Origin of the sequence: Pseudovibrio sp. W74 (assembly GCF_001623085.1) — a bacterium.
In the GTDB taxonomy this organism is placed as follows: Bacteria; Pseudomonadota; Alphaproteobacteria; order Rhizobiales; family Stappiaceae; genus Pseudovibrio.
The window spans coordinates 62,512-111,510 of sequence record NZ_LMCJ01000050.1 but is presented as its reverse complement, the minus strand read 5'-3'; the positions used below and the strand labels follow the sequence as shown (position 1 = coordinate 111,510).

Sequence of the window (48,999 nt, the reverse complement as noted above, 5' to 3'; positions counted from 1 at the left end):
GGGTTCGAACCGTGGACCTACTGATTAAAAGTCAGTTGCTCTACCAGCTGAGCTACGGGCTCACTAAACACGAGACGTTTGTTGGTGGGTGCATAGGGATTCGAACCCTAGACCGGCTGATTAAGAGTCAGCTGCTCTACCAACTGAGCTATACACCCAAAACGTTTCCCGCCGAAGCGATGGCGGGTGTATATAAAGCCTTTAGCAAGAGCGCAAGGCCCTAGGTGCAACTTTTCAAAAATGTCTTGTGTAAAGTAAACTTATCCCAGACTAACCTATGCAAATCTACGAATTTTCGCAGCACAAACACAATTCAGAAGTGCGAAACGCGAAAAAACACCGCAAATTTCACAAGACTGACCTCTTATCAATTAGTCCAACGCAAATTTTTCATCAAACAACCAACTACGGGCCACCCCAGCTCTCCTTATCAGTCAGAGGCGTGCACTGCAGCTAAAGTGGCCCCGCCAGCATCGCACTGCAAAATCCCGTATTTCTGCGGGTTCGCTCAAGTGCAACAATTGCGCCTGGAAAAGCCAATACAAACAGAGCGAGTAGGACTTTCCGCCACGCAACTTCTGCAAAGCACGCTGACTATTGCAGATAACTCAAGGAAACGAGAGGTCTTTGCGGCGCAACATTAAGAAGAAGCCACTTGACGCTTTTACGTATCTAAGCCTAATCTCACCCCGAATTTCAGAGTTTACCTGAGCGATTCAATGGTGAAGCGCGGTAATCTCTTACACGGTTGGAATTATGTTAAGGGAGAGTGGAGCCCTGAGGCTCCCAATACCAGAATGCAAACTTCAATTCTTCTTATCGTGGTGGGACGCGCGTCGCCGGAGTGAGCTAGCTCACTCGGAACGGTTAGACGCGCACAAGGAGCCAAACGGCTCCTTTTTTTATGGCTAATTCGCAGCGATGTTTAAAAGAACACCCCTGCAAAACAAACAGTCGGATTGATTGCACACCCTTCAATCAGGCAAAACGAGCAGATACAGGCAACAAGGACTTGATGATGCAACGGGAGATGACAGGCGCTGAAATGGTTCTCCAGGCGCTGAAGGACAACGGGGTGGAACATGTATTTGGATACCCTGGTGGTGCAGTTCTACCCATTTATGATGAGCTGATCCAGCAGGATGCGATCCAGCACATCCTTGTCCGTCACGAGCAAGGCGCAGGCCATGCTGCTGAAGGCTATGCACGCTCTACCGGAAAAGCCGGCATTGCTCTGGTGACCTCTGGTCCGGGCGCAACCAACATGGTGACTGCCCTGACAGACGCCATGCTCGACTCCATCCCTATGGTCTGCATTACCGGTCAGGTCCCAACCAACCTTGTTGGGTCTGATGCGTTCCAGGAATGTGACACCGTTGGCATCACCCGCCCGTGCACCAAGCACAACTGGCTGGTGAAAGACGTTGATGATCTGCCTCGCATTCTCCATGAAGCGTTTTATGTTGCACAGTCCGGGCGTCCCGGCCCTGTTGTTGTCGATATTCCAAAGGATGTTCAGTTTGCCACCGGCACCTATGAAGGCCCGCAGGCAAACCCGAGCAACCACAAAAGCTATCGCCCGCAGCTGAAAGGCGACATGACTGCCATTCGCGCAGCTGTTGAGCTGATGTCAAAAGCCAAACGCCCTGTGTTCTATACAGGCGGCGGCGTCATCAACTCCGGCGCGGCTGCAAGCCAGCTGCTGCGTGAGCTGGTGGATCAGACAGGCTTTCCGATCACATCCACCCTGATGGGTCTGGGCGCTTATCCGGCATCCGGTGAGCAGTGGCTCGGCATGCTAGGCATGCACGGCACCTATGAAGCCAACATGGCTATGCACGATTGTGATCTGATGATCTGTATCGGTGCACGCTTTGACGACCGCATCACAGGCCGTCTGGACGCATTCTCACCGAACTCCACCAAGATTCACGTGGACATCGATCCATCCTCCATCAACAAGATCGTTCATGTTGACCTGCCGATTGTTGGTGATGTGGCTCACGTTCTGGAAGACATGGTTCGCATCTGGCGCGCCTCCAGCTTCCGCTCTCAGCCAGAGCTGAAGGAATGGCAGACACAGATCGCCAAGTGGCGCGCACGCGATTGCTTGTCTTACCGCCACAGTGACGATGTCATCATGCCTCAGTACGCATTGCAGCGTCTGAACGCAGCCATCAAAGGCCGCAAGGATGTTTACATCTCCACCGAGGTTGGGCAACACCAGATGTGGGCGGCGCAGTACCTTGGCTTTGAATCTCCAAACCACTGGCTGACTTCAGGTGGTTTCGGCACAATGGGGTATGGCCTGCCAGCAGCCATTGGCGCACAGGTTGCTCACCCAGACGGGCTGTGCATCAACGTTGCAGGCGATGCCTCCATCCTGATGAATATTCAGGAAATGTCGACAGCTGTTCAGCATGGACTGGCGCCTAAAACGTTCATTTTGAACAACTCCTATATGGGCATGGTTCGCCAGTGGCAGCAGCTGCTGCACGGCAACCGCCTCTCCCACTCCTACACGGACAGCCTGCCTGACTTCGTGAAACTGGCAGAAGCCTACGGCGGCAAAGGCATTCGTGTCACTAAACCGGGTGAACTGGATGACGCCATTCAGGAAATGATTGAAACACCTGGCCCGGTTCTGTTTGATTGCTGCGTCGCTCAGCTGACCAACTGCTTCCCAATGATCCCATCAGGCAAAGCCCACAACGAAATGTTGTTGCCAGATGAAGCAACTGATGAAGCCGTTGCAAACGCCATCGACACCGCTGGCAAGTCATTGGTATAGGTAAGCTGGGAGAACCATTATGAACGCACAGAAAACAGACGCTCTATCGGCTTATTTCCTAGCCGAAACCAGCGATGTCCTCGAAACACATACCCTATCTATCATTGTAGACAATGAACCGGGTGTTCTTGCCCGCGTGATTGGCCTGTACTCTGGCCGTGGCTACAACATTGACAGTCTCAGTGTTTCTGAAACGGAGCACGAGAAGCACGTTTCCCGTATCACGATCGTGACCACAGGTACTCCTCAGATCATCGAGCAGATCCGCCACCAGCTGGATCGTCTTGTGCCGGTGCATATCGTCCGGGATCTGACCGTTGCAGCACGCAATTCCAATCAGGAAAAGCCGCTTGAGCGAGAGCTGGCGCTGATTAAGGTGCGTGGTGAAGGAGAAAAACGTCTGGAGGCCTTGCGTCTGTCAGAAGCTTTCAGGGCAACCGTCATTGATGCAACCATTGATCACTTCGTTTTCGAGATCACAGGCCGCACCAATAAAATCGATCAGTTCATCGAAATCCTGACACCACTGGGTCTTGTTGAGGTTTCACGTACGGGCGTTGCCGCACTTTCACGTGGGTCCCAAGGTCTTAAAGACTTGCAGGATGAAATTTAACAGTTAGAGGACAATTTTGTCCTATTGATATTGAGCGGCGTCTTTTGCAAGTCTGTGAAGACGCCGTTTTATTTTGATAATCTAGAGCGTATCCCCGACAGGTGGGAACCGGTTCTCGGATAAGGGTACGTGAAGAATAAAAAAGTCAGAGCATGGCGTATAAAGGCGACATGCCCTGACTCAAAAAAGAGTATGCCCCATGAAGACGCCTAGCCGCTTATCCGTCAACGTAAACGCTGTAGCAGTTCTGCGAAATCGCCGCGACGTTCCGTGGCCAAGCGTGACGCATCTGGCAGCCCTCGCCCTCAATGCAGGCGCCAAAGGCATCACCGTGCACCCACGCCCGGATGAGCGCCATATTCGCCGCACAGATGTTGAAGACATTTCCAATATGCTGCGTGAAGAACTGCATGGCAAAGAACTGTGCCTCGAAGGTTATCCAGATGAGCGCTTCATGGAGTTGGTGGAACAAACCCGCCCGACGCAGGTTTTATTTGTACCGGACGACCCGTCCCAGCAGACCTCCGACCATGGCTGGGATTTCTCCGAGAACATGGATCTCCTGAAAGAAGCCATCAGCGCTGCGAAGTCCTGGGGTGTGCGCACATCACTTTTCGTAGATCCGGAACCAAGCCAGCCAGCTCTTGCAGCTGAAGCAGGCGCTGAGCGTATCGAGATTTACACCGGCCCTTATGGGGCCTGTCATTCTGACAAGGAAGCCGAAAAGGTCGAGCTGGAAAAAGTCGTTGCCACCGCAGAAGCTGCAAGAGCAGCAGGCCTGCTGGTCAATGCAGGACACGACCTCACCGTTGAGAACCTGCCAGCTCTGATTGAGCGCGTACCATACATCTCAGAGGTCTCCATCGGCCACGGCTTCACTGCCGACGCTCTGGAACATGGTTTCACCCAAAGCGTTCGCCGCTTCCGCCACGCCCTTGGCGAACCGACAGAACTCTAAGAGCTTATCCCGTTTCAAAGAAGAGCCTGCTGTGATCCGTTACAGCAGGCTTTTTTGTGTTTCCCGGCTGAGTTCAAACCCCTTCAAAATACCGCAGAAACTCAAAGCTGGTGATGTCCTTCTCAATCCATGCCTTGAACGCCTTCAGCTCATTCTCCCGGCTACGCGCATACTGATCTGCCAGCGACGACCCCAAGGCCTCCTTCACAAATTCACTCTCCCGGAAAAGCTCCAATGACGCCTCCAATGATCGCGGCAACTTCTCCAAGGTTTCATCCTTACCCGGATCACCAATCAGCATTGCCGGTGGCTCCTCCCCTTTACGAAGCCCCTCCAGCCCAGCGGCAGCAATCAAAGGCACGATGATATACGGATGGGTGTCAGCCCCCGGACACCGATGCTCCAAGCGGACCGCTTGCGGGTCAGGACTGGAAATCACGCGCACCGCACTCACGCGGTGCTCATCTCCCCAACACACTTCTTCAGGACAACCAGTAAATCGGGAAAGCCTGCGATACGAGTTGATCGTTGGCCGAAACGCCAGATGAGACGCTTGCATCTGCTCCAGAAGCCCGGCCACAAAGAACCTCCCCCGCTCACTCAGCACCGCCTCCCGATCATAAAATACATTGTGCCCCATCTCGTCATAGAGGCTGATGTGCACGTGGGTTCCGCACGCAGAATCCTGCCCCATTGGCTGATAACGCGCCATGAAGGTTGCAATCAGGTCATGCTCCCGGCACAGCTCTTTCAGGTGATGACGTGCCCGCACTGCATTATCAGCAGCCTGCAGTGGTGAAGTCGGCGACAAGGCAATCTCATACATGCCCCAACCAATCTCACTCTCCATTGAGGAAACCCCAATGCCAAGCGAGTCCATACGCGCACGAAACGCTTCCATCAGGTCCATGTAGTCTGGATCACGGTTGACTGAGTCATATTGCAAGGAATGACCAAACGGCTTGAGCTTGTGGTGGTGTCCCGCTTCAACCAATGCCCGGTCAAAATGAAAGATCCCTAGCTCAAACTCCATTCCAATCTTCATGGTGAGTTTCAGCTCGGCAAGCTTTTCTTCCAGCATCTCCAGCGGACGCCGCAAATCCAATGAAAAACGCGCACCATTCCGCTCATAACAATTCAGCAGAACCTCTGAAATCTCAGGTCGCCACCCCAGCTGAAACAGCGTATTGCCATCTGCCAGACTGTGCAAATTGCCAAAGCCTGTGTGATACCAGACGTGCGGAGACTCGTAGATCTGCTCACCAGCAGGCTGCCCGTCTCCATGAGGAATAAGATAGAGCGAGGAGTTGGTGGAACACCCCTTCTCCAACCCATCCAGAGGCTGAAGCCGGCACCGCAAAAGCCCGTTCATATCTGGCACCTGCGTGATAACCGAATGTACGCCCCGCTGCCTCAACTGCGCAATTTGCTTGGCCAGCCCTTCCTTTGAGGCGGCTTGTTGTTCCCAAAATGTCGTCATGCCTGATCCACTCCAAGATGTACAAAGCACCTTAAAGTCAACGCTGATTGCAAAGCATGGAAGAATTTGGCGACCTTTAAACTAAATCTCGCATCCGCATAAGTTGCAAGTAAATCCTCAAGACTACCTAAGCAGTGTAATTGGTACACAGGCGCATCGGCTGGAATTATCGACAAAAACCACATCAAGCCTATGAAATAATGAAAATAAGTGCCTCCATACCCACCGTGCAGATCAGCAACACTCGTAGAGATAACTAATAGTTTATTGCCAGAAAATTGTAAGGATACGGATTTCTGCTAGGTTGGACATTCCCTAAGGACACCCCATCAAGAATAATAGAAACATGCGCTCTTTATACCTCCTGGCTATCCCCATGGCTCTTGCCGCACATCCACTCAGTGCACAAGAAGCCAACCACCAAACAGAAGCTCTACGAGAGCTTAACGCAGGCGGTTTTGTCGGCGTCAACGTTGGCCGCTCTTTCTTTGAGGCTGATCAGATCGACACGAAAGATCAGGAACCAAACACTCTTGGCTTCTATGGATCTTACGCTCTGCCACTCTTCCAGCAGTTCAGCCTGCAGGTAGATGGAGATCTCGAATACTACCAGTTCGACACCAAGGACGGTGACAACACCCTCCGCGACGGTCTGGGAGCAGTCCACTTTGCTTACAAAGACCCACAGCAAGGCTTGTTCGGTGTCTTCGGTGGCGGCGGTGTAACCGTTGACGGCGGAGACGACACCTCCACCAAAACCTTCCAGTTCATCGGCGTTGAAGGCCAGTATTACCTTCAGGACATCACCCTGTTCAGTCAGGCTGGCTTCCTTGATGGTGATGACGACCAGAACGAGACCATCGACAACGGCCTGTTTGCCCGTGGTGGCGCAAGCTACTACTTCACACCAAACACCAAGTTGACCGGCTCTCTGTCTTACGTCAGTGGTGATCGCTACAATCGTCCAAACCCGGGTGATGCGCGTGATGGTGAAGTGAACATCTTCAGCTGGGGTGCGGAGTTCAAACAAAGCTTCACCGCTCTGCCAGTTGGTCTCAGTGCTTCCTACAGCGGCCATGACTTCCAGATCAAAGGTGATGAATCCGACGAACCGGTCATTCATGAGTTCCGTTTTGGCGCATTCTTCCAGTTCGGCACCACAACATTGCAGGAAAACGACCGCACAGCAGCAGGCTCTAATCTGCCACAGCTGAAACGTTGGATTTCCCTCTCAACCAACGAAGTCGACTAAGCATTCGAGATAAGGTTGAGCTATGTAGTAATACGCCATTACCCGCTCAGCCTCTTCCCTTGCTACGTTTCCCTCGCAGCCACATCTGGGAGGGAAACATGTCTGCCAAAAAAGTGCTTATGATCACCGGTGAGTTCACCGAGGATTACGAAACCATGGTGCCGTTTCAGACCTTAGGCGCCGTTGGTCATGATGTTCACGCCGTTTGTCCGGATAAAAAGGCAGGCGATACCGTCGCAACATCCATCCATGACTTTGAAGGTGACCAGACCTACACCGAAAAACGCGGTCACAATTTCACACTCAACGCCAGTTTTGACGCCATCAACCCGGCAGATTATGACGCACTCGTCATTCCCGGTGGCCGTGCACCTGAATATCTGCGCCTGAACCCAGCCGTTCTGGACATGGTGCGTCACTTCTTCAAAGAGAACAAACCGGTCGCAGCCATCTGCCACGGTGCTCAGCTTCTCTCTGCTGCTGACGTGTTAGAGGGTAGAACCTGCTCTGCCTATCCGGCCTGCGCACCAGAGGTCACCATGTCCGGCGGCAAGTTCGCTGACATCGACGTGGCTGACGCAGTCACTGATGGCAACCTTGTAACAGCGCCAGCATGGCCTGCTCATCCAGCATGGCTCAAGCAGTTCCTTGCTCTGCTGAACCAGCCTGCTTATGCTTAAGAAGCAGCACTAGACAATTGCGGAGGGGACCATGTGTGAGCTTTTCATCAAAGCAGATACTGACCTGTGGGAGAGCACAACACGCTCCCTTCGCATTGACCGTATGGTCACCAGCGTACGGCTGGAAACCTATTTCTGGACCATCCTTGAAGAGATCGCTAAGCGCGATGACATGTCCGTTGGCCAGCTTCTGACACGTCTACACAATGAATCCATCGAAGCAGGGCATGACCTGGGCAACTTCACCAGCTTCCTGCGCGTGTGTTGTCTCCGCTATCTCTCGTTACAGGTGACAGAGGATATCCCGAAGGACAAATCCGTCCCGATCAGCACCCTCAATGCTCCTCAGTTGCTGAAGAACGAACGCGCCTATCGGGCACAAACACGCGCCATAGAAAACGCAAGTTAGGCTCCCCTCACCTTTTTCAGTGAGAGAAGCCAATCAACTGCTACGCAAAGACAAAGTCTTCAGCGCTCAGGCTATGAGTGAACAACCACCCCGTATCCACCTCCAGCACATCATTGCCGTAGGATATGGTGATCCATCCTCCCAAAACTGTCTCATCGATATCCAGCTCTGAAAATGAGCTCACACCGGCGGCGGAAAGATCAATGGTGTCCTCGCCAACATCGAAGTCATCAATCACATCCTTCACACCATCATCCGCAAAGCAAAACGTGTCGGCACCATCTCCCCCAACAAGGAAGTCACGGCCCGCACCATCCCGCAGAACATCGTTACCATCTCCACCTTCCAGAATGTCATCACCGGAACCGCCAAGCAGCTGGTCATTGCCGTCTTCCCCGCGCAGATGATCATCACCAGCAAACCCTTCCAGGGCATCATCACCATCATTCCCGCGCAGCAGGTCATTGGAGGTTGATCCGAGGATGTAGGCATCCTGTCCATGGTGACCAGTTGGGTCCAGCAGAATTGGAATATCCTCAACCCACGTATCATCACGCTTCTGATCAGAAAGCCCGGAGATAATCACCACACTGTCCCGGTTCATCTCGCTATAGAACTCGGAGGCGTTGATCGCATTGAATGCCGTGCTGTAATTAAACGGCAGATGCGCCGACCAGCTCGGCAGGTTGAGCAAACCGCCCCCGTCCCAAAACAGAGGTGTATCATACCAATCATTGAAAATGACGATATTGCTGGTGTCGTAGCCGTAGTCCGTATCGTTACCCGTCAAATCCAGACCATCAGACGAGATCGTCGAGGGCACCGGATCGTTTTCCAGATCAAAGCTGAAAAGCTCAGCCCCGCTGTCCAGAACAGCAGCGCCATCCTCCGGCGTATAATGGCTGGCAAACGCCATGTAGTTGGCATCCACAAAGAAGCCATCCAGCCAGTCATTGCTGCGCTCTGCCATGTTGGCAACAGCACCGCCACCCAGCGAATGACCTGTCACAACCAGATCGCTGCCATCCAGACCATGCCCGACCATGAAATCCTTCAGCGCAGCAAGCAGCCCGCCGAACGCTTCTTCCACGTAATGCGGTTCATCCTTGAAGAACTCAAGGTAGTCGATCACGTCCCCAATCGTGTCGGTAACAATGTTGTCTAATGTCCCCGTCGTTCCACGAAACGCCAGCGCAACCTGCGTGATGTTGCCTTGATCATCATACTTGGCCAACACGTCTGCCTGAGCATCTTTGAACTTGAACGTCTCCCCCTGAAACGTCCCGTTGTGATCAATGATTGCACCATCATAGCCAAGATCAGCAGCAGAAAGGACCGTCCATCCCTTCTCCTCAATCCTGTCACGTGCCGCTTGTTCACTCTCCCCGCTCAACAATCCGGCTTGATCTTCAGTTCCCCAAAGAGTTCCGACCAGTGTTCCCAGCGAGAACCCGTTGGCTTGATACGCACTCCCAAGCGCATCATCCAGCCCGTGATAACTATAAAGCATCAAGTCCAAAGCATCAGACATGAGCTGTCGCGCGTCATTCCCTTTATACTCAAATAAAGACATCATCCCTCCCGAATGCAAAGCAACTACATCCTGAAGGAAAACGCTGGTCTCACAATAACCAATAGTAGGACTATGAATTCCATATTTCATATATTTGAAATGCAGATGGATGTTCATCCAGCAAACAACAGATAACCTAACCAACGCTGATGAAACTATTGCGTTATATCTGGATGATCTTGCTGGAAGAACAAATTCATTCAGCTCATCTAAATCACGCTTCCCTTACAAATCCCTCTTGTATATTAGTTTATTAGCATATATTAATATACTAAATTAAGGAGAGATCGGAGGGCAATCAATTGGATCTTCTCAGGCAAAACGTTTGGTCCCCCTACCTGGCGGGCATGATTATTGGGCTCCTGCAAATCCCGGCATTTCTGCTGGTTGATACCGCGCTGGGGGCATCATCCTCTTTCGTCACCGGCACCGGCTTCATCTTCTCGCTGTTTGATTCCAGCATCACGGAGATCAAGTACTTCGCCAAATACATGTCCAAGGACAAATACTTCTGGCAAAGCGCATTGGTGATCGGCATCGCCCTGGGCGCTCTGATTTCCTACAAAGCAAGTGGCCGTAAAGCCAGCTTCTCCTCTGCCAGCTGGAAGACCATCGGTGTAAGCTCAGCCCCGGTTATTCGTCTCCTGCAAGGCTTCATCGGTGGCTTCGTTCTGCTGGTTGGCGCCCGCATCGCAGGCGGCTGCACATCAGGCCACGGCATCTCCGGCCTTGCACAGCTCAGCGTTGGCTCCAGCGTCGCTGTTGCGGCCATGTTCGCAGGTGGCATCGTCACCGCCAACCTTCTTTACAAACGCGCATCCTAAGGAGAGGTCATATGGAAATTTTCTGGCTTGTTATCCTCGGCCTCACCATGGGCATCATCTTCGGCGTCGCACTGGAAAAGTCTCGCGTCATGGAACCCGGCGTGCTCATCGGCCAGTTCCTCTTCAAAGACTACACCATGCTTAAAATGTTCCTCGCAGCAACAGCCACCGGCCTCGTTGCCCTCTCAGGTCTGACTGCACTCGGCCTTGCAGAGCTGCACCCGAAAAGCTTTGTTGTTGGCAACATCATCGTCGGCGGCACCATCCTCGGCGCAGGCATAGCCATCGCAGGCGCGTGCCCAGGTACAGTCTTCGCCCAGATTGGCCGCGGCTACAAAGATGCATGGCTCACCATCATCGGCGGCATCATGGGTGCAGCGTTTTACGGCTACAACAAATCCCTCATTGATGGCGTGCTGGACATGGGCAGCCTTGGCAAGATCACCTACGCGGATCTGTTCCCATCCCTGCCCTTCTGGATGCTCGGTCTCATCACCGCAGCTGCCCTCATCATCGTCATGATCGCACTGGAAATGTACCGCCCCTGGAAAGTGGATCGTGGCATGGATCAGAACAACAATGCATCTGCCAGCTCAAATACGGCACATGCATAATTTAAGAGCCCCCAACTGAACTGACTTTGGTTCAGATCAGTAATGCCCCGGAGGAGCACAGACCTTCGGGGCATTTTTTTGTGTGAATGAGAAAGGATCAATTCAAACTCACCTTAAGACACCTAATTTTATTGCGCCCAAGCTGTATTTTCCCTCACTTTCCTGTTGCATCCATTTCGATTCTACGGCATAACCGAACCGTACCGTACGGTACAGAAAATCAAACAAGCCAAACCGCTGGAATTAGAACCGCATATGTCCACTGAGCCAGAACAACCAGACTTTACAGACCGCCAACGTGCGGTACTGGACAAAGCGCTGGAGCTGCTGGTGGAAGGCGGCGAAAAGGCGCTGACAACAGCTGCCATCGCTCGCGCTGCGGGATGCTCAAAAGAGAGCCTCTACAAGTGGTTTGGAGATCGCGATGGATTGCTGGCTGCAATCGTGACCCGTCAGGCCTCCAAGGTTATTCCAGGTGCTGATCCAGCCGCAAACATGAGCGAAGACGGCCTGCGCGCCGCATTAGAAGAATTTGCCAGAAATCTGCTGGAGACCATCTCCGGCGACGTTTCTCTGGCCCTGAACAGACTTGCCATCGGGCAAGCCAGCAAATCTGAAACCGGTCTTGGCGCCATCCTCGAAAAGAGTGGCCGCGCCCGCATTGGCAGACAGACCACAGCATTGCTGGAAAAAGGATGCACACTTGGCTACCTGCACTGCGAAGACCCGCAGGAAGCCTACAGCACACTTTACGGGCTGGTCGTCCGCGATCAGCACATCCGCATGCTTCTGGGCGGCACCGCACAGGCATCGGCAAAAAACTTGGAACTGGCTGCCCAAACAGCAGTCAAACAGTTCATACAGCTCTACGGAGCACAGAATTAAAGCGCCTCTCTGGAAAGTGGAAACAGATTTTCAGGGATACGCAAACCAAAAACTAGACCATACGTGCTTTGGGAAAGGCACGGGCGAAACAAAGGGTAGTACCATGCGCGTATATTATGACCGCGATTGCGATTTGAACCTGCTCAAGGGCAAGAACATCACCATCATTGGCTACGGTTCTCAGGGCCGCGCACATGCAATGAACCTCAAAGACAGCGGCGTTGCAGGCATCACCATCGCTCTGCGCGAAGGTTCCACAACACGCCTGAAAGCTGAAGCAGACGGCTTCACCTGTAAGACTGTTGCAGAAGCTGCAAAAGACGCAGACCTGATGATGATGGCAACTCCTGATGAGCTGCAGGCAGACATCTGGAAAGAAGATATCGCAGGCAACATCCGTGATGGCGCAGCAATCGCTTTCGCACACGGCCTGAACGTTCACTTCGGTCTGATCGAGCCTAAGTCCACCATCGACGTTCTCATGGTTGCACCAAAAGGCCCAGGCCACACCGTACGCGGCGAATACCAGAAAGGCGGCGGAGTTCCTTGCCTGATCGCTGTTCACCAGGACGCAACAGGCAACGCAAAAGACCTCGGTCTGGCATACGCATCCGGCGTTGGCGGCGGTCGTTCCGGCATCATCGAAACCTCCTTCCGTGAAGAGTGTGAAACCGATCTGTTCGGTGAGCAGGCAGTTCTCTGCGGTGGTCTGGTTGAACTGATCCGCGCAGGTTTCGAAACCCTGACCGAAGCTGGTTACGCACCAGAAATGGCATACTTCGAGTGTCTGCATGAAGTGAAGCTCATCGTAGACCTGATCTACGAAGGTGGCATCGCGAACATGAATTACTCCATCTCCAACACCGCTGAGTGGGGTGAGTACCAGACTGGCCCACGTATCGTGACTTCTGAGACCAAAGCAGAAATGAAGCGCGTACTGGAAGAAATCCAGAACGGTACCTTCACCTCTGAGTGGATCCAGGAATACAAGGCTGGTGGCGCGAAATTCAAAGCAACACGCCGCCTGAACGACGAGCACCCAATTGAAGAAGTTGGTGCAAAGCTCCGCGAAATGATGCCTTGGATCTCCGCTGGCCAGCTGGTCGACAAAGCGAAGAACTAATCTGATCCTCATCGCAGGATACGCATAAAACAAAATCAGGGCGGCAGTTGAACTGAACCTCAACTGCCGCTCTGATTGTTTTTATAAAGATCAATACACTGAAGACCTGATCACCCAGTTTTATCTCTGCCGGTTCGGCTCAACCTCAAGCTGAATTTTTCCAGCATCAACGGCCTCAGGCTGCAAACTGAGCATGTTCTGAAAGAAGCTCTTTTCTTTAATCTCTATGGTTTTCTTGTCTCGTCTGCTTGCAACACTGCTGGCAGGCAAAGCTTCATCAGAGGGAGCGACAGAAAACTCTTTTGCTAAACCCTCTGGCAGCTCAATTGAATATTCACCGCTATCCAGATTGTACGCTCTGAAAAAGCCCTGATCGTCCGTGAACACAGTAATCGCCTTCTCGCTGTTTTTGTTTTTCAGCAGCAATGGTGCATTTGCAATGGGCTCATTTTGATCATCAACCGCCTGCCCGCACACGGAGGCTGCTGGTGCCCCCGTTCCGGCATCACTCCCTTCGCATCCCCCCATTGAGAACGCTGGCACACTGGCCAAAACCAAGACGCAAAACATCACAAAACGAGCGAAATGCCGGATCATCATCTACGCTCCTCCTTAGCGGTTTTTGCTCAAAACAACGGTCGGTTTAAACTTCTCACCTGCATTAAAAAATCGGGGAGCAACATCCGGATCACCCAGCGGGACTAGATACCCATTGTAAGACTTCCAGTTGCTGGGAACGGTCAACTTGATCTCAAGCTCCTCCTCGCTCCCCCAACTCTCCACGGAATCCCATTCATCGCTAACAACGGCCAGCGCAACCATATTGACAGAGTGCGGTTGTTCAATTCTGACCGTAGCGACCAGCTCAGTCAGGTTGGGAGAATTGCCAAATTGCTGCAGGCAAAAGACAATCAATCCTCCACCAATGAACGTCACAGCAATCGGCGCCGCGTTTGTTTTCAGCTTGCCAAAAAATGGAAGTTCAAGCTCAACAACACGCCCTTCATTGTCAACAAATCGCTTTTCTTTAATCAGCGCATAGACTGACAAGATGGCGATAAGGCCACCGAATAAAATGCCCGTAAGAGCAAGAATAAAGGCAAAGAGCATGCAGACCTCCCACCAACCACTCCAAAAATATCCCAGCCAATTCAAAAAAACCAACCGTCAATATTCGAGAAGCAAAGCAGCGATGCTCAAACAGAATAAATCCAGCTCACCTTTATCCGATCAACAATAATCAATAATCTTCCAAAGGCTTAGAGATGCATGACATCCAGAAAAACCTGGACCTTCACCGTGTTTTTCTGTGCTTAAAATTGCTCACTTTACACGACACCCTCATCAGGTAATTTACGTAGTATTAGAGCGATTGGCCCGAAACCATCTTTTGCAAGGTTAGGGCGTGGAGTTTTTCTTGAATCCTATTAGCAGTCCATTACAAAGACTTGATAAGTTCCCAATTTTATTCTTCGCAGTGATGTTTTTCGGCGCATTTTCGATTGCTTTCGTAATCCCATTATTGAGCACCTACATCATTGAGGAATTGCAGGAACCAGCGTTTAATCTTGCGCTCGTCATCGGTGGATTTTCAGTCGTGTCTCTTGCCACCAACCGCATTTTTGGTGGTCTCATTGATGGTGGCAACCGCGTCAAACCATTGCTTCTCATCAACATTTGCGCTTTCACTGTTCATGCTCTCATCCAATTGACTGCTCCCTCCTATCTGTCTCTCATCATTTTCGGCATTCCGTTGATCGGCATCAGCGCCGGCGCGCTCTCCACCATGTATTCCACGGGCCGGTTGATTGCAGAGCAGACCGGACGCGATCCGGGCACCTTCAACCTTCACATGCGCATTTGCCTGTCGCTTGGGTGGGTCTTCGGCCCGCCTGCCGCCTTCCTGCTTTATGGGACCTATGGGTTTCAGGAAATCCATCTTGCAGCAGCCATTTCAGCCTTCATCTGGCTCACCCTTTGCCTGCTGTTCATCCCCGCAACGCTGAAAACTCACATCAAGAAGCACGCTCAGGAAAACAGCACTGCAGACACAGTTCCCATGATGTTGCTGATCGCATGTGTTCCCGTGTTCGCCTTGTCTGCTGCAAACAGCGTATTCTTTTCAGCAGGCCCCGTTTACTTCATTAAAGAGATGGGCCTCTCGGTCTCCGTCCCCGGCTGGGCTTTTGCAACCAAAAGCCTCTTCGAAGTCATCATCATCTATTTTGCAATCAAGCCAACACAGCGGATTGGCGAACGGAATATGATGTTGCTCTCCGGTCTGGGTGCCATGCTCTTCTTTGCAACAATCACAAGCGCGAATTCCGTTGAGCAAGTGCTCACGCTCTGCATCATTGAGGGCATGTACTATGGCATTTGTGCCAGTGTGGGCATCACGTTCATTCAGAACTATGCCCGCCACAAGCCCGGCATCGCGACCTCTTACTTCGTCAATGCCATCTTCGTTGGCGGTCTGGCAGGCAATGTCCTCACTGGGCTTGTCGCATCCTACACCACCTTCCAAAACACAATCCTGAGCAGCGTCGTCCTTGCAGCTCTGGCCACCTTGATCCTGCTGGTCATCAAGCCCCCCCAACACCAGCAGCTCGCACAAACATCCTGAGCATTTGCGCTGGCCGGATCAGCGCGCATAAAAGCGCGATAACATCTCCTGCTTGCATTTCCTTCAAGGAGATGTATCAATACGTACATTCCCGCAAGACTCCATAAGTCTTTCCCCATCACCTTTGGATTCCCCATGCGCACTATTCCTGCGGCTCTGGCAATGCTGGATCGTTTCCCAATACTGATTCACGTCTACATGCTCATTGGCTCTCTGGCGATTGCCTGCCTCATCCCGCTCTACAGCTCTTATGTTGTCACAGAGCTTGGCGAGCCAGCATGGAAACTCGCAGTCTACATCGTCGGCTCAACTGCCATCACACTGTTTTCAAATCGTTATTTCGGCGCGCGCATTGATGCCGGAGCACGGCTGAAGCCTATCTTGATATTCTGCTCCGCGCTTTACATGCTCAACATGGGCCTTCAATCAACAGTATCGGCCTACTGGATGCTTCTGATGGGCGTGCCGCTCATGGGTGTCTCAGGTGGCGTGCTCTCCACCATGTTCTCTTTTGGACGCCTGTTCGCAGAGCAAACCAATAGGGAACCCGCTAAGTTCAACTCACACCTGCGCATTGCCATGTCGTTAGGCTGGATGGTCGGCACACCGCTGGCCTTCACGCTCTACGGTATGTTCGGCGTTAGCTCCATTTTCCCAACAGCCGGCGTCATCAGCATCTGCTGGCTGGTAATGGGCATTTGGATCGTTCCCAAAAGCTTCACCACCCACCATCCGATCAAGACCAGCGAGAATGGCAGGATTGAACCAGTTCCGTTCGCCCTCATCCTCGCCTGCCTGCCCATATTCGCACTCACCTCCGCCAATGTCATCTTTGTATCCGCAGGTCCCGTCTTCTTCATTGAGGAAATGGGCTTCTCAACAGCAACCCCGGGCCTCGCCTTCTCAGTCAAATGCTTCGTCGAAGTCTTAGTCATCTTTGTTGTCGTTAAACCAGCTCAAAAGCTGGGCCAGAAGAACGCGATGCTGTTCTCCGCTCTGCTTGGAACACTCTTCTTCCTGTTGATTGTACGGGTAACAGAGCCCTCACAAATCTACCTGCTCTGCGCACTGGAAGGTCTGTACTACGGCATCAACGTCGGGCTTGGCCTCACATTCATCCAGGCATACGCACCGCATCGACCAGGGATCGCCACGGCGTCCTACACAAACGCCATTTTTGCTGGCGCCTTGGTTGGCAACATGATGACCGGCACAGTGGCAAGCATCACCACATTCGGAAACACCATCCAGTTTTCCGCTCTGCTCACTCTGCTCTCCGCCGCAGTTTTGCTGGTCGTCCGGGCTCCAAAGCCTGAAACCAGCCTCCAAACCTCCTAAACGACAGACCTAAGCAGCTCAAAATGACCCAAACTCTGGAAATCGAAATCTCAACCGACAAAGACAAACTTCAGCGCGACAAGATCTATCAGTTCCTCTCAGAAGACGCCTATTGGAGCAAAGGCTTGCCGCGGGATGTCTTTGACAGATCAATAGAAAACTCACTGTGCTTCGGGCTGTATCTGCCAAACGGAGAGCAAGTTGCGTTCGCTCGCGTCATCACAGACAAAGCCACCTTTGCTTATCTGGGCGATGTCTTTGTAACGCCCGCGCATCGCAGCAAAGGTCTCTCCAAACAGCTCATGAAAGCAATCGACGCCCACCCCGAACTGCAAGGCCTCCGCCGCGTCCTGCTGGCAACAGCAGGTGCACACGACCTCTACAAACAATTCGGCTTCACCCCACTTGGAGCCCCGGACCGCATGATGGAACGGCACAACAAGACGGCCTATCAGAAAGCTTAGGAGGGCAGACCACAACACACTCCTCCTACAATTTGTTCATATGATATGCGCAAGGCGCTAACCAACAAACCCAGCGCCTTGCATGTTTAAGAGATCACTTAACCGCCAAGAAATAAACTGCGCAAGAAAGCACCTTCCCTCAATCAAGCGAGGTGTGTTCACACTGAAGCAGAGGCGAACCGATGATCACGTTCAGCACCGATATCTCGAAAATTGAAAAGGAACGTGTCTACCAGTTCCTTTCTGAGGTGTCCGGGCGCTTGGAAGGACTACCACCACAAGCACTCGATACCGTTCTGAACAACTCCATCTGTTTTGGCGCTTACTTACCCAGTGGAGAACAGGTCGCCTTTGCTCGCGTGATCACAGATAAACTCACGTTTGCCTATCTATGTGACTTATTCGTTTTTGAAGAACATCGCGGCAAAGGACTATCCAAACACCTGCTGGAGGAAGTTCTTTCACATCCAGACGTCAAAGAGGTTCAAAGTATCGGCCTTGCAACCCCCGATGCTCACGACCTGTACAGCCAATACGGCTTTGTCCGAGTAGATCCTTCAGAACGCCTCATGGTGCGCTTCAACAAACACATACCCTCAACGCATTAACCCGTGGTTGCAACACCTCATTAGGCCTTCAGCAACCAAAAACCTCATTTCAAACAGCGGTTGAGCTGAGGCCTTAACCGCACGCCTATAAGGAGAAGGGCAACTCTACTCTGGAGGTCGGGAATGACGCTCAATAAAACCAAGAAATCCCTTGCCCGCCAAATCTTGTGCGCAACTGCCACCGTAAGCATTGCATGGTCTCTCTCGCTCACCGCGACCACCGCAGAGACCATCACCAAACCGGCGACACGCTTCACCGGAGATCTTTATGAAAACATCCTGAAGCAGCTGCATTTCTCCGATGAGCAAGACTTCAAGGATGCGCAGGCAGGCTATCTCGCTCCACTGCCAGACGGCGGCGTGGTCAAAAACGCCAAGGGCGATATCGTCTACGATCTCTCCAAGTTTGACTTCATCATGCAAGGCTCCATTGCCCCGGAGACCGTCAACCCAAGCCTCTGGCGTCAGTCCCAGCTCATTTTGCTGAGCGGCTTCTTTCAGGTGTCAGAACGCATCTTTCAGGTGCGCGCGGCAGACCTCTCCAACATCACCTTCATTGAAGGCGATGAAGGCATCATCATCGTAGATCCGCTGATCTCCGAGGAAACCGCTCGCTACGCTCTGGAGCTTTACTACGCCCAGCGCGGCAAGAAGCCGGTCAAAGCCATTATCTACACTCACAGCCATGTAGACCACTTCGGCGGTGTCCGCGGCGTGGTGGATGAGGCCGATGTCGCCAGCGGCAAAGTCAAAATCTATGCCCCCGAAGGCTTCATGGAACACGCCGTCTCAGAAAACGTAATGGCCGGCAACGCCATGAGCAGACGCGCCTCTTACATGTACGGCAACCTGCTACCACACTCTCCGGAGGGACAGGTCGGCGCGGGCCTCGGTCCAACCACATCAAGCGGCACGGTCACGCTCATTCCGCCAACCGATATCATCAGGGACAACGGCGAAACCCATAAAATCGATGGCCTCACCTTCGATTTCTGGATGGCTCAGGATTCAGAGGCTCCCTCAGAGTTCTTCTTCTACATTCAGGAGTTCAAAGCTCTCTGCACCGCAGAAGATGCCACCCACACAATGCACAACACATACTCATTGCGTGGCGCGAAACTCAGAGATCCACTGGGTTGGTCCAAATACATCAACGAGGCCATCTACAAGTACGGTAAGGACGTTGAAGTCCTCTTCGCCCCACACCACTGGCATCTGTCTGGCAATGACACCATCGTAAAACACCTGCGCAACCAGCGCGATCTGTACCGCTACATCAACGATCAGCCATTGCGACTGGCCAACTATGGCTTCCGCATGACTGAGATTGCCGAGATGTTAGAAGTACCGGAAACATTGCAAAACGACTGGAGCACCCGCGGATACTACGGCTCGTTCAACCACAACGTAAAATCCACTTACGTGCGGTATCTGGGCTGGTTCAACGGCAATCCCGCCACACTGCATGAGTATCCAGAACGCCTGTCTGGCCCCAAATACGTCGAGTTCATGGGCGGCTCGGTGATCTTGCTCCAAAAAGCGCAGGAGTCCTTTGACAAGGGTGATTACCGCTGGGTAGCAGAAGTGCTCAACCATTTGGTCTTTGCAGAGCCAGACAATGAAGATGCCGCGCAACTACAGGCAGACGCGTTAGAACAGCTCGGCTATCAGGCAGAATCCGGTCCATGGCGCAACTTCTACCTCTCCGGCGCTAAAGAACTTCGGTCCGGCATTCAGGAACTGCCTGCCGTTGATACGGCCAGCCCGGATATCATTCGCTCCATGGATGTGGATCTGCTCTTTGATTACGCGGCCATGCGTTTGAACAACACAAAGGCGGGCGATCAGCAAATCAAGCTGAACTGGATCTTTCCGGACACCGATCAGAAATATGCAATGGAACTGCAAAACGCAGCGCTCAGCCATATTGAAGGATACCAGCTGGAGAATGCAGACGCCACGGTGACACTGGACAGAAGCACACTCGACAACATCATGCTTGGCATGGAAACCTTTGATGAGGCCATCAAATCCGGCATGATCACAGTGGATGGAGAAGCCTCTAAGCTCACCGATCTGCTGGCGATGCTGGACAGCTTTGATTTCTGGTTCAACATCGTGCGCCCCGTGCCACTGGACAAGGCCAACCAGAGTACACCAAACAAATAGCAGGCTTGCACGAATGCCTGAAAGAGCCGGCTCAACACCGGCTCTTTTTGTATCTAGAGCGTGTTCCCGAAAAGTGGTTCCGGTTTTCGGATAAGAATACGCGCAAAATTAAAGAGTTAGAGCTTGGTGCGTGAATGCATATGAGCGCAACATGCTCTAATTGTTGCTCTGAGTTCTCAAGCGCCATTCAAGCTGGCGCAGTGCCCTCTCGGCTTCACGATATCCTTGATCAGCAGCCATCTTGTAAAAGTCACGAGCCTTCACAAGATTGCGGCCCAGACACCGCCCGCTTTCATGACAGTATCCAAGCAGATAAAATGCTTCCGGTACGCCTTTGGACGCGGCAAGCAGAAACATCCGCGCCGCCTCACCTGGGTTCGGCTCTTCATTGAAGCCCTGCAAATAGACTTTGCCCAGCAACACGTCTCCCACAGGCTCTCCTCTTTCAGAGGCCTGCTGAAACAGCTTCTTCGCCAGATCCACATCCTGCTGCACACCGCGTCCGTTCAGGTAAAGCAGCCCGGCATTGGTCAAAGCAAACGGAAAGCGTGCTGAGGACGCCGTATAAAACTCCAGCGCCAACTCATAGGACTGTGGTACACCGCGCCCGTTCTCATAAAGCACGCCCAGATCATTCAAAGCCTGTGCATTGCCCTGTTTGGCCGCCGCTTTGTAAAGCCGGATCGCCTTTTCCAGATTTGCTTCCGTTCCCTGCCCAAGCAGATAAAACCGCCCCAGTGCAAACTGCGATCGCGCCAATCCGCGCCGTGCGGCCCGCTCGTAATGAAAGAAAGCCAGTTCAAGGTCTCGCTTGACCCCGACCCCATCTTCATAAAGCGTGCCAAGATAATGGTTGCCCAGCAAATGTCCCTCACCAGCCGCAACACGGTAATGCCGGATTGCAGCAGCAAGGTCCGCCTCGCCGCCATCTCCATTCTCCAGCAGCTCACCAAGTGGCACATGCGCGTCTATGGAGCCCAGGGAAATAGCTTTGCGATAAAGCACACGAGAACGCGAGGTATCCCGCTCAACACCAACACCATCCCGATACAGGCCAGCAAGGTTTTCAATGCCCTGCATCAATCCCGCCATGGCAGCGCCTTTCACCCAATAAAAGGCCAGCTTCGGATTCCGCCCCACACCGATGCCATGCAGATAAAGAAGGCCAAGATTGTTCTGCGCCCAGGCATCTCCCCAGTCTGCAGCAATCTGATAAAGCTCGCGTGCTTTCTCCGCATCAGGCGCACCATGCTTGCCCTGCCGGTAGATCTCTCCCAGATTGTTGTAGGCAGCCGCAAGCCCCATCTCGCCAGCTTTTTCATAAAGCTCCATGGCAACGGGCAGATCCCGCGGCACGCCGTGCCCCATCTCATGCGCCACGGCCAGCCCGAAGACAGCCTCCGCATTTCCAGCAAGCGCTTCTGCATTCAGGGAGGTAATCACCGCACTCTTGGATATCTCCGCCCGTGTGGAACGGTGGATCTTCCCTGCCCGGTTATGAAGAAGCGTCAGCCCGCCAACACCCTTGGTCAGCAGGAGTTCCTTTTCACTCCCACTTGCTTGCCAACTCACGGCATGAGCGGGCAGGCCATTGACAACCGCAAGCAAGCAAAGGAGTGGCAAAAAAATGCGCATGAGTACCTTCTCAACTGTGATTGTCACGGGTCAGAAAGAGCGCCATGCGAGAGGGCAAACACGTCATGCTTGCCCGGAAAGCTCTTGTCAGCCTACGAACCTCATGCAAATAGTTAATCGTTAATCTTTTCGGGTTGGATATCCTTCAAATCACATTGGTCACTTGAAACCATTTCCTCTTTTGGGCCACTATTGGCTGGTTGTTTCAACTAGACCGAAAAGAAGACTGGCAAATCTTTGGCCTCAACTTCCTCGGGCTTAAGCACAAACGGTGCTGGTTGAATTTGGAGAATTAAGAAGAATGCATTGCCAGATGCGGCTCGCCGCAAAAAGCCAAGCCATTGCCCTTACAGATATTATGCACGCTGCCAAAGGTCACTGGGGATACGATCCGCAGGACATGCAGGAGTTTCGGGACCATTGGAAAATCACCCCGGAAATGATCGAGGCAGATCCAATCCTTGTCATCACCGATCACGAACGACCACTTGGTTTTGCGCGCATCACCAGGGAAAGTGCAGAAACCGCTCTGCTGGATTGTCTGTTTGTGTTGCCCGAAGCACACGGCAAAGGCCACGGAGCCTGGTTGTTGGAAGGGGCTGAAGAAGCAGCCAAACGCATGCAATGCACCCGCATGCGCCTTGAATCAGATGCAAACGCAGCTCCCTTTTATCAGCACCACGGTTATCGCAGCACAAGCAACAGACCGAGTGCTTTCAAAGGGGCTGGCCCGATCGAGCACATGCAAAAAGATCTCACCCCGCAAATCCATGAGATCGCAGATGTCAGTTTGAACCTTAACACCTCCGACTGCTGGGATTTCGCCACCAATAACAGTGAGGCTATCAAGGAAAACTGGCAGACATTGATTTCCGATAACCCGGATCTTTGGGATGGTAAGGTTCTGTCATTGTACCAATACTCCTTGGACCGGAAGCAATTTTCCGGTGATCTGGTAGAAATCAACTACTCCGAATTCCTCGCATGGCGCGATTGGGGCTTCCCCGACAGAAGCGCCAAAAACCTGTTTGGCTGCGCAGTCCTCCGTTCCAGCCAGGGCCATCTCATATTTGGCAAAATGGCGGGAAACACCGCAACAGCTGGTCAGGTTTACCCACCCGGCGGCAATCTTGATCTCAACGATATCACGTCCACCGGGAAGGTGGATATCTTCGGCTCCATCGCCCGCGAGCTGGAAGAAGAAACAGGCCTCACATTGGATCAGGGAGAGTTGGGGGACGTCTTCGCAATCGAAGATGGGCCACGCCTCGCAATCGCGCGTATTTTAACATTGCAACTCACCTCAGACGCAATCCTTTCAAAAATTGCACATTTCAACGCAAACCAGAAAAAACCTGAGTTGGAAGAAGCAGTTATCGTAAAATCCCGTGAGGATCTTAAGGACTACAGCGTCCCCCCATATGCCTTGGCGCTCACCGCACACCTGTTAAATTAACGAGCTATCTTCATTTGCAGACTTGTATTTGGCGCCAAAACAATCTTGAGTGGCGCTCAAGCAAATCTTTTTCGTAAGTTGAGCCCGTGATGCAAGACCACGAGCTCAACACCAAACTGAGATAATTGGACTTTTAAAATGGCCAGACCTTATGCCCTGCTAGACGTTTTCACTGATAAAGCGCTGGCAGGTAATCCGCTTGCAGTTGTGCTGGATGCAAAGGGATTGTCAGACGCTCAGATGCAGCAGATTGCCTGCGAATTTAACCTCTCCGAGACCGTCTTCGTTCTGCCACCAGACAATATCGCTCATAACGCCTCCATCCGCATCTTCACCCCGTCCATGGAACTGCCATTTGCAGGCCACCCAACCGTGGGCACCGCCGTTTTGATGGCAGGAAACCGCTTCGGCGCTCCGGATAACGATATGGACGCATTGGTGCTGTTGGAAGAAAAAGTCGGGTTGGTACGGTGCGCTGTCGCCCTGCAAAAAGACAAGGCCACCTCCGCTGAGTTTGATGTACCAAGACTGCCGAAGCCAGCTCAAGAGCTTGGCGAAAAAGATGTGATTGCTGCAGCTCTGTCTCTGGAACCAAATGAAATCACATTCGAAAATCACAAGCCCAAAGCTTGGGAAGCCGGCCTGCCATTTGCGTTTGTTCCAGTCGCAGATATGGACGCCATCAACCGCATCCAGCCAGTTCATAAATACTGGGAAGAAGCGTTCGGCACCATCGCGCACAACAATGCCTTTGCATACTGCCGCCAGACCATCCATGTAGACAGCGCATTCCACGCTCGCATGGTCTATCTGGAAAACGGCCTGCCACGCGAAGATGCAGCAACAGGCTCAGCAGTCGCCGCCTTTGCAGGGTCCATTGCAGAGTTCGACCAGCCATTGGACGGCACACACAAATATCTCATTGAGCAAGGCTTCAAGATGGGACGCCCCTCCTCCATCTCACTGGAAATGGAGATGCGGTCTGGCGCCATTCACGCTCACCGCATTGGCGGACAGGCAGTTATCCTCGCCCGCGGCGAACTGCTCCTCTGAGCGATAACACCGGAGGAGAGCACTCCGCCTCCTCCACTTCTCCCGCATATTGGGACTGCTCTGTGAGCCAATTGAGATTATCTCAGCGTGAGCGGCATATACTTTTGAGTAATCAGAGCCCTGTTTTGAGTAAAATTCTTGCGTTTAATCCGCATATCCGCTAGGAAAATTACAGATTAGGCAAAAACGAGACTTACTCGGTAACGCTACAAGAAGATTTGGCTTGTAACTTCAAACAAGTATCCGACACGTAAGTAGTTGGAAAACTTTGATTCCAAGCCATAGCGACGAAAAGGCAGCTGACAGATAATGATCGCGAACCGCGACAATCTGAATGAAAACAGCACCATGCGCCAGCATGGCGGCCTCTTCCTACGCGCGCTCCTTCTACTTAGATGCCCCTAGGCGTCGGCGGCCCCGTATCTGGGCGGGCACTTAGGGGATCACTCTTAAATATCTGAGAATGAAGAAAAATCCCCAGGCGCTATTCAGGACACACAAGGTGTCGGGGCAAAGTTGAAGGCATCACCAATGACCGCATCCGCTAAAGACCAAGTAGTTATTTTCGACACCACTCTGCGCGACGGAGAACAATCTCCCGGCGCGTCCATGACCTTGGAAGAAAAACTGCAAGTCGCTGAATTACTTGACACAATGGGCGTTAACATCATTGAAGCAGGCTTTCCAATTGCCTCTCAGGGTGACTTTGAAGCGGTCAGCGAAATCGCCAAACGCTCAAAAAACTCCGTAATCGCAGGCCTGGCCCGTGCAATCCCGGCGGATATTGACCGCGCTGGCGAAGCAATTAAGCAGGCAAATCAAGGCCGTATCCATACATTCGTCTCCACCTCTCCAATTCATCTGCAATTCCAGATGAACAAAACAGAAGAGCAGGTTCTGGAGATCATCACCAAAACGGTGAAACAGGCACGCAACCTGATCGATGACATCGAGTGGTCCGCAATGGACGCCACCCGAACCTCCATCGAGTACCTGAGCCGCTGTGTTGAAGCCGCTATCAACGCCGGCGCAACAACCATCAACCTGCCGGATACCGTTGGCTACGCAACACCTGCTGAGTATCAAGCCATGTTCGAGCAGGTCATCGCGAATGTGCCGAACTCAGATAAGGCAATATTCTCAGCGCATTGTCACAACGACTTGGGCTTAGCCGCCGCAAACTCTCTGGCTGGTGTCGCAGGCGGCGCACGTCAGATCGAGTGTACCATCAACGGTCTGGGCGAGCGCGCTGGCAACGCCGCGCTGGAAGAAATCGTCATGGCCCTGCGCACACGTGGCGACGTGCTGCCATATGAATGCACCATCGATCCAGCCTATCTGACCCGCGCATCTAAGCTGGTCTCTGCAGTGTCCTCCTTCCCCGTCCAGTACAACAAAGCAATCGTCGGTAAAAACGCATTTGCCCACGAAAGCGGCATTCACCAAGACGGTATGTTAAAGCACGCAGAAACCTACGAAATCATGCGTCCGGAAGATGTTGGAGTCCGTGCAACCTCTTTGGTCATGGGCAAACACTCTGGCCGTCATGCCTTCAAAGACAAGCTGTCTGAGCTGGGTTATGAGTTGGGCGACAACGCGTTGCAGGAAGCCTTCCGTCGCTTTAAAGACTTGGCAGATCGCAAGAAAAACGTTTACGACGAAGACATTGAAGCGCTGGTGGAAGACCAGATCACAATTGAAAGCGAGAACGTCAAGGTTATCGCTCTGACAGTGATCGCTGGTACTGGTGGACCTCAAAAAGCCATCCTGACAATGGACGTCAACGGCAAGCACGAAACCCGTGAAGCTACAGGCGACGGCCCGGTTGATGCCACCTTCAACGCGATCAAGGCAATTTGGCCGCATGACGCAAACATGTCCCTCTATCAGGTACATGCAGTGACAGAAGGCACCGATGCGCAGGCTGAAGTTTCCGTTCGTCTGGAAGACAACGGCAAAATCGCAACTGGTAAAGGTGCAGACACAGATACATTGGTCGCCTCTGCCCGCGCCTACGTCTCTGCACTGAACAAACTGACAATCCGACGTCAGCGTCAGGTCAACGTCGAAGACGCCATCACCGTTTAAGTCATTCAATTTTCATGCAAAGAGCGCGGGTCGAAAGCCCCGCGCTTTTTTTGTGCCAGTTCAGGCTGGAACAGCAAGCTTTTGACAGCTTGGACTAAGCACTTGATAAAATTCGCAAGGCAACCCATCAACCAGACGCGTCTCACGAAACTCAAAGCCTGCACGCTTCATGACTTTCTTGGAAGCATGATTTTCTGGATGGGCAAAGGCCAAAAGGTGAGAGTAATAGGTGTTCTCGAAGAACCACTCCACCAGCGCCTGCGCAATCTCACTGCCAAAACGTTTGTTCCAGAAGTGCTCTAACAAAGTGTAGTCCATCTCGACTTCGGCGGTTTTCTCGTAAAGAGAGAAACCAGCACGGCCAACGAACTCACCTTCATGCGTCGACAGATGCCATTGACTGAAACCCATCAGTTCCTGAGTCTCAATAAAGCTTGCCAACCGTTTTTTCACGATCGCAACATCCCAGGCCACATTAGTGGGCTGTAAGTAACGATTGACCTCTGGATTGCTATGAAGGCTTACAAGATCTGCCAGATCATCAGAGGTAAAAGGTCGTGCCCGCAGCCGTTTAGTTTCCAGGATTGGGAGTGTCACGCTTGATTCCTCCATTATAATCACACGCCAGCCAGCCAGAAAAACCAGCCACGTAAGACCAACAGCCTCAGGTCACATCTGGAGAGTCCTCCCTCAGATTACAACCGCCTTAATGCATGCAATATGCTTTTAAATACCGTCAAAATTCAAAGGCGAATACTTGATGGCACTTCATTATGTCTAAAAAGCGTCAGAAGTCCTGCTTCATGCAATCCTTTGAAATTCAGTAGGATTTTCTCGAAGAAAGTATGCAGATAACATTTAATAAGGCAAAATTACGATCTTTAGATACCACAGATTTGCCGGATAACGCCAATTATGCGAGCCGCACAATGACTTAAGGTAAACCTAGTCTTATACAACTCATCACAATCACTTAAAATTAGTACTGGTCGGTGGAGTATACTCACACCGACCAGAGCTCTAAGGAGCCTCAGCTCCGCCGCAAATTAAATTTCTCGGAATATAGTATGGCTTGTTTGGCGGCCTCTGCCAAACGTGCGCCTCTCTTTAAAGAAACCGTAGAAAGATGTCACTCAGAAATTCATCCGTAAAACTATCTATCTGCCAATTTTAACAGGGATTTTCGCCAATCAATAAAAGCCAGCATTAAGATCCATGGGAGAACGCAGTCTTCACAGTTTCAACAAAAGCTTCAGTTTCGCTGGTCTTGAGCGGGTCAATATTCTGCCAGGTCGAAAGTTGTCCCCTGAAGAACGTGGATTGTCGCTTTGCATAGCGGCGCGTCTCAGTCTTAGCTTTCTCAACTGCCCAGTCCATGCTGGTGAGCCCCTGAGCCGCTTCAGCAAGCTGCTTCACGCCAATCGCCTTCATCACTTGCAGGTTTGGATCAAGGCCCTTGGCCCAAAGCGCGCACGCTTCCTCAACCGCTCCCTGCTCCACCATCAAATCAAACCGGTGATGAATCCGATCATGCAGAACTTTGCGATCTGGCGACAACACCACTCTCACAGATTCATCGGTACTCAGCAAAGGAGTGCTACGCTCATTCTGCCAGACTGATAGAGACTTACCCGTCCCCTCAATAACCTCCAGAGCGCGTACAATGCGCTGCGTGTCTGATGGATGCAAACGGTCAGCCATAATCTGATCCCGCTCTCCCAGAGCGTTATGAAGCGCCCCTGCTGCTGCATCCTGTGAGAACACCCTCCAATGCTGCCGCACATCCTCTGGGATGTCGGGCATCAGGGATAGTCCCTCCAACGCGGACCTGAAGTAAAGACCAGTCCCACCAACAACAACCAGCGGGCGACCTGATTGTCGGGCATCCGACAACAGTTCTTCAAACTCCGTCAGCCAGTTCATCACGCTGTAAGGTTGGTCACTGGGCACATGGCCGAACAAGTGGTGCGGTGCCTGCGATTCTTCTTCCACGCTTGGACGCGCGCTCAAAATGTGCAGATCAGAATAGATTTGCATGGAATCTGCATTAACAACCCAAGCATTCAGCTCTTTTGCCAGTTGAATGGAAAGAGCTGTCTTGCCGCTGGCCGTCGGTCCGGCTATCAACACCGCAACAGGCCTTTTACCAGCGCCATTCACTTGCCCAGTCCGAGAGCTGCTTATGTCGTTTGTTGTCACGCTCATTTCCAATCCAGCCAAACCTGCTGTCACCGAGGATATCGTTGAGAAGGTTAGTGCCCTTCTTCCCTCAGCTCCTCAGGTTAAGGTTCTCAACCCTCACATCGCTGTAGACCTGACAATTGAGGGTCGCGTAGAACCTGAAGAACTCGAAAGCTCTATTCGCACAAACCTTGCAAATGCACCAGTTGATGTTTTCATTCAACCCCAGAATGGCCGCAGAAAGAAACTCCTGATCGCAGATATGGATTCCACCATGATCCAGCAGGAGTGCATTGATGAGCTTGCAGCGGAACTGGGTTTGAAAGAGAGAATCTCCGAGATCACCGAGAGCGCCATGCGCGGCGAAATTGAGTTTGAACCTGCTCTGCGACAGCGCGTTGCCCTGCTTAAAGGCCTGGGCACCGAAGTCATCGGCAAGACCATCGAAAACCGAATTACGTTGACACCTGGCGGACGAGAACTCGTGCAGACCATGAAAGCCAATGGCGGATATGCCGCACTGGTATCTGGTGGCTTCACCTCGTTCACGCAGAAGATTGCCGAGGTCATCGGCTTCGATGAAAACAAGGCCAACATCCTTCTGGAAGCTGAATCCAAGCTCTCAGGTGAAGTTGCTGAACCGATCCTTGGCAAACAGGCGAAACTAGACCGCCTCAACGAGCTTACTGAGGAAAAGAGCATCGCACTGGAAGACGTCATTGCAGTGGGTGATGGCGCCAATGATCTGGCCATGATCTGCGCTGCTGGGCTGGGCGTTGCCTTCCACGCAAAGCCCAAAGTGGCCGCAGAAGCTCGCGCTAAGATCAACTATGGTGACCTAACAGCCTTGCTCTACATTCAAGGCTACAGCCACGACGAGTTTGCAAAGACCTAAGTTTCCTTGCCTTCAAATAAAAAAAGCCGCCTCCAGTCTGGAAGCGGCTTTTTTCATGTCTGATAAAAACGGACTAGTCTTCGATACGAACTGCAACAAACCGCAGTTCCCCAGAACCGTTGGAAAGCAAAAGCAACGCAGAGCGACGTTTGTCTGCCTTGAGAGCTTCGATCATAGCAACCACATCTTTCGGTGCAGCAACAGGTTCCTGAGCCACCTCAACGATCACATCGCCAGCGCGAACCCGTTTGTCTTCAGCAGAGCTGCCTTCAGCAACGCGGGTAATCACAACACCTTCGATCTCATCTGACAGGGCAAAACGTTCACGCAGAGGTTCATCAATCTTGGCCAGAGACAACCCAAGCACAACGGTCTCATCCGCTTTGCTCTTTGGACTTTCCTGTTCTTCCTCAACCTTCTCAATTTCAGCCACTTCATCAAGACGTCCGAGAGTGACCTCAAGCTCGACTTCTTCACCACGGCGCAAAACCATGAGCGGAACAGTGCTGCCAATCGTTGTGGTCGCAACCATACGCGGCAGATCACGCATTTCAGGAACACTCCGGCCATCAAAGCTCAACACAACATCGCCTGGCATGATGTCAGCGTCCTGTGCAGGGCCACCTTCAGTCACGCCAGCAATCAAAGCGCCACGCGCACTGTCCATACCCAGGCTCTCAGCGATTTCTTCAGTGACGTGCTGAATACGAACACCAAGCCAGCCGCGACGGGTCTCCCCAAACTCACGCAGCTGTGCAATCACCCGGGTTGCAGTCTCAGCAGGAATAGCAAAACCGATGCCGATTGATCCGCCTGAAGGTGAGAAGATAACAGTATTGATCCCAACGACTTCACCATCCATGTTGAACAGCGGGCCACCCGAGTTTCCCCGGTTGATGGCAGCGTCCGTCTGAATAAAGTTATCGTAAGGACCAGAGTTGATATCGCGGTTCCGTGCAGAAACGATACCTGCTGTGACTGTACCACCAAGGCCGAACGGGTTACCGATAGCCATCACCCAGTCACCAACACGCAGCACTTCAGAGCTACCAAACTTCACAGAGTCCAAGGTCGACTGAGGCTCAACCTTCAAAACAGCAAGGTCCGTCTTCTCGTCAGATCCAAGCAACTGTGCTGACAGTTTAGTCCCGTCATTAAAGTTAACGGTAATCTCATCCGCACCTTCAATCACATGGTTGTTGGTAACGATAATGCCTTTTTCACCGTCAATGACAAAACCTGAACCAAGCGATTGAACACGCTGCGGGCTTTCACCCTCAGGTTCCTGCCCATTGAAAAATTCTTCGAAAAATTCCTGAAAAGGAGAACCCTCGGGGACATCTGGCAGTTGAAGAGATCGTTTGGCTTTCACTCTTTGCGCAGTAGAAATGTTGACCACAGCATCACCAAGCTCTTCAGCAAGGTCTGCCAGAGATTCTGGGCCGCTTGCACGAGCACTATCGAAGCTGCCGGCCACTGCTGCAGTTCCAAGTATACATGCAAAAACAATTGCCTTGATTGATCGTCCAAGCTCAAGGCGAGGGAAAACACCGGCCATAAGCCATCTCCTCAAATTATCAGGTGAACACAAACACTTCACCAGAACGCATACTGAAAACAAATATGCCCGCGCTTGGTTAATAAAGCGCGGGCAAAACTAACATTTATTTCTTAACTGCGTCAGGCTGATTTCTCGCAGTTGTATCATTGGCAAATCTGCGTTTAGCCACTGAGGGAACGCACCAACCAAACAATCAACACACCCAGCCCCATCGCAGCAACACCACCAAGGCGGAGAGATTGATCAGGAATATCCTGAGCTTTCCGCATGAATTCCTTCAAATGGCCTGGGGCTAGAGCATAAACAACTCCCTCAACAACGAGGACAAGTCCCAGAGCCACAATAAAATCATTCATTACTGTGGTGCACCAACCGCCGGAGCACTCCGCGTTCCACTTGGATCATTGAAGTAGCGGAAGAAGTCTGAGTCAGGAGACAGCACCAGAGACGTATCGCCACCTTCCAGAGCATTGGTATATGCCTGCATGGAACGATAGAACTGGAAGAAGCTTGGGTCTTTGCCATAAGCCTCTGCGAAGATTTGGTTGGCAGCCGCATCACCATCACCACGAATGATATCAGCATCACGCTGTGCTTCAGCAACAAGAACGGTTGCATCGCGATCAGCACGAGACTTAATACGACGAGACTGTTCTTCACCCTGTGCGCGGATTTCAGTCGCTTCACGCTGACGCTCTGTCTGCATACGACGGAAAATCGCCTGAGAGTTTGCCTCTGGCAGATCCGCACGACGGATCTTCACGTCAATCACGTCAATACCGATCGCAGCAGCGCTTTTGTCCACGTCCTGACGGATCTTTTCCATCAGATCAGAACGGTCATCACGCACCACCTGTACGAAGGTTGCTTTTGCCAGTTCAGAACGTAGAGAAGACTGCAGGAACGTCGCAAGACGGCGTGCACCTTCATTTACGTTGTTCACAGACTGGTAGAAGCGCACTGGGTTGGTGATACGGTAACGAGCAAACGCATCAACAGTCAGACGTTTTTTGTCAGCAACAATTGCTTCCAGAGGAGGCATGTTGAGATCAAGGATACGCTTATCCAGAACGATAACATTCTGCCAAGGCAACTTGAATTTCAAACCCGGCTCAGTTTCCTGTGCTTTCACCTCACCAAACTGCAGAACAAGTGCCTGCTCAGTTGGGGTAATGATGTAAGCCGACCAGTAAAGAACCAGAGCGATAGCAGCTATAACAATGCCAAGAAGACCGCTTTTCATTAGTTGTTTCCTCCAGCACGTTTGTTCAGCTGGTCAAGCGGCAGATAAGGCACAACACCATTTTGCTGACCATTTCCGTCGATGATGATTTTCGGATTTTTGCTCAAGACATTTTCCATGGTCTCAAGATAGAGGCGCTGGCGAATAATATTAGGAGATTTCGCGTATTCCTCATAAATCTTGCTGAAGCGCTGTGCCTGACCATTTGCATTCGCAATAGTCTTGTCACGATACGCTTGTGCAGCTTCAGAAACGCGAGCCGCATTACCACGAGCTTCAGGGACGATCTTGTTAGCGTAAGCTTGTGCTTCGTTCTGGATACGCTCTTGGTCAGCACGAGCTGCCTGAACATCACGGAACGCTTCAATAACCTGCGCAGGAGGATCAACCTTCTGCATCTGAACCTGAGTAACCTCGATACCAGCTTTGTAGTTATCGAGAGTTTCCTGCATCAGTTTTTGCACCGCGATCTGAATTGGGGCACGGTTTTCAGTCAGAATTGAATCAATGCGAGAGCTGCCAACAACTTCACGCATCGCACTTTCAGCAACAGCTTTCACAGTGCCTTCAGGGTTTTGAATGTTGAACAGGAATTCCTGAACACCAGTAGGAGTATTCTGAATGCGCCACTGAACCTTGAAATCTACGTCAACGATGTTTTCATCGCCGGTCAACATCAGGCTCTCTTCAGGCACATCACGCTGGTTGATGGAGCTGCCTCGAACAAACTCTTCCATACCAACAGTCAATTCGCGAACACGCAGCACTTCTGGAGTGCGCACTTCGCCAACTGGATATGGCCAGTTGTAGTTCAGACCTGGATCAGTTTGTCCAACGACCTTACCAAATACCAGTTCCACACCAACTTCACTTGGTTCGACGCGGTAGATACCGGTAGCAAGCCAGATAACAACGGCAACGAGAATAGCGAATAAGATGCCTTTAAAGCCAAGGCCGCCACCATCACCAGGTAGAACGGATTTCAGCTGATCCTGACCACGTTTGAGGATTTCCTCAAAATCAGGTGGATTACCGCCGCCACCGTTTCCGCCGCCACGCTGTGGGCCACCGCCGCCACCCCAAGGGCCACCACCGCCCTTGTTGCCGCCGGAGTTCCCCCAAGGGCCGCCGTCATTGCCGCCACCTCCGCTTTGATTGCTCCAAGGCATAGAGAGATCCCTTTACTAGGTATGTTGCCGGACAAACCGACAAATAGATGAGAGTTAGACTAAGCCAACTATTACTTGATTAGGGTTATAGGCAAGTTACCAGCGCCTTTCAACGAATGCAGATACGCCAAAAGGCTGCACTTTATGGAAAAACACCAAAACCCCACAGAAACCAGACATTATTCAAGAAGATAAGCCTTCTTTCGCACGTTTCAACCGACGTACAAGAGCCTATCTGTAAATTTCAGCTGTAAGAATTAGAGGCACAATCAGGCAAATTCTTGCTGTTTTGCTCAACAAAACGTAAACCAAGCCAACACACAGCGGAAACGTGCAGAGTTTCAAGCCTCAGCTTTCAGGCGGCACCCTTAAACGCATGTCAATGTGCGGAATACCATCGTCCAGATAAGTCTCCGAAGTGGCGTAGAAGCCAAGCCCGCCATAGAAGTCCTTCAGATAGTCCTGTGCCTGCAGTTCCACGCGCGCATCATCATTGGTCGCTGCACAATAAGAAAGCGCAGCATTCATCAACTTACCGGCAATACCCTGCCCACGCGCATCCTTTGAGACCAACACACGGCTAATCTTGAACACATCGCCATCATCGTATTTCTGAAGGATTCGCAGCGCCCCAAGAATATGCCCGGCATCATTCATCACGAGAATGTGTTTACTGACAGGATCGAGCCCATCAATATCTGGATATGCGCACTGCTGTTCAACAATAAACACATCGCAACGTAACTTTAGCAAAGCATAGAGCTGTTCAACGTTGAACTCGTTGAAGTCTTTAAGCTCAAGAAACTGGGACATTCCACCTCAAAAATTCCGCGGCTCGCTCCCGAAAAGCAAGCCTCAAACCCTTATTTATCTTGGTGGTCAGCGTTCAAATTGCAAGCCAATTACTGCCAGAAACTAATCTTTAGGCAGATTTCACAAGCAGAAACAGAAGGAAAGACCCAAAGCACCGATCCCCTTAACCTCTCGTTAATGAAGAGCGGCGGGGATGCAAATGCGGGCAATAAAGCCAAAACACCTCATGAACAGCTTGCAGCGCAGGTTCCTGCCTTCGTCCTCCCATCAATCGGAGTGGGACGAAGAAACGATACCCAATTGGTTTCATAGCGAGCTGACCGATCTTCATAGCCAGAAGATCGAAAAGCAGGCGAAATTGTATTCAACCCTGCCACTCTCTTGCGCTCAGGCTTTGCAAACCCACGGCATCTGGATCAAACATGATGTGTTGCCGCGGGAGTTCTTTCGCAGGCTCAAGTTTGAAGCCTTTGACTATTTTGTCGGGCAGAGAGATCGGAATAAGCGGCTTCTCTCCAACTGGCATAACGCACAAAGCTTCACACTGCCGTTGAACTATACACACCTTCTCAGGCAACCCTTTTTGCAATCTGCCATCACAGACGAACTTATTCCACCGCCGCTACAGTTCGCAGCAGGCAGAAAAGCCAAGCCTGCGTACCATATCGAGGCAATGGCACAATGCACGCCGTCCTTCCGCTTTGAAACGGAAGGCAGCAACACACCACCTTTTGAAATTGAGCACGATGCATTCTCGCCCGGCGCAATTGCATTGCTTTTTCTGGAAAAAATCACACCAGAAGACGGCGCAATGTTTTACATCCCCGGCTCACATCGCATGACAGAACAGCGTATTTTCTGGGAGTACCAGCGCCATCTTGACTATACAGAGATGGAAGAAGAGGACGATGAGCCCATCACAGGGCTGAGTGATCTGCAAGAGCTGGATCTGCCACCTCTCCTACCTTTAAAGGTAGAGGCAAACACACTGCTGATTATGGACCGCTCAGGTTTCCATGGCCGTTTGCCAAGCACAAACAACGCGCACAACGCCCATACAGCTCACCGCCTTGCTTTGCGCGCAGACCTCACAACAAAGTCATCAACGCGCAACAACTAACAGGCTGCATCAAAGCTTGCGACGATAAATTTCCAGTGAGGAATCAGCAGAGTCCTTTTCCCCACGATCAAACGGCGTGCGCTCAGCAAGCTCCCATTCGCCCTCATAGATATCCGGGAATTTCGTGTCACCGTCTGGCTGCGCATGAATACGGGTAATGTAGAGAGTGGAAGCCTTTGGCATAGCTTCTTTATAGATCTGCCCCCCACCCACAATCATAATCTCATCGACGCCATCATTCTCAGCAATGTCATTTGCGAGCGTGAGTGCATCACCAAGACTGCTGACCACTTCAACACCTTCATAAGCGTAGTTCGGATCACGCGTGATGACGACATTTTTGCGGTTTGGAAGAGGCTTGCCAAGCGTCGTGCAAATACTCTCAAAGGTCCGCCGCCCCATGATCACGGGCTTACCTGTTGTCGTTTTGCGAAAGAACTTCAGATCGGTAGAAACAGACCATGGCATGTCATTGTTTGCGCCAATCACACCATTTTCAGCCACAGCTGAGATCATCGAAATTTGCTTCATCCTATCCTCAATCGGCAAGAGACAAGTCGTACTCAGTTGATGAGAGCATCAAGCTCCCATCTAAACCAGTTCAGGCAGCAGGAAAGAACCTACGGCCTCACATTCCAACTAAGCATTAACGGCAGGCCTTCGTCTGTAACATCGAACACACCATAGGCCGCTGTCTTCAGTTTCAAATCAGCACCAGCACCTTGATCAGCCAATGCTTTCAATGCAAAGCGTGCAATCCCGTTACTGGTCACCACAAGAAGGGTCTTACCTGGGAACTTCTTGGGAGCAGATGCAAAGAACTCCTGCCAGCGTCCAATCACAGCGTGCGGGTCAATGTGCCAGCCATTCGGCGGCACACCTTCTTCTTCCCATGCACGAAGAGCCTCATCACCAATCCGGGCCAGAACCTCTTCCTCAGGTTTATTTTCATCCGGGCCGTAATCGATCTCCACCAAAAACGGCAGAACCTTCAAATCAACCTCTTCAGCCTGCGTTTTCAGTGCAATCTGCGCTGTTTGCTTCGTTCTCTGCAGCGGAGAGCAAAACGCCATATCAAAGCTCACACCCAGATCGGCAAAGTGCTCAGAGAGCTTCTCAGCCTGACCCAGACCAGAAACACTGAGAGGCAAGTCTGTGCGGCCACCAACACGAGTGACAACATCACCCTTATCAAAAGTATTGCCGTGTCTAAGAATATAAACGCGCGTCAAAGGCCAGTCTCCAAATGATCAAACGGGTCGCCAAATTTAGCAATCAATTGTGCAGCAAGCTCCGCATCGCTTGGCGTATCCACACCAGACATGGAAAGTTTAGGCGGCTGCACTTCTTCCGCATGAACAACCATACCGTTTTCCAGAAAACGAAGCTGCTCAAGTCCTTCCATCTGCTCGTAGTACCCAAGCCCAAGCTCATTGAAGCGCTCAAGAGCATCAACACGGTAGCCATAAAGCCCGATATGGCGGAAGACAGGTGAAAGCTTGTCGCTCTCCCGCAGTTTCTCTTCTTTACGAATGGCCGGAAGAATATTCTTGGAGAACCACAGAGCCGTTCCATCATCCCTGCGCACACAAGTTGTGCCGGAAAACGGATGAGCCTTCTTGTGCTCACGGAGCTCGTCCAACCCGTTCCAGTCCAGCCGAATAACAGGCGTGAACACATCCGCATCAGGGCGCATTGCAGCAGCCTGGATCAACGCAGAAACATGCTCAGGCGGTGTAAACGGCGCATCACCCTGCAGGTTCAAAACGAACTCAGGATGCGTGCCATGCACTCTGGAGGCAGCAAGCGCCCGGTCCGTACCCGATGGATGCTCCGGATCAGTCATCACGAAGGGCGCACCGATATGGCGGCAATGCTCAGCAACCTCTTCATGGTCCACCGCGACCACATAGTCAGAACCAGTTTGTTTCGCAGCAACACGAGCAACTTGTACAACACGCTCCAGCAAGCTGCGGCCACTGATTGGGTGCAGCGGCTTGCGCGGGAAACGGGTTGATCCAATACGCGCCGGAACGCAAATAAGGGTTCGCATGGGAACTCCTTTAAAAAAACCAAAGACAACTAGACCGCAACAACACCTTTGATGTGTGGATGCGGGTCATAACCTTCCAAAGCAAAATCCTCGTAGCAGAACCCGAAGATATCCTTCACTCCTGGATTGATATGCATAACAGGCAAGGCCCGCAGCTCTCTGGAAAGCTGAAGCTCAGCCTGCTCCATATGATTTGAGTAGAGATGCGCATCACCAAGCGTATGAACAAAATCACCAGCTTCCAGATCGCAAACCTGTGCAATCATCATGGTCAGCAATGCATAAGATGCGATGTTGAACGGAACACCCAGGAACACATCTGCAGAACGTTGGTAGAGCTGACAGGAAAGCTTGCCGTTTGCCACGTAAAACTGGAACAGCGAATGACAAGGCGGCAACGCCATATCGTCAACAAGCGCAGGGTTCCAGGCAGAAACGATCAACCGACGGCTATCCGGGTTCGTTTTGATCTGCTGCACCACATTGGCAATCTGGTCGATAGAGCCACCATCAGGCTTAGGCCAGGAGCGCCACTGATAACCATAGACTGGCCCCAGGTCGCCATTCTCATCTGCCCACTCATCCCAAATGCGCACCTTATTGTCTTTAAGGTACTTGATGTTGGTATCACCCGCCAAAAACCAGAGCAGCTCATAAATGATAGATCTCAGGTGCAATTTCTTGGTCGTAACAACCGGAAAGCCCTTGGACAGATCAAACCGCATCTGATGACCAAAGACAGACTTGGTGCCTGTACCAGTGCGATCTTCCTTGACCACACCTTCATCCATGATACGGCGCATCAGCTCTAGATATTGCTGCACTAAGGATCATCTCCTGTTTTACGATTCGAGTCGCGCACAGTATAGCCAATCTACCGAAAATCGCCTCTGTGCCATCTTGCATACGGGGTCTTACCCCAAGCTTCCGTCGATAAAAAGACCGGGAAAATAGCTTGAGTGCTTCCGCCTTAGGCAAATCCCAGCAAAAGCGTCATTTACAAATCTTCAACACCACCACTTGTTCAAATTGGCCTGTGAATATGCCGCTTTGTCAACAGGTTCTCTTAGCCCTGCGACAGTAACCGATAGTTTTTGCCCTTCCATTTGCCAGTGCGTGCACCTATATTCCCCCTGCCAGTTCGCTGGCTACGGCAATAAATTGCGAGCGCAATAAACCATTCGGACCCGGGGGCGGTACCCGGCGCCTCCACCAAAGCCCGTTGTACTCCAGCGGTCTTCGGGGGGGCGAAACAGGATCGACGAGGGCGTAAAGGCTTTGTTTTTGCTCGGCATGGTACCACCGTTATCGGACCAAAATGATAGTTGCAAATGACAACTACGCTATGGACAACGCTGTAGCTGCGTAATGCAGTTCCGGTAGTCCACTAAGTCCCGTTGGTTAGCACCTTCAGGCGGGGTTCGGAGGCACCTGGCAACAGAAGCCTCCACTTTAGTGTTAAAAGGCTCTTTCCTTATTCTATGCCTATTCAAGGTATAGAAATAAAAGACAGGCCTTTTTGTCGCCTCTACGCTATAGTTAGGCCGAATAAGAACGCAAAGGATGAGCGGTGCCGGACATGGCTGAAGATTTAATCCGCTATGACATCATCATTCAGGACGCGTTGAGAAACGCAGTCCGAAAGATATTGGTTGAGGTCAACCGGGCAGGACTTCCCGGAGAGCACCATTTTTACATTGCCTTTGAAACCACGGCCCCTGGCGTCAAGATTTCAAACCGCTTAAGGGAACGTTACCCGAAAGAAATGACGATCGTGCTGCAGCACCAGTTCTGGGACCTGCAGATCACTGAGCACGCTTTCGAGGTTGGTTTGTCCTTTGGTGGTGTTCCGGAGCATTTGTATGTTCCGTTCTCTGCAATCAAGGGTTTCTTCGACCCGTCTGTCCAGTTTGCTCTTGAGTTTGAGCCTGGCAAGACCGGTGAAGAACTGCCTGCGGAATTCCGCATTGCGGAACGTGATCTGGACTCTGTGGAAGAGTTCCATGCACGTCTGGAATCGGCTGTCGAACAGGACGAAAAAGAAGAAGCTAACGCAGCTGCTTCCGAAACAGAAGAGACAGCTTCAGACTCTGTGGAAGAAAAAGAGAAAACTGACTCTGACGAGACTTCCAAAGATGACAACGGAAGTGCGCAGGTTGTTTCTCTGGATGCTTTCCGCAAGAAGAGCTGATCCTTCCGATCAAGATAAGAGCGGTCGGCTCATCAACGTCATGTAATGGGTGATTGTATGAGCGCGACCGTTGTTAACCTGCGTCAAGCCCGCAAACAAAAGGCTAGAGACAGCAAAGCCCAGTCCGCTGCGGAAAACCGCCGGAAGTTCGGGCGTTCAAAAGCCGAAAAATCTCAGGAAAATGCAGAAGCAGACCTGCAGACAAAACGCTTTGAAGGTCACAAGTTGGCCTCCGTCTCTTCTTCATCACCAGCAGATAAAGAGTGAGGCTTTCATATGAGCCTCAAGAAACGTTCCATCACCCTACACGGACATAGAACCAGCATCACGCTGGAGCCGGAGTTCTGGTCTGGGCTGGAAGACTTTGCGCGAAGTCAGGGCAAGAACATTACCGCGACCATCGCCTCAATTGATGATGAGCGAAACCCGGAAAACAACCTCTCAAGCTGCATCCGCGTCGCCGTGCTCAAACACTTTCAGACCCAACTGGTCAGTTAACCTGCAGCAGGCGACCACCTGGCAGCTCAATGAATTTTGGCGCTCCCCGCTCATCAGTCTGCAAATCAGGCAGAGGCCCACGCAAAACCTGATTGTCATTGCCGGCCTCAAGCACACCAAGATTTTTCGGAGCACCTGACTGGATGATAGGCCCAAGCAGGTCAACCTCTCCCGCTGGCACCGTCGCCTCGTTCACGCCACCAATGGTCACCGGAGCTTCCAATGCAGGTAGACTGGATTTCGCGCGCGGTTTCGGTGGGTCAACGATTGCAACAGAGGGGCTAACGGGCTTTTTTGCAGTGGCGTCTCCGTCAAGAACTGACCGAATACGCGCACTAAAGTCCTGTACAGTGCTCTTGTTGCTCTCAGCATCGGCCTTAGCTTGCGCTTCAGCCGCAGCTTTGGCCTCCGCAGCAGCTTTCGCCTCTGCTGCTTTCTGAGCTTCCTCAGCCCGCTTCACAGCCTCAACAGCTTTCGCCTTGCGCGCTTCTTCCTCAGCAGCCAAGCGGGCGGCACGGGCTTTCACCTCTTTGTCTGCCTGCGCCTGTTGCTTACGTTCAGCGGCGGTGGCAGCTTCGGCTTGCCGAGCCTTTTCCGCGTCCTCAGCAGCCTTCGCTTTTTGGGCGGCTTCCTCTTCCCGCTTTTTCTTCAGTTCATCAAGCATGCGCTCTTGCTCAGCAATCTTGCGCTGCTCTTCCTCAATGCGTTTCACATTCAGCTCAATCGCACGAAGATTGAGATAGGAGAGCAAAGGCCCCGTATCCAGCTTGCGCACCGGGTTTTCCAGCGGACCAGAATACAAGATAGCGACCTGAGGCTCTGCACCCGCAACCTTTTGCGCTTCATCACGGGTCTTCATGGAAACATCGCCCGTCAGCGCCCACTTCTCCAGATCAACAAGCGCAGAGCCAAACAGCGTGGTCCCGGCAGTATCAACGGAGATGTTACGCGCCCGGATCCGCCCACTGGCAATGCCCAGGGACCCGTCAACCCGGTTGAACGATATAGAGCCCGCATCCAGATGGTCCGCAAAGGTGCTTTGAATAGCAGCCTCATCCAGCTCAAGACCTGCATCCGCTGCCTTGATCACAAGGTCAAAGGCCGCTGGGTTGATCCGGCGAATTACACCATCAGTAACGCTGAAAGTACCACCACCTGAAAGACCAGCCACAAGGCCCGAGATTGTGCGTCCGCTTCCTTCAAACTCAGCAATCGCCTGCAGCTTACCTGTTGCTAAAGCGCGACCTTCATCAGTCCAGGCCAGCTCTTCAAAGTCAACATCATCCAGCCGGAACCTACCAGAAAGGGTCGCTTGTCCCTGATCCCGCCGCAAATCAAAGGCACCAGAGAACTCACCTCCTGCAAACCGGCCAGTCCCATCATTGATAGACAGCTGATCCGAACGTAGCCGAAGCTGACCACTTGCGGCGTCCAGTCGGAACTCATCACTGAACAAAGCGCGATCGCTCTTCACATCAAGGGTCAGATCCACACCATCAGCAAGGCCTTGCCCCAGCGCCTGCGAGGACCACACAGAATCTTCCTGAAGCACACCGGCCCAAACATTGGCTCCCAGCAGCAGTTCACTCAAACTGCGCATATCAAGCTCAGACAATTCCAGCTTGCCGGATGCCTCTAAAGGTCCACCCTTCTTCAAAGTACCTTCAAGATCACCAGACAGATCCATATTAGCCAGCTGGCCTTTCAGATCTGAGAGTTTGAAGTCCCGCCCGCGTCCTTCAAACTGACCACTCAGGTTCGCTTTGAGAGAACCGGAGTAAATTGGATAAATCTTGCCAAATGCCAGTCCATAATCCGCCAGATCATCAGACTGTACCGCAACCTTGGCAGACCAGACAGCAGCAGACCGGTTCGGAACCCGTACGGTCCCATCGGAGAGGATCTTCAACCCAACAAGGTCACTGGAAAAACCAAAGGCCAGTTGATCGCGCGGACTGCCAGACAAGGAAAGACGAACCTCTCCCGGTTGCAGTTGCGTGATTGGGATAGCCTCAAACCCAAGCTGTCGAAGCACTTTGACGCCATCTTTGCCACCAAGCGTCATTTCCGCATAGAGGTCACCTTCTGCGAAATCATCAATGCGGCCTTCAAAGGTGCCATTCAAATCCAGATCACTGACGCCAACCTCACCAAAAAGGTTCAATGACATATCCGTCCGTCCCTTCTCAGCATAGGCAGAAAGCTCAGCTTTAAGGCTGGCGGGTGCAAGATCCGGAGCAGCTGTTTTCAGACGTTCAATCAACGGATGGTCAGGTGCATATTCTTCCAAAACAGCAACCGCTCCAGTCAGGGACGATGCTGTCAGCGTGCCTTTGATGTTCCCCTGTGGCGTCGTACTCAGGTCATCAATCCGACCCTTCATATCAATGTACGCACCAGCAAAGTCGCGAATTTTCAACTGCTCAATGGAAAGCGTATCCCTACTCAGGCTCGCACTCACAGCCATGCTTTTCGCTTTGACACCACTGGCAACAAGCTCATCTGCGTAAAGCCGCATGGACATATCAACTGCGCTTGGCTTGATCTTTTTGCCTGTAAAAGCTTCCACGTAGCGCTGGATCTCATCCAGATTGACGCGGTCACTATCCATATCAACCGTGATCAACGGGCTGCGATCAAGCGGATGCTCAAATGAAATCAAGCCAACACTGCGCACATCTCCGGCATCAATCCGCAAGTCAGGAAGTCGCAGAGCACCGGAACCAGCTTCAACACGGCCTCTCAACGCAACAGGAGACAAACGTTTGGAAGCATCCTTCCGCTCTCCCAACCACCAATGCGCCAGCTGATGTGGCTGACGGGAAGAAATCTCCCAGTCTCCCTGATAGCCAGCAGAGCCGCGCAGCTCCAGGTAACCACTGGTCTTGAAGAGGCTACGACCCGGCAACTCACCAAAGAGCTCATCAATCTTCCAGCCAGTGCCTGTCGATTCAAGTAAGGCACTCAGATTCGAAACAACAGAACCACCCGCCACCACAACAGGCACGGTCAGATCCATATTGCCTTTCACATCCAGCAAGGGCAGAGACTGCAAGCCGCCAGCCAGTCGCGTCAAAACAGCATCAGTCGGAACCAGCGGACGCTGTGGCCCACCACCAATCATTCGGTCCAGATCAACCTGTTTAAACTGAGCTACAGCCCGAAATTCTGGCTCTGGACCAAAACTATAAATACCGCCACCTTCAGCGGTAATCGGGCGATCTTCTGAGCCAAGACGCAAAGTACTCTCAGTCAGTTCCAGCTGCTCACCGTCCAGATTAAACTTACTTTTCCCAGCCCATTCCAGCGCATCAGAGCCTTCACTGACAACAGATTGAACCTCGGCATCTCCGTAATAGGAGACCACACCGTTTTGGTGTGTCAGGAATCCATCCGTTGAAAATTGAGCCGCAACATTTGCAGGAGACACCTGCATCTTAACCCGGATCTGACCATTGCGCTCAACACGGCCACTACCAATTTTCAGCGTGTAAGGCACACCTTCATAAAGTATCGCACCTTCCGCTTTGAAAGGCCCCTGCAAACCGCCAGCATAAAGCTCAAGGTTCGCATTGCCTGCACGGCGTACTTCTCCCGTCCGTGCATCAGTCAGCACGACAGATCCATTTTGAACGCTCACGCCTTCCAGAATAAGCGAGGTCGGGTCGATTTCAGAAATAACGGAACGGCGGGAGTTGGTTTGCAAAACATCAAGACGGCCATCCTCATCAAGAGAAAGGTTAAGCTCCGGCTCGTTGAGTTTCATCTCAGTGACGTGCACTTCTCCGCGCAAAAGCGAAGGCAATTCAATACGACCTTCAAATCCTTTGATAGTCATCAACGGATCTTCGACAGCACCAACACGAACGTCAGAGAGCTTCACGTAGGGAGCAGGCAGCAGCTGGACATCGGTCTCACCGAGGATCGTCACCTGATGCCCCAGAACTTTCTCACCATAGCTTTCAAACAGGGAACGATAAGCTGACCAATCGATGACCAAAGGGCCAACAAGCGCGATGACCAGCGCCAAGATCAAAGTCCCACCGACGGTGATGTAAACCGAATTCAACGTTAAGCTCCTTTACCCACTTCGAACCTCACGCCTTGCCGCGCTGTCCGCCTATGAGCTGCATGCAAACACTTGTTTGTCTATGTGAATTACAGCAGGAACAAGACGACAGCAACGACTTAAGGCAATGTTTCCGAACGGATCGAAGCAAGTGCGTATTTATGGCACTTCTTTACTCGGTATCTAAGGCAACAATCTTACCGGGGTTCATAATATTCAGCGGGTCAAGACTACGTTTGATGGCGGCCATCACAGCCACCCCTGCACCATGTTCCTTAGGCAGATATTTCATCTTGCCCTGCCCCACACCATGCTCACCAGTACAGGTTCCGCCCAGCTCAATCGCACGATAGTTCAGCCGTTCAACAAACGCCTCAGACTTGGCAATGTCCTCAGGGTCAGTCAGGTCCGTCAACACAAGAACATGAAAGTTGCCGTCACCAACATGGCCAACTATCGGACCAATCAGACCATTTTCTTCGATGTCATCGTGTGTAGCCGTCACACAGTCGGCCAGACGAGAGATCGGCACACAGACATCTGTCGACAGTCCGGTTCGCTCAGGTGCCAGACCAAGGCCAGCCCAATAAGCGTCATGCCGCGCGGCCCAAAGCTTGTTGCGCTCTTCGGGATCGGTCGCCCATTCAAATTTTTTCAAAGAGTTTTCAGCCGCAATCTCACCAAACCGCTCAGCCTGTTCTCTCACACCAGCCTCAGAGCCGTGGAATTCCACAAGCAGCAACGGTGATTCTGGCAAATCCAGCTTTGAATAGGCGTTAACGGATTGGACGGTCAGTGTGTCCAACAGCTCCATACGGGCAACGGGTATGCCATACTGCACCGCCTCAATAACCGTGTTGCAGCAATCCGCAATGCTATCGAACGAGGCAATTCCACCTGAAATTGCTTCAGGTATACCCTTCAGCTTCAACGTAATCTCAGTGATCACCCCAAGCGTACCTTCCGAGCCAACCATCAAGCGCGTCAGGTCATATCCCGCAGATGATTTCTTGGCACGGCTTCCAGTCTTCACAATGGTCCCGTCAGGCATGACAACCGTCAGCGCCAGAACCATATCCTTCATCGTCCCATAAAGCACCGCATTCGTACCGGAAGCACGTGTCGCTGTCATACCACCAATGGTGGCATCAGCGCCCGGATCAATCGGAAAGAACAAGCCAGTATCACGCAAATAAGCATTGAGCTGCTTGCGCGTCACACCCGGTTGAACCACACAGTCCAGATCCTCAGCATGAACTGAGACAACCTCTTTCATTTGAGAGAGATCCAGCGAGATACCGCCGCCCGGTGCATTCAAATGCCCCTCCAGAGAAGAACCACTGCCAAACGGAATGACCGGCACACGTAGGTCAGCACAAAGCATTACGATTTCAGAGACTTCCTCAGTCGACTGTGCAAAGACAACAGCATCTGGCGGCTGGTTTGGTAGCCATGATGTCGTATGCCCGTGCTGCTCCCGCAAGCTCATGGATGTCTGGCAACGGTCGCCAAACTTCTCATTCAAGAGCGCAATCGCTTTGTCGATCCCCTCGGCATTGCGTGTAACATTCAGCTGCATCCCCGTCAGAGACATGGCAGACCTCCCTTACATTCCAGATACTTCCCCCCGGAAGCACACCTCCAAGCATATAGTCGAAACTTCGAGACACGACTCGGCATTTATTGGAATTATAATATTCTGCATGGTCAGCATTGTTGAGCTTTTAGCAAGACGATCCTCGCACAGACCAACTGACCTGAAGAAGCTCCTTAAGTGTTTCTCAGTGCTTATCGAAAATAATGATCCAAAATCAGATGATCAGAGCATATCCTGATTGGCGTTTGCCGGGGAATCTCGTTAAAGACAATGCCAATCATTCATTGTCGTATCGCTTAATCTATTATGCCTAACCAAGCCAACCCGCTGAAAATCGCAATGCGCATAGCCTATAAATGGGTCGAACCTAACTTACGTTTGTTCATGTCATCGCGGCTCCCGCTTGTCTGGCTCCTTGCGTTGATCATCGGGGCAGCTGTGGGCGGATCTGCGATCCTGTTTCGCATTGGCATTGGGCTGGTTCAATGGTTATCGCTCGGCACCGTCTCCGAACGCATGATCAGCGCGGCAAACGCTCAACCATGGTATGTCATTGTTTTGGCACCTGTAATAGGCGGCGCAATTGTCGGCCTCCTGCTGCAAACGATCCAAAAGAAGCAACGTGCCGGTGGCGTAGCAGACGTGATTGAAGCACGGGCCCATGGCGGAACCGGCCTACCCTTTTGGCCCGGCCTCAGCTCCGCGCTCATAACAGTCATCTCACTTGGCAGCGGCGCCAGTGCTGGCCGTGAAGGCCCCATGGTTCACCTAGGCGCCACACTCGGCACCTCCGTCTTCTCCAAGCTGAAACTCCCTGATTCAACAATGCGTATCCTGCTTGCTGCAGGTGTCGCAAGCGCAGTCTCCGCAAGTTTTAACGCACCAATCGCAGGCGTATTGTTCGCGCATGAGGTCATCCTCGGCCACTACGCAATGTCCGCCTTCGTTCCAATCGTGCTCTCATCAGCCATGGGAACGCTGGTGTCTCGCCTCTATTTCGGCGAAGCTGTGGCCTTCATTCTGCCCCACTACCAAATCAACACGTACTGGGAATTCCCGGCTTTTGTGCTGCTCGGCATCATCTGCGCGATTGTTGCCATCTCATTCCAGTTTGCACTGATCGGCTCCGACTGGCTTGCCAGAAACATCAAAATGCCAATCTGGCTCCGCCCGATCATCGGCGGCGCATTGGTTGGCTCAATCGCTGTCTTCTATCCGGAAATCATTGGCGTTGGCTACGAGGCAACAGATGGAGCGCTCAACTCAGAACTACCGCTCACATTGATGCTCTCGCTGCTCGTCGTGAAAACAGTAGCAACAGCCATCACGCTCGCCTCTCGTTTCGGTGGTGGCATCTTCTCACCCTCACTGTATCTGGGCGCGATGACGGGTGGCGCCTTTGGTCTGATCGCGGCAAATCACCTGCCCGAAATGGCTTCCAGCCACGGCCTCTACGCTATTTTAGGCATGGGAGCGGTCGCCTCAGCCGTCCTTGGCGCACCAATCTCAACCACCATGATCGTGTTCGAGCTGACAGGTGGTTACGAGTTGTCCATTGCACTGCTGATCGCTGTCTCCGTTTCAACAGGCCTCAATCAGGCAATCCATGGCCGTTCCTACTTCCATTGGCAGCTGGAAATGCGCGGTGTCATGCTGCAGGACGGTGCCCACAAATGGCTCGTCCGCATTGTTCATGTTGAAGATTTCGCAGATCCACCTAGGCCGGACTCCGATACCACCTTCGACCCAGTGTCAGAAGAACCGTTCCTTGCACCGCTCGACACGCTCGAAAAAGCGCTCAGGACCTTCGATGATGCAGGCAAATCCACCCTGCCCGTCATAGACCCCAAGAACCCGGCGGAAGTTATTGGTTACGCAAGTCACGTGAAGGCTCTGCGTTACTTCAATTCAGCTCTCATTCAGGCGAATGTTGAGGAGCACCGCTAGCCAAACCCCAGATAATCTCCATTGACCCATCCATAAAAAACAGCAATCTCATTCAAGACATCCTTGTCTTCGCTGGATAAATTGGGTCTATGAAGCCGGTCACTCAAAAAATTGCCTTAGAAGCAACTCCGCTCAATTCGGGAGAGAACGCACAATTCTGGCGTGCGCCTCGCTTTGATGGGTTGGAATGCCTTGCCGCAAGTTTCAGAACCCATGTCTACGAACCTCACACTCACGATACGTTCGTTGTTGGTGGTATTCTCTCGGGCTGTCAGTGCTACTGGCAACGCGGACAGCAGATATTCGCTGGCCCTGGAGATCTGGTCTTCGTCAATCCGTTCGAGCTTCATGACGGCATACCGGAGGGCTACGGTTACACCTACCGGATGACCTACCCCAGCATTTCCCTGCTGCAGAAGATCGCCGAAGACCTGACGGACAAGCCACAAAGCGGAACACCTTATTTCCCGGAGGCCTGTGTCCATGACCCAGAGCTCTGTCAGGAATTCGTCGAAGCGCACAAATCCATACAGAACCGCTCCATTGATCTGGAAGCTGAAGAGCCGCTCTATATGATTTTCGCCAAGATGCTCGCAAAACACGGCAGCTTCACTGACAACATCACCGGATCAAAAGATCCTGTCGCAATCACGCGAGCGCGGGAGTATCTGGAAGAAAGCTTCATGGGCACCGTGCATCTGGATGATCTGGTGAACATCTCGGGCCGGTCAAAGTACCACCTCATCCGCTCCTTTAAAAAAGCGACAGGACAAACACCGCACGCCTACCTGACCGATGTGCGGGTACGAAATGCCAGACGCCTGCTCGTGCGTGGAACCTCTCCAAGCGAGACGGCATCACTCTGCGGCTTTGCGGATCAGGCCCACCTCACGCGGCAGTTCAAATCGCGCGTTGGCACCACACCAGCAGCTTTCCAGCGATCTGTGATTTCCATTTAATCACAGCGGCATACCAGAAGCGCAATTTCATTCAAGACGACATCGGCCTCTCTGACTTAAAAGCACT

Annotated in this window: 43 protein-coding genes, 1 tRNA gene and 1 other RNA gene; 26 read left to right on the top strand and 19 right to left on the bottom strand. The window is 52.1% G+C overall.

The genetic code is table 11. The annotated features are described in order from the left end of the window. Positions 1 to 82 precede the first annotated feature (82 nt). Positions 83 to 158 (bottom strand) — tRNA-Lys (locus PsW74_RS21900). 860 nt (positions 159 to 1,018) lie between these two features. On the opposite strand from PsW74_RS21900, the gene PsW74_RS21895 reads away from it, so the two are divergent. The 3 genes from PsW74_RS21895 to PsW74_RS21885 all read left to right on the top strand — a co-directional run bounded on the left by PsW74_RS21895 (position 1,019) and on the right by PsW74_RS21885 (position 4,362). Then, on the top strand, positions 1,019 to 2,791 hold the full coding sequence (locus PsW74_RS21895) for an acetolactate synthase 3 large subunit (protein WP_063290139.1): 1,773 nt from the start codon (positions 1,019 to 1,021) through the stop codon (positions 2,789 to 2,791). 19 nt (positions 2,792 to 2,810) lie between these two features. Further along, the gene (gene ilvN / locus PsW74_RS21890) at positions 2,811 to 3,404 is read left to right on the top strand and encodes an acetolactate synthase small subunit (protein ID WP_057465780.1); all 594 of its coding nucleotides are present in this window, start codon (positions 2,811 to 2,813) and stop codon (positions 3,402 to 3,404) included. 199 nt (positions 3,405 to 3,603) lie between these two features. After that, positions 3,604 to 4,362, top strand: a complete 759-nt coding sequence (locus PsW74_RS21885; protein ID WP_063289893.1) for a pyridoxine 5'-phosphate synthase — start codon at positions 3,604 to 3,606, stop codon at positions 4,360 to 4,362. A 73-nt stretch (positions 4,363 to 4,435) separates the two neighbouring features. Here the strand turns inward: PsW74_RS21885 and PsW74_RS21880 are convergent, their stop codons facing one another. Next, a complete protein-coding gene (locus PsW74_RS21880; RefSeq protein WP_063289894.1) occupies positions 4,436 to 5,842 on the bottom strand; it encodes a glutamine synthetase family protein in 1,407 nt (468 codons plus the stop codon). Positions 5,843 to 6,218: 376 nt separating this feature from the next. Between PsW74_RS21880 and PsW74_RS21875 the strand changes: the two genes are divergently transcribed. The 3 genes from PsW74_RS21875 (at position 6,219) to PsW74_RS21865 (ending at position 8,183) form a co-directional block, all read left to right on the top strand. Beyond that, on the top strand, positions 6,219 to 7,094 hold the full coding sequence (locus tag PsW74_RS21875) for a hypothetical protein (protein ID WP_208988100.1): 876 nt from the start codon (positions 6,219 to 6,221) through the stop codon (positions 7,092 to 7,094). A gap of 98 nt (positions 7,095 to 7,192) precedes the next feature. Beyond that, positions 7,193 to 7,774: a DJ-1/PfpI family protein gene (locus PsW74_RS21870; RefSeq protein ID WP_063289896.1), complete on the top strand. Its 582-nt coding sequence runs from the start codon at positions 7,193 to 7,195 to the stop codon at positions 7,772 to 7,774. Positions 7,775 to 7,805: 31 nt separating this feature from the next. After that, a complete protein-coding gene (locus PsW74_RS21865) occupies positions 7,806 to 8,183 on the top strand; it encodes a ribbon-helix-helix domain-containing protein (RefSeq protein ID WP_063289897.1) in 378 nt (125 codons plus the stop codon). A 40-nt stretch (positions 8,184 to 8,223) separates the two neighbouring features. Here PsW74_RS21865 and PsW74_RS21860 read toward each other — a convergent pair whose 3' ends face one another. Continuing rightward, the gene (locus PsW74_RS21860; RefSeq protein ID WP_208988099.1) at positions 8,224 to 9,756 is read right to left on the bottom strand and encodes a hypothetical protein; all 1,533 of its coding nucleotides are present in this window, start codon (positions 9,754 to 9,756) and stop codon (positions 8,224 to 8,226) included. 302 nt (positions 9,757 to 10,058) lie between these two features. On the opposite strand from PsW74_RS21860, the gene PsW74_RS21855 reads away from it, so the two are divergent. The 4 genes from PsW74_RS21855 (at position 10,059) to ilvC (ending at position 13,202) form a co-directional block, all read left to right on the top strand. Further along, on the top strand, positions 10,059 to 10,580 hold the full coding sequence (locus PsW74_RS21855; RefSeq protein WP_082830667.1) for a YeeE/YedE thiosulfate transporter family protein: 522 nt from the start codon (positions 10,059 to 10,061) through the stop codon (positions 10,578 to 10,580). Positions 10,581 to 10,591: 11 nt separating this feature from the next. Continuing rightward, on the top strand, positions 10,592 to 11,194 hold the full coding sequence (locus tag PsW74_RS21850; protein WP_063289899.1) for a YeeE/YedE thiosulfate transporter family protein: 603 nt from the start codon (positions 10,592 to 10,594) through the stop codon (positions 11,192 to 11,194). A 255-nt stretch (positions 11,195 to 11,449) separates the two neighbouring features. Next, a complete protein-coding gene (locus tag PsW74_RS21845; RefSeq protein ID WP_063289900.1) occupies positions 11,450 to 12,079 on the top strand; it encodes a TetR/AcrR family transcriptional regulator in 630 nt (209 codons plus the stop codon). 103 nt (positions 12,080 to 12,182) lie between these two features. Continuing rightward, a complete protein-coding gene (gene ilvC, locus PsW74_RS21840; RefSeq protein ID WP_057465770.1) occupies positions 12,183 to 13,202 on the top strand; it encodes a ketol-acid reductoisomerase in 1,020 nt (339 codons plus the stop codon). 120 nt (positions 13,203 to 13,322) lie between these two features. Here the strand turns inward: ilvC and PsW74_RS21835 are convergent, their stop codons facing one another. Both PsW74_RS21835 and PsW74_RS21830 read right to left on the bottom strand, forming a co-directional pair. Beyond that, the gene (locus tag PsW74_RS21835; protein WP_063289901.1) at positions 13,323 to 13,802 is read right to left on the bottom strand and encodes a carboxypeptidase-like regulatory domain-containing protein; all 480 of its coding nucleotides are present in this window, start codon (positions 13,800 to 13,802) and stop codon (positions 13,323 to 13,325) included. Between the two features lie 12 nt (positions 13,803 to 13,814). Continuing rightward, positions 13,815 to 14,312, bottom strand: a complete 498-nt coding sequence (locus PsW74_RS21830; protein WP_063289902.1) for a hypothetical protein — start codon at positions 14,310 to 14,312, stop codon at positions 13,815 to 13,817. A 307-nt stretch (positions 14,313 to 14,619) separates the two neighbouring features. Here PsW74_RS21830 and PsW74_RS21825 point away from each other — a divergent pair, with 307 nt between their 5' ends. From PsW74_RS21825 to PsW74_RS21805, 5 genes are all read left to right on the top strand, one after another. Continuing rightward, positions 14,620 to 15,825, top strand: coding sequence for an MFS transporter (locus PsW74_RS21825; protein ID WP_208988098.1), 1,206 nt, complete (start codon positions 14,620 to 14,622; stop codon positions 15,823 to 15,825). 135 nt (positions 15,826 to 15,960) lie between these two features. Next, positions 15,961 to 17,163 (top strand): MFS transporter, encoded by a 1,203-nt coding sequence (locus PsW74_RS21820; protein WP_063289904.1) that lies wholly within the window; start codon positions 15,961 to 15,963, stop codon positions 17,161 to 17,163. Positions 17,164 to 17,186: 23 nt separating this feature from the next. Then, a complete protein-coding gene (locus PsW74_RS21815) occupies positions 17,187 to 17,627 on the top strand; it encodes a GNAT family N-acetyltransferase (protein WP_063289905.1) in 441 nt (146 codons plus the stop codon). 182 nt (positions 17,628 to 17,809) lie between these two features. After that, entirely contained in the window at positions 17,810 to 18,235 is a 426-nt protein-coding gene (locus tag PsW74_RS21810) for a GNAT family N-acetyltransferase (RefSeq protein ID WP_063289906.1), read from the top strand. Positions 18,236 to 18,358: 123 nt separating this feature from the next. Next, the gene (locus tag PsW74_RS21805; protein WP_063289907.1) at positions 18,359 to 20,404 is read left to right on the top strand and encodes an alkyl sulfatase dimerization domain-containing protein; all 2,046 of its coding nucleotides are present in this window, start codon (positions 18,359 to 18,361) and stop codon (positions 20,402 to 20,404) included. A 156-nt stretch (positions 20,405 to 20,560) separates the two neighbouring features. On the opposite strand, the gene PsW74_RS21800 is transcribed toward PsW74_RS21805, so the two are convergent. Continuing rightward, entirely contained in the window at positions 20,561 to 22,039 is a 1,479-nt protein-coding gene (locus PsW74_RS21800) for an SEL1-like repeat protein (protein ID WP_063289908.1), read from the bottom strand. 301 nt (positions 22,040 to 22,340) lie between these two features. On the opposite strand from PsW74_RS21800, the gene PsW74_RS21795 reads away from it, so the two are divergent. From PsW74_RS21795 to PsW74_RS21785, 3 genes are all read left to right on the top strand, one after another. Further along, positions 22,341 to 23,495, top strand: coding sequence for a GNAT family N-acetyltransferase (locus PsW74_RS21795; protein ID WP_208988097.1), 1,155 nt, complete (start codon positions 22,341 to 22,343; stop codon positions 23,493 to 23,495). A 138-nt stretch (positions 23,496 to 23,633) separates the two neighbouring features. Then, positions 23,634 to 24,548: a PhzF family phenazine biosynthesis protein gene (locus tag PsW74_RS21790; RefSeq protein WP_063289909.1), complete on the top strand. Its 915-nt coding sequence runs from the start codon at positions 23,634 to 23,636 to the stop codon at positions 24,546 to 24,548. A 531-nt stretch (positions 24,549 to 25,079) separates the two neighbouring features. Beyond that, positions 25,080 to 26,636 (top strand): 2-isopropylmalate synthase, encoded by a 1,557-nt coding sequence (locus tag PsW74_RS21785; RefSeq protein WP_063289910.1) that lies wholly within the window; start codon positions 25,080 to 25,082, stop codon positions 26,634 to 26,636. Positions 26,637 to 26,696: 60 nt separating this feature from the next. Here the strand turns inward: PsW74_RS21785 and PsW74_RS21780 are convergent, their stop codons facing one another. Both PsW74_RS21780 and miaA read right to left on the bottom strand, forming a co-directional pair. Further along, positions 26,697 to 27,233, bottom strand: coding sequence for a GNAT family N-acetyltransferase (locus tag PsW74_RS21780; protein ID WP_208988096.1), 537 nt, complete (start codon positions 27,231 to 27,233; stop codon positions 26,697 to 26,699). Between the two features lie 609 nt (positions 27,234 to 27,842). After that, positions 27,843 to 28,841, bottom strand: coding sequence for a tRNA (adenosine(37)-N6)-dimethylallyltransferase MiaA (miaA, locus tag PsW74_RS21775; RefSeq protein WP_082830672.1), 999 nt, complete (start codon positions 28,839 to 28,841; stop codon positions 27,843 to 27,845). On the opposite strand from miaA, the gene serB reads away from it, so the two are divergent. Further along, positions 28,819 to 29,712, top strand: a complete 894-nt coding sequence (gene serB / locus PsW74_RS21770) for a phosphoserine phosphatase SerB (RefSeq protein ID WP_063289912.1) — start codon at positions 28,819 to 28,821, stop codon at positions 29,710 to 29,712. The genes miaA and serB overlap by 23 nt on opposite strands. Before the next feature lie 73 nt (positions 29,713 to 29,785). Here serB and PsW74_RS21765 read toward each other — a convergent pair whose 3' ends face one another. The 5 genes from PsW74_RS21765 to PsW74_RS21745 all read right to left on the bottom strand — a co-directional run bounded on the left by PsW74_RS21765 (position 29,786) and on the right by PsW74_RS21745 (position 34,498). After that, the gene (locus tag PsW74_RS21765; RefSeq protein WP_063289913.1) at positions 29,786 to 31,270 is read right to left on the bottom strand and encodes a Do family serine endopeptidase; all 1,485 of its coding nucleotides are present in this window, start codon (positions 31,268 to 31,270) and stop codon (positions 29,786 to 29,788) included. A 164-nt stretch (positions 31,271 to 31,434) separates the two neighbouring features. Continuing rightward, a complete protein-coding gene (locus tag PsW74_RS21760; RefSeq protein WP_063289914.1) occupies positions 31,435 to 31,629 on the bottom strand; it encodes a DUF2065 domain-containing protein in 195 nt (64 codons plus the stop codon). Continuing rightward, positions 31,629 to 32,516, bottom strand: coding sequence for a protease modulator HflC (gene hflC / locus PsW74_RS21755; RefSeq protein WP_063289915.1), 888 nt, complete (start codon positions 32,514 to 32,516; stop codon positions 31,629 to 31,631). Before hflC ends, PsW74_RS21760 begins: the two co-directional genes overlap by 1 nt. Next, on the bottom strand, positions 32,516 to 33,685 hold the full coding sequence (gene hflK, locus PsW74_RS21750) for an FtsH protease activity modulator HflK (protein ID WP_063305869.1): 1,170 nt from the start codon (positions 33,683 to 33,685) through the stop codon (positions 32,516 to 32,518). The genes hflC and hflK overlap by 1 nt, the downstream gene beginning before the upstream one ends. 348 nt (positions 33,686 to 34,033) lie before the next feature. Next, positions 34,034 to 34,498, bottom strand: a complete 465-nt coding sequence (locus PsW74_RS21745; protein ID WP_063289916.1) for a GNAT family N-acetyltransferase — start codon at positions 34,496 to 34,498, stop codon at positions 34,034 to 34,036. 199 nt (positions 34,499 to 34,697) lie between these two features. On the opposite strand from PsW74_RS21745, the gene PsW74_RS21740 reads away from it, so the two are divergent. Then, positions 34,698 to 35,618: a phytanoyl-CoA dioxygenase family protein gene (locus tag PsW74_RS21740; protein ID WP_208986866.1), complete on the top strand. Its 921-nt coding sequence runs from the start codon at positions 34,698 to 34,700 to the stop codon at positions 35,616 to 35,618. Positions 35,619 to 35,627: 9 nt separating this feature from the next. Here the strand turns inward: PsW74_RS21740 and PsW74_RS21735 are convergent, their stop codons facing one another. The 4 genes from PsW74_RS21735 to PsW74_RS21720 form a co-directional block, all read right to left on the bottom strand. Next, positions 35,628 to 36,149 (bottom strand): dihydrofolate reductase, encoded by a 522-nt coding sequence (locus PsW74_RS21735; RefSeq protein ID WP_057465752.1) that lies wholly within the window; start codon positions 36,147 to 36,149, stop codon positions 35,628 to 35,630. Between the two features lie 89 nt (positions 36,150 to 36,238). Then, on the bottom strand, positions 36,239 to 36,850 hold the full coding sequence (locus PsW74_RS21730) for a histidine phosphatase family protein (RefSeq protein WP_063289918.1): 612 nt from the start codon (positions 36,848 to 36,850) through the stop codon (positions 36,239 to 36,241). After that, on the bottom strand, positions 36,847 to 37,671 hold the full coding sequence (locus tag PsW74_RS21725) for a manno-octulosonate cytidylyltransferase (RefSeq protein ID WP_063289919.1): 825 nt from the start codon (positions 37,669 to 37,671) through the stop codon (positions 36,847 to 36,849). The genes PsW74_RS21730 and PsW74_RS21725 overlap by 4 nt, the downstream gene beginning before the upstream one ends. A gap of 29 nt (positions 37,672 to 37,700) precedes the next feature. Continuing rightward, the gene (locus PsW74_RS21720) at positions 37,701 to 38,495 is read right to left on the bottom strand and encodes a thymidylate synthase (protein ID WP_063289920.1); all 795 of its coding nucleotides are present in this window, start codon (positions 38,493 to 38,495) and stop codon (positions 37,701 to 37,703) included. Positions 38,496 to 38,767: 272 nt separating this feature from the next. Here PsW74_RS21720 and ssrA point away from each other — a divergent pair. The 4 genes from ssrA (at position 38,768) to PsW74_RS21700 (ending at position 40,360) form a co-directional block, all read left to right on the top strand. Continuing rightward, positions 38,768 to 39,123: a transfer-messenger RNA gene (ssrA, locus tag PsW74_RS21715) on the top strand. Positions 39,124 to 39,250: 127 nt separating this feature from the next. After that, positions 39,251 to 39,862, top strand: a complete 612-nt coding sequence (locus PsW74_RS21710; protein ID WP_063289921.1) for a ClpXP protease specificity-enhancing factor SspB — start codon at positions 39,251 to 39,253, stop codon at positions 39,860 to 39,862. Positions 39,863 to 39,919: 57 nt separating this feature from the next. Continuing rightward, positions 39,920 to 40,129, top strand: coding sequence for a DUF4169 family protein (locus PsW74_RS21705; protein WP_063290143.1), 210 nt, complete (start codon positions 39,920 to 39,922; stop codon positions 40,127 to 40,129). Positions 40,130 to 40,138: 9 nt separating this feature from the next. Continuing rightward, the gene (locus tag PsW74_RS21700; protein ID WP_063289922.1) at positions 40,139 to 40,360 is read left to right on the top strand and encodes a ribbon-helix-helix domain-containing protein; all 222 of its coding nucleotides are present in this window, start codon (positions 40,139 to 40,141) and stop codon (positions 40,358 to 40,360) included. Here the strand turns inward: PsW74_RS21700 and PsW74_RS21695 are convergent. Together PsW74_RS21695 and PsW74_RS21690 are read right to left on the bottom strand one after the other, a co-directional pair. After that, entirely contained in the window at positions 40,353 to 44,429 is a 4,077-nt protein-coding gene (locus tag PsW74_RS21695) for an AsmA-like C-terminal region-containing protein (RefSeq protein WP_063289923.1), read from the bottom strand. The two genes, PsW74_RS21700 and PsW74_RS21695, sit on opposite strands and share 8 nt — an antisense overlap. A 172-nt stretch (positions 44,430 to 44,601) precedes the next feature. Further along, the gene (locus PsW74_RS21690; protein ID WP_063289924.1) at positions 44,602 to 46,023 is read right to left on the bottom strand and encodes an FAD-linked oxidase C-terminal domain-containing protein; all 1,422 of its coding nucleotides are present in this window, start codon (positions 46,021 to 46,023) and stop codon (positions 44,602 to 44,604) included. A 309-nt stretch (positions 46,024 to 46,332) separates the two neighbouring features. Between PsW74_RS21690 and PsW74_RS21685 the strand changes: the two genes are divergently transcribed. Together PsW74_RS21685 and PsW74_RS21680 are read left to right on the top strand one after the other, a co-directional pair. Further along, positions 46,333 to 47,973, top strand: a complete 1,641-nt coding sequence (locus tag PsW74_RS21685) for a chloride channel protein (protein WP_063289925.1) — start codon at positions 46,333 to 46,335, stop codon at positions 47,971 to 47,973. An 89-nt stretch (positions 47,974 to 48,062) separates the two neighbouring features. Further along, on the top strand, positions 48,063 to 48,932 hold the full coding sequence (locus PsW74_RS21680; RefSeq protein WP_063289926.1) for an AraC family transcriptional regulator: 870 nt from the start codon (positions 48,063 to 48,065) through the stop codon (positions 48,930 to 48,932). The last annotated feature ends 67 nt before the right edge of the window (positions 48,933 to 48,999 follow it).

Excerpts from the sequence above, each read along its gene's own strand:
- PsW74_RS21895 (WP_063290139.1), top strand. The coding sequence starts at position 1,019 with ATGCAACGGGAGATGACAGGCGCTGAAATGGTTCTCCAGGCGCTGAAG.
- ilvN (WP_057465780.1), top strand. The coding sequence starts at position 2,811 with ATGAACGCACAGAAAACAGACGCTCTATCGGCTTATTTCCTAGCCGAA.
- PsW74_RS21885 (WP_063289893.1), top strand. The coding sequence starts at position 3,604 with ATGAAGACGCCTAGCCGCTTATCCGTCAACGTAAACGCTGTAGCAGTT.
- PsW74_RS21880 (WP_063289894.1), bottom strand. The coding sequence starts at position 5,842 with ATGACGACATTTTGGGAACAACAAGCCGCCTCAAAGGAAGGGCTGGCC.
- PsW74_RS21875 (WP_208988100.1), top strand. The coding sequence starts at position 6,219 with ATGGCTCTTGCCGCACATCCACTCAGTGCACAAGAAGCCAACCACCAA.
- PsW74_RS21870 (WP_063289896.1), top strand. The coding sequence starts at position 7,193 with ATGTCTGCCAAAAAAGTGCTTATGATCACCGGTGAGTTCACCGAGGAT.
- PsW74_RS21865 (WP_063289897.1), top strand. The coding sequence starts at position 7,806 with ATGTGTGAGCTTTTCATCAAAGCAGATACTGACCTGTGGGAGAGCACA.
- PsW74_RS21860 (WP_208988099.1), bottom strand. The coding sequence starts at position 9,756 with ATGTCTTTATTTGAGTATAAAGGGAATGACGCGCGACAGCTCATGTCT.
- PsW74_RS21850 (WP_063289899.1), top strand. The coding sequence starts at position 10,592 with ATGGAAATTTTCTGGCTTGTTATCCTCGGCCTCACCATGGGCATCATC.
- PsW74_RS21845 (WP_063289900.1), top strand. The coding sequence starts at position 11,450 with ATGTCCACTGAGCCAGAACAACCAGACTTTACAGACCGCCAACGTGCG.
- ilvC (WP_057465770.1), top strand. The coding sequence starts at position 12,183 with ATGCGCGTATATTATGACCGCGATTGCGATTTGAACCTGCTCAAGGGC.
- PsW74_RS21835 (WP_063289901.1), bottom strand. The coding sequence starts at position 13,802 with ATGATGATCCGGCATTTCGCTCGTTTTGTGATGTTTTGCGTCTTGGTT.
- PsW74_RS21830 (WP_063289902.1), bottom strand. The coding sequence starts at position 14,312 with ATGCTCTTTGCCTTTATTCTTGCTCTTACGGGCATTTTATTCGGTGGC.
- PsW74_RS21820 (WP_063289904.1), top strand. The coding sequence starts at position 15,961 with ATGCGCACTATTCCTGCGGCTCTGGCAATGCTGGATCGTTTCCCAATA.
- PsW74_RS21815 (WP_063289905.1), top strand. The coding sequence starts at position 17,187 with ATGACCCAAACTCTGGAAATCGAAATCTCAACCGACAAAGACAAACTT.
- PsW74_RS21810 (WP_063289906.1), top strand. The coding sequence starts at position 17,810 with ATGATCACGTTCAGCACCGATATCTCGAAAATTGAAAAGGAACGTGTC.
- PsW74_RS21805 (WP_063289907.1), top strand. The coding sequence starts at position 18,359 with ATGACGCTCAATAAAACCAAGAAATCCCTTGCCCGCCAAATCTTGTGC.
- PsW74_RS21800 (WP_063289908.1), bottom strand. The coding sequence starts at position 22,039 with ATGCGCATTTTTTTGCCACTCCTTTGCTTGCTTGCGGTTGTCAATGGC.
- PsW74_RS21795 (WP_208988097.1), top strand. The coding sequence starts at position 22,341 with ATGCATTGCCAGATGCGGCTCGCCGCAAAAAGCCAAGCCATTGCCCTT.
- PsW74_RS21790 (WP_063289909.1), top strand. The coding sequence starts at position 23,634 with ATGGCCAGACCTTATGCCCTGCTAGACGTTTTCACTGATAAAGCGCTG.
- PsW74_RS21785 (WP_063289910.1), top strand. The coding sequence starts at position 25,080 with ATGACCGCATCCGCTAAAGACCAAGTAGTTATTTTCGACACCACTCTG.
- serB (WP_063289912.1), top strand. The coding sequence starts at position 28,819 with ATGTCGTTTGTTGTCACGCTCATTTCCAATCCAGCCAAACCTGCTGTC.
- miaA (WP_082830672.1), bottom strand. The coding sequence starts at position 28,841 with ATGAGCGTGACAACAAACGACATAAGCAGCTCTCGGACTGGGCAAGTG.
- PsW74_RS21765 (WP_063289913.1), bottom strand. The coding sequence starts at position 31,270 with ATGGCCGGTGTTTTCCCTCGCCTTGAGCTTGGACGATCAATCAAGGCA.
- PsW74_RS21760 (WP_063289914.1), bottom strand. The coding sequence starts at position 31,629 with ATGAATGATTTTATTGTGGCTCTGGGACTTGTCCTCGTTGTTGAGGGA.
- hflC (WP_063289915.1), bottom strand. The coding sequence starts at position 32,516 with ATGAAAAGCGGTCTTCTTGGCATTGTTATAGCTGCTATCGCTCTGGTT.
- hflK (WP_063305869.1), bottom strand. The coding sequence starts at position 33,685 with ATGCCTTGGAGCAATCAAAGCGGAGGTGGCGGCAATGACGGCGGCCCT.
- PsW74_RS21745 (WP_063289916.1), bottom strand. The coding sequence starts at position 34,498 with ATGTCCCAGTTTCTTGAGCTTAAAGACTTCAACGAGTTCAACGTTGAA.
- PsW74_RS21740 (WP_208986866.1), top strand. The coding sequence starts at position 34,698 with ATGCGGGCAATAAAGCCAAAACACCTCATGAACAGCTTGCAGCGCAGG.
- PsW74_RS21735 (WP_057465752.1), bottom strand. The coding sequence starts at position 36,149 with ATGAAGCAAATTTCGATGATCTCAGCTGTGGCTGAAAATGGTGTGATT.
- PsW74_RS21725 (WP_063289919.1), bottom strand. The coding sequence starts at position 37,671 with ATGCGAACCCTTATTTGCGTTCCGGCGCGTATTGGATCAACCCGTTTC.
- PsW74_RS21710 (WP_063289921.1), top strand. The coding sequence starts at position 39,251 with ATGGCTGAAGATTTAATCCGCTATGACATCATCATTCAGGACGCGTTG.
- PsW74_RS21705 (WP_063290143.1), top strand. The coding sequence starts at position 39,920 with ATGAGCGCGACCGTTGTTAACCTGCGTCAAGCCCGCAAACAAAAGGCT.
- PsW74_RS21700 (WP_063289922.1), top strand. The coding sequence starts at position 40,139 with ATGAGCCTCAAGAAACGTTCCATCACCCTACACGGACATAGAACCAGC.
- PsW74_RS21690 (WP_063289924.1), bottom strand. The coding sequence starts at position 46,023 with ATGTCTCTGACGGGGATGCAGCTGAATGTTACACGCAATGCCGAGGGG.
- PsW74_RS21685 (WP_063289925.1), top strand. The coding sequence starts at position 46,333 with ATGCCTAACCAAGCCAACCCGCTGAAAATCGCAATGCGCATAGCCTAT.
- PsW74_RS21680 (WP_063289926.1), top strand. The coding sequence starts at position 48,063 with ATGAAGCCGGTCACTCAAAAAATTGCCTTAGAAGCAACTCCGCTCAAT.